A 53,669-nucleotide genomic window follows, 5' to 3' on the forward strand; every position below is an offset into this window, starting at 1 on the left:
GACCCCAATCATCCTTGCGCACCAAACCGAACTCATCCTGATTGGTGTCAAGATCATCATCAAACATGGTGTTAACCATTCGCTCCCGACGTAGCATGGCCAGCGTTCGGAAAAAGCAGGGCTCGCAGAGGTGAACCTCATAACGCTCACCATCATGCTTGGAACCATAGCCCCAACACGCTTGAAGAACGCCAAACTGCTGGCCATAGCCCTCAATACTTGTGCTTTGGCAACAAGCGTCACAGGTAACGTCTGAAGTCGTTTCCGTTGGCTGCATTGCAACGTGCCGCATGATCCTCACCTCCGAGGAGAGAAAGTTTACAGCTGCCATCGAGCCCACATTCGAGACCGAAAATGGAAGATGTCGCGAAGGCCGCCTCGAACCATCACTGGGGAGAAGGATATCTTGAGATTAATTGGGGGTGGGCGAACATGCGCAAGCATGTGAGAGCAACACAAAGCCTAGAAATCAAACATTTATGGTTTGAATGTCTTAATTTCTCCGTTATCTCGTCATGCTTCCATAAAAATCCCCATCATGGAAAAGGCCTGATAAATCAATCAGGTAGGAGAGATGTGAGTGAATTTTCCCCTTATCTCGGCATGGCCCCCAAAACTCGCAGGTCGCAGCCAGTTGCTTGCGGGTGCTCGCGCGGCAGGGCATTGGTGGAAATGTCTCGTCTTCTCGCATGCTTGGGATTCTTGAAGTCTCCGGTAAAACCGATTTCGAACAAGTCAAAGGAGACAGCTATGCCAGACACCAACGATCCCCAGCAAGACGAGTCGCGATTGATCGACCGCATGATGACCGACCTGCTTTCCACGATGGATCAAGACGACTCAGACATGCGCTCGACGCTGATTGAGAACGGTGACGACATCCGGGCCCTGGCCGAAATCTGCCGGCAGACCGGCGTTTTCGAGCATAGCCACGCAAAGTTCGCCGAATTCAAGCAGCACCTGGAGGATTCAACACCTCCTGAAGAACGGCTCGTCAAATCGTGGGCGTGGCTGCTTGACCGGATTGTCCATTCGCCGACCACTCTGCACATGCGGGGAGCCGTTCGCCTATGCGTGCCACTGGTTGCGCTCTACCTACCCCCTGAATGACTTCAGGTCGAAACTCGCATAGCTAGGGAAATGAGGCGATTATTCGCGCCATTTTGAAGCGACTCGGGGAGGTTTGGGTTATTTCGAGATCGCGATACAAAGACTTCGAGCTGCGCTTTCAGTCGGTAAAAGCGTCTGAAATAACAACCCGCCAAGGAATACGGCAGGTACGATCTCCAACAAATCCAAGGAGAAATTTTCCGCCATGACTCATTCAGTGGTCAACATCGACCACCTCAAACAGCAGGTACTCCCTGAGTTGTTTGCTTTCCCGGCTCGCCTCGGCGAGTACGGGGGCGTAGCGGATAGCTCTGCCAAAATCGATCAACTATCAGATCTCATGGAGAGCGGGTCGGCGGCAGCGCTTGCGGCCAAAATCGCAGAAATCCTCTCGAAAATGGCCGACGCCTCGCCGGAGCAGATTACCCGGAAGCCGACCTGGTTCGAGAAGGTTCTGGGCGGAGCCGTGGAAAAGCAGGTTCGCTATCAAGTCGCCCGGTCAACACTGGAACAGCTACTGGCCGAAGCTGAAGGACACGCCCAAGGTGTACGCGATACGGTCAGTGCCATCAGCAGAATGATCGTTGCCCACGCCGAAGAGGCGGAAGCACTGAAAGTGTTCATCCAGGCCGGGCGCGAATTCCTCGAAGAGAACCCTCTCATCGGGACGGTAGCGGAGGGGGAGATCGAGTTTGATCGGCCGCGAGAGCGGCTGGCGCGAAAGCTCGCCAACTTGGCAACACTTCTGGCCTCACACGAACTGAGCGTTAGCCAGATGAAGCTGAGCCGCGCCCAAGCCCTCGACATGCTCGATCGCTTCCGAGAGACAGTCACCGTACTGGTTCCAGTATGGCGGCAACACACCCTTACCCTGATCACCACCAAACACATGAGCCCGGCGATGGTCGAGGCTGCCAGCAAGGCGCATCAGGCGCTGATGGCCAGCCTGTCTGAAAGCCTGAATGGCGTGAAGCACTGAGGAGCAAAACATGCAGCAGGAAATTACCGTGACAGATCTCGCCACTACCAACACCGAGCTTACCCCAGCTGGGCTTCAGGCTCTCGGTCTCCAGGAACAGGACATCCCCCAGATCAAGGCTGTAGCGGCACTGATCCAGGCAGAAAACCCGCTCTCGGTTTCTCAGTTCGGCAGGGAAGTGGCAGAACACACGTCCTCCTACGCCGACAGCTTGCTCGACCAGGTTCGTAACAGCGACCTGGACGATGCCGGCGCAAAGCTGAGCGAGGTGGTTGCCGTCGCGCAGTCGCTCAATGTCAGCGCGCTTTCCAATCGCCGTTCGCGCATCCCTGTCATCGGCCCGCTGATTGACAAAGTAACCCTGCGCGGCAAGTCCGTCATGGGTCAGTTCGACACCACGCGAGAGCAAATTGAAAAGCTCGTTGCTGAAGTCGACCAAACACAAGCGGGCATTTCTGCTCGGAATACCGGCCTCGAGTCCATGTTCGTTGCGGTACGCGAGGAGCATCGCCTGCTTGGCATCCACATTGCCGCCGGTAAGCAGCGCCTTGCGGAGCTACAGATGCAGGTTTCTCAGCTTCGGGCGAACATCGGGAACGACCCAGCCCGCTTGCAGCAAGTTGCGGATCTGGATGCACTGATCTCCAACCTCGACAAGCGTATTGGCGACCTCACGGCGCTCCAGCAGTCCGCGATGCAGAGCCTCCCGACGATTCGGATGATTCAAGCGAATAACCAGATGCTGGTGGACAAGTTCCACACCATCCGGGAAATCACTGTGCCGGCTTGGAAGCGCCAATTCATGCTGGCTTTGACGCTGAACGAGCAGCGGAACGCCGTCCAGCTGGCCACCAAAATCGACGACACCACCAACGATCTCCTCAAACGCAACGCCGAGCTGCTGCACCGCAACTCCGTAGAGACGGCCAAAGCTAACCAGCGGTTGGTAATCGACGTGGACACCTTGCAGAAGGTCCAGGCCACGCTGATCCAGACCGTCGAAGACGTAATCAAAATCCAGCGTGAGGGCGTAGCTCAACGCAAGGCCGCAGAGAAAGAGATCCAGGGCATGCGTCTCGATCTCCAGAAGCGCCTGGGCAGGACTGATGAAGTGAAGGAGCTTCACTGATGACCGAACCAGTCCAACTTTTCCGGTTGCGGGTCGACGGCCTCGTTTCGAAGGAAAACATTCCCTTAGCGCAGCTATCGAGTCTCTTGAATGACTATGGCGTCGTGGAGGACAGTACCTTGAATAGGCTGATGGCTGGCCAGACCGAGCGCGTTCTCGGTCAAGAGCTGGAACTGTCCAGGCAGACTCCAGAGGTTGACCCGCAGTTGTACACGCTGCTTGTTGATGGAAAAGTCGCCGCGAAGGACGTTCCTGATGCAGAGCTCGACAAGCTCCTCGCTAATTACGGTGCTCGTAGAAAGGAAATATCTCGTGGTCTCGTTGCAGGCAAGACACAGCGTGTGCTCGGTCAGGATCTGAAGCTATTACGGCAGCCGGTTGGGCAAACGGTACATGTCACCGCCAAGCACGAACAAGCCTCAAACGAAGCGAAAGCAGAGCCGACAGCGCAGAAGACACATCGAGCCCAACCCGAACCAGCTTTGCCGGCAAAAGCGCCGACGCCTTTTGACGCGCCCCTCCAGGAACTGATCTCGCGGGCGAAGAAGCTACGCAAAGGCACGCTCATCTACGGTGGTACCGCCCTGGGTTTGGCGGTATTCGGGGGCGTATTTTACGCGCTGGGTATCGCCGCAGAGCCAACAACGGCTATTGACCAGATCCTGGTTCCTGATGCGATCGCCAAGGCCTTCCAAGCATCGGGCCACGAGGGCGGCGGTATTGGCGGGTTGATGGGGGTCGAATCAGCCGTCGACTCGATCCTCAATAGCACAGCTCTCAAAATGATCAGCGCGGTTGCAATGATTGCGGGTGTAGGCCTTGCGGTTATTACCGGACGCTTGTTCAACATCGTTCCCGCCGTCATGGTCGGCATGATGCCGCACATCATGGGAGCGTTTCTGGGGATACTAGATCCGGGCACGGCAAGCACGGCAAGCAAGCCCAGCGAGTTTTATTCCGCGGTTGAGTCTAAGAACCTACCGACGCTTCAGCGTCTGCTCAGCTCCAGAGAGGATCTGGACGAGGTGGCCAGGGCGTATGTGCTAGCCCAAGCATCTGTTGCCGGCGGCAGCTCCTCGAAGTGGGTTGTTCTGACAGCGAAAAATCTGCGAGAGGGAAAAATTAAGGGCGACTTCTCCGTGCCGGCCGGCATTGCCTACGCCATCGAGGCAACTGCGCTTGGCCCAGAAAGCCCGTCTCTTTCTGATCGAGCCGAACAGCATCGCCAGAGTGCCTTGGCCGAGGCAAGCGACTGGAAGCGCAACAGCTTCTGGGCACTTCTCCTGGCAGGGTTGTTTGGTGTCATTGCCACGGGCCATGAATCGATCGCGCAAATTATCTTTCGCAGGGTTCGTCGCATTGGCGAGCTTCTTACCCCGCTGCGGTAGCTACTGCGAGCAGCGCTCAAACCCAAGCCTTGCTTGGGTTTTTTTTCCCCTGAATAGCCTGGAATCACCCTTGTTTTAAGGAAAAGACCGTGAAATCGATCCTCATGATGTTTTTGGCCATGCAGATGGCCACGTCTCACTTCGCTCTTGCCTCCGCACCTACGACCTTCGAGCAGGCCAAGGTTGAGCTACGCCAGAAGGTCTACTACGACCGCAACACCAGCGAAGCCGGCGATCTTTACTGTGGGTGCGACTGGAAGTGGGTAGGGCGATCCGGAGGCCGTGTGGACTTCGCCTCGTGCGGGTACGAAGTCCGCGCTCAGGAGAATCGCGCGCAGCGCATCGAATGGGAGCACGTCTTGCCAGCATACGCCTTCGGCAGCCAGCGGCAGTGTTGGCAGAACGGGGGGCGCAAGAACTGCATCGATACCGATCCGGTATTTCGCAAAATGGAAGCCGACATGCACAACCTTGCGGTGAGTGTTGGCGAGGTCAATGCTGACCGAAGCAATTTTCGCTATGGCGTTTTACCCTCAACACCGATGCAATACGGCGCTTGCCCGACCAGAACAGATTTTCAGCAGCGCGTGACAGAGCCTCGCGACCAGGTGAAGGGCGCGGTAGCCCGAATCTACTTCTACATGCACGACCGTTACGGGCTATCGATGTCCAGAGCACAACAGCAGTTGCTGATGGCCTGGGATCGTCAATACCCGGTGAGCGCGTGGGAACAGGAGCGTGACCGGCGGATCGCCAGAGTAATGGGGCATAGCAACCCATTCGTAACAGGTGAAAGATCCTGGAATCTCGGTATGCGAGTGAAGGGAGCGGGCACAATGGCACAGGCCATTCGGAGCGAACCAGTTCAGCACCAGGTATCTGGTGGATACGCCTCCAGCTCGCTTTCGCCGGTGATTGGCAACCGCAATAGCAATGTTTACCACCTGCCAGTGGGCTGTCCGAGCTATGAAAAAGTCGGAACGCGCAACCGGGTAGAGTTTGCGAGCGCTGCGGACGCCGAAGCTGCGGGTTTCAAACGGGCCGGAAACTGCCGATAAGGGCCGTTCGGAGGGGATATGCGGTTTTGTAGCCTTCAGGGCCAGGTTAACCCTTCCTGAGCCTCCAGGGCGCTGTGCGGTCGTTACAGCCCGTGCTGACGGGAAGCGTGAGGTGAGGGAGCGAGTCTTGCGTGCCTGGCCGGGTGTATCGTGAAGATCTCCCGGCCGGCCTCGATGATCAATCAACGGTCTGATGCTGTTTCGTTTTTGCAGTGTGCTGGGCCGGTACCGGACCAGAATGGGCTGGCGTAGTGGCCAAGGTGTGAGTAATCACCGAGCCGCTTTTGTTCGCCAGGTTCTTTGCCAGAGACTCGCGGACAACTTCCATCGTGAGTATTCGCGAGGTGGCAATCGCAGCTTTGAGGGGCTGGCCAGCTGCAACCAGTACCTCAACCATGTCCAGGGCCGTATTCACGCCGGCTTCAATTCGTTTCTCAACGCCATCAATCATCATCTTCTCGATCTCCATTTCAGGCAGCTGGCGGAATGCAAGCGGCCTCAGCAGAGCGTACGTGGTTCACCAGCTATTTGGGTAGAGCATCAAAGCGCGAGGCTAAAGGACGCATCCTAATTATTAGGCTGCTACCGAATTTAACATAACAAAGATTATAAGAAGTCTAAGCTGTTGTTTATAAAGGGTAAGTCTACTGATCAACGACGCCTTTTACTGACTCTCGGTACGTCGATAGCACCTCAGGTGTCTCTGGCGCGCCGGGCTCCTGAGCAACTGGGTCCGCAGTGGATGAGGCTACGAAAAAGCGCCCCCCAGGGAGTGCCGGCAACCGTTGCTTTACGTCTGGTCGTTTTGCTGATCGCGAGTCTCTATCGAAGTTCTTGAGGCCAACGATCCTTGCAGCGGGTTGCCCATCGAGTACGAAGAATGGAAGGTTGGCATGCAGCATTGCGTCATACCGGCTGCGCTCGGAAAACCACAGCATGGCCCGCGGATGCGGAGCGATGGGCTTTGGCACATCCAGCATATCGGTTTCAGCCATATTCGCAATGCTGCGCAGATCGATCCACTGGGGGCTATTCACCACCGGCTCGCCGGTGGCCATAGATTTTTCATGGGCCTCGGCGAGCAGCACCTCACGGACGTGGCCAACAGTGACACGCTCTTTTCCTGAGGTGTGACCGGCCCAGGTGAATGTGATCTGTCTTGGGGCAGCATCAAAAACCTGGATTGCGCGCTTCAGCTGGTTGAGGGAGAAATTTTTCCCCAGGGCCTGGCGCATGATGTGGGAACGGCGGCTGACGGCAACGTTGCGAAACACTCGCTCAGCCTCGATCGCATCCACCAGCTCGCTCTTGCAGCGGTTCACCGCCCTGCCCTCATCGAGTATCGATCCGGAGAGGATAAAGTACCCCGGCAAACGCAGCACGGTACCTGGAGCCTGGCCGAGATCGCGCTCAAACTCGCGTAACGCCTCTACAGCGGCCTTGATCGCGTCAGTTCCTGTCAGTACCTGGACGTTAATTCGAGATGGCGTCCTCTGTTCAGTGAGGAGCGGGATGCGCCATATCATCCCGCCGACAACCAATGCGGGCCACTTCTCATTGAAAGCCTCAACGGTTTCGACCAAGCGCTCGTAAGCGGAGACAATTGCGTCAGTCATCTAGGATTCCTCATAATACCACCCCTTCACTACGGCTATACCGTATGCCCTCCTCCCCCTCCGCTCCATGTTAACCAGGAGCGACGCCGAGGGTGCGAAAACGATCTCGCGATTGAAGGGGTGGTATTATCGAGTATCCCAAAATCCGCTCATAAAAAAACCCGTTCGAAACGGGCTTTTTTTGCTACGTGTCAGCTCAACGAATTTGGACTGCCTCAAGGGACAACAGATCCTCAATGTGATCCGCTGCATCGGCCCGCAAACGGCTCTCCAACCTTTCTCGATTGATGTGTTCAGTTTCGCTCGGCTCAACGAGCAAGACTACATAGCCTTGATTCCGCAGCTGCTGAAGCAAAGCTGCCTGGTCGCTGGAAATGGGCATGAAAATATCTCCTGTGATCAGTGGGTGATTTTCAAAAGTCGAAGCATGCTCGAGGAGCACTACGCGGCAGCCACCTGTTTCTTCCTGAAAACCATCGGGGTATTTGGCTTGCGGCCGTCACGCCGGTCGACGAATTCTTTCATGATCTCCAACATCGTCGAGTTGACCGCAAGAACTCGCATCGCGCGGGTACACGCGACGTAGAGGAGGTTCATCTCATCAATCCATGGTTCCTTTTCGTTCTCTGGATTGAATGGATCGAAGGTGAAATCCTCAGCCAGTTGCACCGCATCCCACTCCAAGCCCTTCGAACGATGCGCGGTGCTGAGGGTGATGGTGGCTTCAAGCTCATCAGTGACCGCATTGCGCCGCAGCTTGGCAAACAACTCCGGGAGATCCGCACTGTACTGCTCGATGATCTTGATCGAGCGGTTCATCTCAGGGTCTTGGCTTTCATCGGCAATCTGCTTGTAGAGATCGTAATCAGGATATTCCTGGAGGAGTTTTTTTCCCTTCACTCGGTCACGCCACCCCTTCGATAGCGCATGTAGGTCTTCAAGATCCTGGAGGTTGTAACCCTCGATCCCCCCAACCCAGTAGATCTTTGCACCAGTCTCTACATTGGCCAGCGCCGTCTCGATCACTCCAACCACCGTCCGGCAGAGTACGGTGCGATGTTCAAGGTCAGCAGGTAGTGCCTTGGAAACACGAGTCTCGCCGCCAAGCCCAGCCAGTTGGCGGGATTCACCCTTGAACGCGAGAACCATGTTGGCGACGTGCGCAACGGCAGACCCGAACCGAAACGACTGAGTGAGGTAGTGGACTTCCGCTTTGTCGAGCCAGGTTGCATTGAGAGCATCTACGGCCCCCCTGAAGCGGTACAGCATCTGATGGCCATCACCACAAACGACTACGCCCATTCCGTATGCCGCCTGCTGCGCAAGCACACCAGCAATCACTGGATTGATGTCCTGCGCCTCGTCTCCAAGCGCAATATCGTAACGATCCCGCAGATTTGGTTTCGAGAGTGCCCAAAGCTTGAGATAGCCGTCGTGAGTGATATTCGCAGCCTCGTTTTGGATGTCGCACATTTGCAACCAAAGCTGCCTGGCTCCCTCTACGATGCTTCCGGCGGCGCGCTTCATTCGCTCCGTTTTGAGCTTGTTGACGGGGCAGTGACATAGCTCGATGTCGTCATCCGCGCTGGCCAAATAATTGTTCAGCGTCTCTTGCACGCTGCGCACCAATTCCCAGTTCTGTGAGCCGATAATTCTTGCGATGTCGGTCAGGCGCAGGTTGCTCGTGAGCTTGTGTCTGTACTTCGATCCGATCGACGCATAAGCCAAGCCGTGGGCTGTTTTGCACGTCACGTTCGGCGGAAACTTTTGCTTGGCAGCAATCTCGACGCTTTTGTTGTAGCAGAGGTAGAGCAGACGGCATTGAGGCCGAGCCTTGGCATAGCCAACAAGCGTGGTGGTCTTCCCTGTTCCAGCAAAAGCCACCAGCTTGACGATACGGGCCAACGAGTTAATCGCTGGCCCCTGTTCGTGGGTGAAGTTCATCCCTTGGATCTCCGTTCTGATATGCCTCCATGGTTGCATAGCCACGCACAAACCCAAGCGGGGGCTGCTAGCTCTGCCCTCTAAAGGATTTGGGTATTCCTGGAGAGGTGGCAATGTCTTCTCACACCCGGAATCAGAGCAGCAACCATGACTTACAACGAGACCCTTGCTTCCTATCAGCGCCTTCTTGAAGCCAATCCAGGGAAAGCATTGCAAATCGGCGACGATTGCTACGCGGTGCTGATCAACGGAACCTTGAGTGGGGCATACGCCACCCTGGATGGGGCTGTTGATCTTGGGACAATCTTCCACTTTGATCGAGAAGCTTGGGATGCCGAATGCGAGTGTTGGGACGGCGATGTTTCTGGCATGCAAACAGCATTTTGCGTAGCCACTCCCTCCCTTGTTGAACTTCCGCCACCACCCGCGGGGAATGGCACGCCCAACCAAGGGAAAAAAGAATGCTAGGGTTCGCCGCCAATCCGATGCCGAACAAAGCCAGGGGAATTCCGTTTGGGATTTACGGGACTGCTGGCAGGATGAATGCAGATCAAGGGAGCCGTAGCTTATGACAGCCATCCAACTTTTCCAGCAGCGCCAATCGGAGCCGGTATGCACCGATCTGATTCAGATGATTCGTGACGGCATGATTCGCCGGCTCAAGCGATTTGTTGTAGAACCTTACGATGACGGCATCACCTGGGGGATTCAGACAGTCGCCATAGCAACACCTGATGCTGATGACGGCGACCAGTTTCCGGTTGTGATTGTCGACCTCCACGAAGACGACCAGGCTGCAATGTCGTTTGCCCTGAGCGTCTTCGACGCGCTCAAAAATGCAGGCCGAGCATCAGGCGAGGATGTATGCCAATGGCGGCGAAGCCTCTTCACGCTTGTACCTAATTACTGAGCGCTGCGCGCCCCAGACCGGGCCAAGAAAAACCCGCCATTAAGGCGGGTTTTTTGTGGAAGTGGCACCAAAAGGACGGCAAATGACGATTCGAATACCTAAGCGGAAAAAACCGGCACCGGCGACACTGCTCACAAAGGCACAAACGGTCGTCAGATGACGACGCAAGCTAATCTGGTTGCTCTCCTTCCTCTGCCGAAACAGCGAACAGCAGACCGGCTTCTTGTGCTTCAGCCAACTCACCCAAAGGCTTCGTGATCAGCCATTCGCTTTCTTCGGCAGGGTCATACTCAGGAAGCGGGGGAAGATCTTCAGGGTCAAGTTCCAGATTAAGCGGGAGCTGTGCGAGGTCACAGAAGGTGAACTTGATTGCGATCACCTTCCGCCCTTCCCTCCTCAACTCGTAGCTGACATCCAGATTGCTCTTAGTCTTCAGCTCCGCAACTGCCGGATCTATGACTCTCTGGCGGAGGTTGTTGAATCGTTGATAGGCATCCGACAATCCGAGGGCGACCCGCAAGGATTCGACCTCAATGTAGGCCCATCCTGTCTTCCGAAACTGCATCAGCATCTCAAACAGCCGGAACGAATGGCTCGAGTCCAGGCAGGCAACCCGCCGAAGATCATAGCTAGTCACTTTGCTGTACAGCATCGTGAGATAGGGCATGACATGGATGGTGAACGACAACTCAACGCGACCCTCACCATCCAAATACTTGGCCCGATCGACCCAACGCTTCCGCTCCATGCCAGAGCCGTCAAAGGTCTTAATATCGCGCTCGTACAGCTCATCAGCTGCCACTTTCATCTGCTCATAGGCATGCCTGAGCTGGACGCCGTAGATATCCGAATAGTCCACGGCCGAGACAGACACCTTTTTCGGCATGGGCCTTCTTGGATCGAGTTTACTGATAGCCGCGAGGATCAACCGCTGCTCGTTGAGCGTCAGCCGGTACGACGCGGTAATCAGCGTATTGGATTTCGTAACCCGGAGCGGCTTAGGTTCCGGCTTGGCAGGTTTGGGTAAATTGGACATGTCTGGCCCCACGATTAGTAACGGAACCCTACAGAGAGATTACGCTGTAGTCGATACCCAGGAGTCGGTTAGGCTCTAGACCCCAGTAAAAATGGGCCTCACAGCCAACCACCTCATCCAATCGCAAGACAAGGGACAAATCTGTAGTCGATAGGCAGTAGCCGTAATTTGTAGTCGATTGGCGTCCGTTCGCCACGTAGAACAGCCGTAATCTGTAGTCGATAGCGTGGGACAGCTTTGATCCACAGCCGTAATCTGTAGTCGATACCGAAGATAGGGCTGCAAAACTGCCTGGTCATACTCGTCCATGCACAGCCGTAATCTGTAGTCGCATCGAGCTGATGACTGTAAAAATAGCCGTAATCTGTAGTCGATAGGTCCAACGGTGAACTCAAAGACTATTTATTGGCGAATCCACCAAGGCAGAGGGCAAACCACTGAAAAACGTCAAATAAGCGACGGGTAATTTAAAATATCATTTAAAAACAATGGGTTACTGCGATTTCTATCCAAAGAAACGCCACTCAGGCAAATTCAGAACACAAAATTGCTTGAAATCGAGCCATAAAAACTCAAACTCGTGCTACGTGCAGCATCCAGCAGCCGGAATCTGTAGTCGTTAGACACAGCCCAGGCCCTCCATCCGGCCTGTGGATAACGGCCGCAATCTGTAGTCGTCACAGCCGGAATCTGTAGTCGCTTCAGCCGTAATCCATAGTCGCAAAGCCGGAATGTGTAGTCGCAATGCCGTAATTTGTAGTCGATGATCCTCTGGAGGCCACGTAATACAAGGGCTCCAGCTCTCTAAAAACAAGAGAACAACAAGAGAAAAACAGTTAAAAGGCTTTTAAAACTGAAAAGCTAATTTTCTGAGGGTTGAAAAACCAAAAGCAGACTCACAATCCAATGGCTGTTTTTCCGACGACAATTCGGTTCGAAAGCAGCACACCCACCAGGTCGGCGAGGAGAAAATGATCCCATCCGAATATGACCTGGAGGAACCCAATGAATACTGCCGCTTTCGCGGGCGTCGCAGCTTATCTGCTCAGCATGGCTGTCATAGCGCCGGAGCCGGTAAGCCTGACTGTAGGCGTTACGACGATCGTCGACGTCCAGCAGCACTACACCATCATCGACAAGATTGGTACGTCCTACACCGGCGGCCCGGTACTTAATCTCTCAGAATGGGAGGTAAACCTGGAGGGTGTCACTGACATTCAGCTGGCCTTCAACGCTGAAGGGGTACTGGATGTCGCTACGGTAAAAGCTGACAAACTTCACCTGGAGGAAGTGCTAAGCGGGCTGAGAAGCCAGCTGCAAATTGGCACAGACGAGTCCAGCCACGGGTTTGAGAACATCACATTCTTGTCTGGCTCCACCGAGGTAGTGGTCGAATCGCATCCCATGGACACCCAATTCACAGTCAACTACATAAGCGCGGACTTCAAACGTGCACGCACCGATGCCCAAAAACAGTACGCCTGACCGCTGACATCGGCTCTCGCTTTACCTAGCGTGAATTCGGGTTTAGTCTCCAAAACATCCAAGCCAAGCCGAACTGTGAGGTGGAAAAAGCCGTTTCCAGTTCGGTTTTACAGGCAAAAACCCAGCCTGTACCATGATTTTTCTTGAAAAAGCGACTTAACGTATTATGATTCACCTGTATTCAACAATGCAGGGATCGTCATGCAGCAGCCAAGCGAGCAGTTTGAAGAGGAATCCGTCTATTTCACGGATTTCTCCACCCTCCTCTACCCCCCAAAATTTGCAGCCGATTGTTTTGGATTGACTACCCGTCGTCTTCAGGACATTGAGGATGAAAACGGGCTGGAAATTCGCCGCATTGCTCGCGGCACTGTCCCAACTCGGGCTTATACCCTGAGTGATATTTTCGATATCGCAGCGATCCGTAGAGCGAAAGGTCAAGCAAAGGGGCTACCACGGCAGGTTGTGATATCAACCTTCGTTCCCAAGGGCGGCACGGGAAAAACGACTGTAACGGTCAACCTGGCAATCTACCTCCAGATGCAAGGGCTCCGGATTCTTATCATTGATAATGATCCCCAGGGCGACTCGTCGAGTGAGCTGGGGTATGACCCAGATTTGGCAAGGTCTGACCTTGAATCGATGGGAATTCCTCCAGAGCGCTATGTTGAGGGCAACCTAGGGAACCTTCTGAGCCCAGAGCTGAGAGGTCGACAATTCGAGCCATTGTCTTTTGAGCAAGTCATCAAAAAACCATTCGGCGAGAACGGCCCCCACCTCATCCCAGCTGATGCGTACCTCGAGGATCTTGTTGTTGCTTTAGACGCAGAGAACAATATGGATTTCTGGTATGCAGACTGGCTAGAGCGAGCCAGGACTGGAGAGATTCCCGGTATTGATACGTCAGCCTATGACGTGATCCTTTTCGACAATGCCCCTACCGCTTCTCGACTCACAAAAAACTCCATCGTCGCTAGCGACTTTGTTATCTGCCCTGTTCGGATGGATAAATTCTCTTTCCGCGCCCTTATGCGGCTGAATGAATGGATGGTTCGATTTGCCAAGGCATACCGTCGCTCCCCTGTTGTTCTAGCAATCCCGACCATGTTCATCAGGAACCGTAAACGCATCTTGAATAACCTTGTCGTTCTGAACGATCTCTTCCCTGGTCGGGTTGCTGAAGAAAAGCTCTATTACTCAGAAGACTATGGTAAAGCGCTGGATCAAGGCATTCCTCTGATCGTATGGAAGGGCGCTACCAGCAAAACTATTGACTCCATGCGCTCAGTTTTTAGCGAAGCACTCCAAAAAATCCGGGAGTTTGCTTCTCAGTGACTGGTGCTCGGAGCACCACCTGGGTTTTGAGCTTCACTGGTGCTCGGAGCACCATCAGTCTGCTGAGCTTAACTGGTGCTCCGAGCACCACTTGAGATCTTCAGCAGCCCCAAAGATTAGATGCGCTCCACGTTACAGCGGTTAATTGACGGAGAAATTATGGCTAAGTCAGAGGATTTTCCAGGAAAGCCAAAAGATGCGCCTACCTGGATGTCTGGCGTCAAAAGGACGCCGGCGGAATTGCCTGAACCCAATTTAAGAGTTTCGGTTAGGGAAATGCTTGCTCAGCAACAGGTCAATGAGCCTGTTGCTGAGCAAGCGGTAGCAGGCATCGAGGGCGAGAATAGCCAGGCTAAAGTCTCCGGCAAGGTTCTTGAAACGGGAGCCGCGAACGGTGTCATAGCTGAGATCAGCACCAGCAATATACGGGTATCGCCATTCCAGCCACGTCTGGCATTCAGCGAGGCTGCTATCGAAGACCTTGCAAATTCGATCGCTTCTGTTGGCTTGGCCAAGCCCGTCACTGTCAGACCTATAGGTGATGGCATTTATGAGCTGGTCGGCGGTGAGCGCAGATGGCGTGCTCACAAATTGCTGGGCCGGGAGACCATTACGTCATACGTCCGTGAAATGGACGACGCTTTGGCGCAGATCCTTGCGCTGACGGACAACGAAGGCCAAGAAGCGCTCACGGAGTACGAGCGAGGTAAATCTTACGCAAAAATTTTGGATTCTGGAGGTGAGCCATCTGTCAGGGCGCTGGGCCGCCGGTTAGGAGTCAATCACTCGATAGTGAGTAGATGCCTATTGCTGATGGACCTACCTAATGAAGTGAAAGCCATTCTGGACACGAATCCAGGACTCATCGGTGGGAAGCGGGCAAAGGATTTTATTGAATTCAGCAGCAAAGAGCCCGAACTACTTCTGCGAGCCGTGACGGCGATGCGTGATGAGCAATGGACACAAGAACACGCCCTACGTTGGCTAGCTAAGGAAATTGCTTCACGGACCCAGCAAAACTCGTCCAGCAAATTCACCGATACTGAGATCAGTGGTATTGGCCGGGTTCGCGTAGAAGGAAAAAAAGTCGAGCTTCGTTGTGAGAAAAGTGTCGACGCGAAACTGATTGCGGAGCAGTTCGAGGCCTTTTTAAAGACAATTGACCGTTCTTTGATCGAGAGCGAATGATTCACATTTGCTTTGTAACTAAATATTTCAGACGCGAAACAGGTTAGAAAACGTGCACACGAAGGCGATGTGCCATGACAGAATATGGTTTTTTAGACTACGAGATAAGGACATATGGCAACCGCAGTCGCGCAACCAGAACACAGAGTGGTGCAACCGCAGACACGATTCGCCGCTCTCGCACAGCTGTCAAAGATTGAGCCTGAGCACCTGCACGGCCTGAGCCGGATTGAGCTGTTTTCGGTAATTTCAGAGCACTGGCTGAAGTGTTCAGCCCCCGCTCGGATTCACATGTTGAGCAGCGAAGATCGGTTCATCCGCGGTGAAGCGCGGGCTCAGAACAAAGCATTAAGCGTTACGCAAATTTGCGTGGACCAAGCTCCAGGGATTATCTATGAGCAATTCAACCAAACACCGTATCTCGCTGGCGTATGAGCACGAAGGTGAGGTGCGACAGGCCTCAGCTGAGGTGAACCAAACGAAGGCGAGCATCACCTTCAGCGGGCTTCCGAGCGTAAAGTTCCAGGTGTCACTGAGCGATCCTGAACAGGTGATATTGCAGTTGCCTACAGACCGCAAAGGAAAAAAACCGACGGTTTCTTGCGACATATCCTCGATCCCTGAGTTGGAAGCGGCGATGGACGAGGTGCGCAGGCAAGGTTGGCTTGGGCCAAAGGTGTCAGTGAGTGAGTGCGGGTGAACCAGCGTCGGTGCCTTGCTCCGAGATCTGGGCGAGTGAAGTTGACCTCAAGGAATCGCACAAGCGCATCCTTTTGCACGAATCGCAATTGACCCTCCAGCTCATTCGTTACTCTGTTGCTCTAGTGCGAGCAGAGAGTAGGCCAGGAGGCCGCAGGCCTAGCAGGGAAGCTCAAAGGAGGCTGTCCCGGAGCATCCCAGGCTCCGGTCGGGAAATGATCTACATAGATCCTCGTAGTAATCTATGCTTTCACCAGCCTGTTCGCCTTCCTTGTGTGTAAAGGATCGAGCTTACGCCGGGCAGAAAACTCAAAGCATCAATTAATGAAACTAATTACGCCTTAAATGGTCTGTGATGGCCTAGTGTTTGCTGTAGACATGGCCCTAGCTTATGCTGTGCTATGAAACAACTTTTTATAGGTTTTTGCCGTTCTGCGACCCGTTTACGAGCTGAAAAATGACGACCTTTTGACGCCGTTTTTGTGTAGTGATGCGGAACTGTATATCTATACACTGATTAGCATGCAGCCTTTGCCTTGACAGAAAATACCGAGATTCAGCCATGATCACAAAGATGCCGCCCCATGTAGTCAGAAGCTTTCCCTACTGGGAAACGCCACCAGAGCCGGGCCAGGATTTGCATGAATTGAAATGGGGTGTCATGGAAGTCCTTTCAGACAAGTCGCTTAGATTCGTTGACACAAAACCGGATCAAGCAGCACTCGAAGAACTAATAAGCCAACTTCAAGAGAAGATTTAATTTAGATTTTTTATTGTCTGGGCTTCTCTAGAACACCAACCCCTGCTTATACGGCAGGGTTTTTTTTTGAATGAAGATTGAGCCTAGGGTAGCAACAATGATCGCGAATTCAGACGTAAAAACGACCTGAAAAAGCGTCACTTGTGCGCGTCTTCGACGTATCGTTCTTGGATAAAACAGGAACGAGAAGCTGCTTATGCAAAGCTATGATCTTGAGTTTCACGATTACGCTCAGCTATTTCCGCTAATCATCGGAGATGACTACGAAGCCCTGCTTGAAGATATTGATGTCAACGGACAGCGTGCCTCGATCGTTCTCTATGAAGGAAAGATCCTTGATGGGCGCAACCGGTACCGCGTTTGCAAAGATCTGCTGATCGAACCCCGAACAGAGGAATACACAGGAGATGATGCCCTAGGTTATGTCCTCTCGCTTAACCTCTATCGCCGGCAGCTCACCGTTGCACAACGGGCTTTGATCGCTGCCGAGCTGTCCTCACTGCGCGGGAGTAGCGCTATCACTGTTGACCTGGAAAAGGCCGCCGGGCAGGAGCTGGAAGCCGCAAAAATGGCTATTGAGGAGGCAGCCAAAGTACTGGGTATCAGTCCGCGCTCTGTGTCTTCTGCGTGCAAGGTTGTCCGAGACGGCACCCCGGAGCTGCTGGATGCTGTCAAGGCCGGCGACGTAAGCGTATCCGCAGCGGAGCAGGTGGCTAAGCTGGAAAAAAAAGCACAGCAAGAACTGTGTAGCCGCGGGCCTAAGGCAATTCGTAAGGCTGCGAAGGACATGAGGGAGGAGGGTAGGTCGAAACCTGCGATGCCTAATAAGCCACTTCCGCTCTCAGATAAAAACGGTCTCCTGCCTCCGCCAGTACCGCTTGACGATGATGAAAATGAAGATGGCGCATCAGCCCCTGATGCACCGGCAAACCAAATAGCCGCGATTGAGCAAGAATCGGACGTTTTCTATACCTATGAGAGAAAGCCGGCGGCTCAGCTCCTGTTCGAAATGGCTGATGCTGGAATGCAATTTGGCCGAGAAGCTGAGGGCGTTGCCGACGACATCATGAATGAGGTTGAAGAGGGCCTGGATCTTCAGTTCCTTGCATTCGTTGTTGACGTAGCCAAGAGGCTAGAAAATCGGGTGAAGGCAAAAATGCAGGCCCGATATGCTGAGGAGACATGAGTGTTGGGATTTTCTGGAAGGGTGATTTCATAGGTTAAAGCCCGAACAGAAAAGGAGTACCCCGCATGCAAACAACTCAGGACGACACCGTAATGGATTTTGGCCCGAACCTCTTCGGTGGCGAGGGTGGCTCTGCGTCCATCCCTTCCGCTGATGATGCAGATGCTACGAACAAGGCCCAGGAGGGTACGGCGAGTATTTCTCATCAGATGACTGAGGGTTGTACCGAAGAAAACACGGCCGAGGCCGGCGGCGGCCAGGCTGGTGGTAGCAGCGCTCCCTCGAGCAGCAATGTTGCACCTGGCGTGAATACTCAACAGGCAGCCACTCAAACCAAGGCAGGGAAGTCCGAAGTTGGCACCAAAGCCTTGTCCAGTGTGAAAGCAGCCGTGAAGGTTTTCGAAAGCATTAATGGCTTCGACGAGCAAAGTGCGACTCAGCGTACTGTCGTTCGCGATCTAATGTTAAAGCAGTCCGAAGCCATGGAACTCAAGCTCCAGGGCAAGAAACCTCCCGAGGGTGAAGACTTTGATTCCATTGCGAAGCAGCTCCGGCGCGAGAACAACCGCCTCGACTCCCTGCTTGAAGGTAAGGAATCACTGTTCGGCAAGGCCCGGGAAGCCGCCGAAATTGCGATCGAAAACATGCAGGGCGTAATTGCCGAAATCAACCGTTTGGAGGAGGAGGCTTAGCCCTCCTGGACGCCATGAACAAGAAACTGTTCGTCGACATTCAATTTTACGCATTCTGGCCTTCCGCCGGATTCCTTGCGGGCTATGCATTCCTTGCATCGGCAGGCATGATCTAACCAGCAGCCCTAGCAAGCCTGGCGCGCACCGTCACGGCTCAGGGCCATGTAACCCAGACCAAGGAGACAAGATGTCCCTCATCACCGAATACCGAGCCACAGAGGAAGCCATCAAGGAGCTTCAGGAACGACTGGAGAAGCTGAGCGGAAATGAAGCCCTTTTGAAAGAGATGGAGTTCGAGAAAAAGCTGCGGGCCTTGATGTCTGAGTATGGCAAGAGCCTGCGCGACATCATCGCGATTCTTGATCCGGACTATCGAAAGCAAATTACCCATCAGCCTGGCAAACCTCGTGCGCAACGAGCAGTCAAGGTCTACCGCAACCCCAACACGGGTGAGCTCGTTGAGACCAAGGGCGGCAACCACAAGACGCTCAAGGAGTGGAAGCAAGAGCATGGCGCTGCTGTAGTCGAGACATGGCGAACCCAGTGAGTTTGCGCTACCGCGGATCTTCTAAAATAAAAGGCCGGTGAACCCGGCCTTTTTTGTGAGTTAGGTTTGGCCACCGGGAGCTTGGGTTTTTTCAATTGAATGCGAACTTGAAATGGAGGTAAATAATTATCAACGGAGGATCAAATGGATAGCACTGAAAATGTCGATGAACGCCTGTTGGCCGCGGTTATGGATGAAGCGCAAACAGACTTCAGCATAGCCAGGATTGCAGTTGAGAAGATCCGCCAGGGAGCTGAAAGCATCGCCGCCGGCATGCACGGTCGCAACCATGTAAAGGCGTCATTCGAGCATTATGACGGTACACCGATGTCGCCTGAAGAAGCCTTGGCTCACCAGTGTGTCCATGCGGCAAGTATCGGAAAATCCCTCGGGCAGGAATTTCTTCTGAAGGCACCTGCTCCCCTTCTGGAGCAATTTTCCGCCGTGGCAGGGAACCGTAACGTTGCGGACAGTGGGGCAATGCTCGCAGGCCTGCTGCATGGGTTCATGATTGCATTCGCCACGAAGGAAACGGAGGAGCGAGCGCTGAAAGCGATGCTGGAGGTTGCCCGGATCTGCGACGAGGCCAACAATATTCGAGGCACCTCTTTCGGCCAAGCCAGCGAATGAATTATTGCTCGGCGGGTAACTGGTCACCGTTTATGCCCATTGAGGCACTGGAAAGGAATTGAGTCATGTCTGACGACAAACACGTCAAAACTGAGCCACCGCGGATGCTGTTCGTGGACGAGTACAGCAACTTTTTGGGGGGGCTGAATGACACGCTGAAGGAAGAGTTGCGAAAGGTGTCTGGCGTACCTAATGCAACCTACCTGGTCAATGACGGGAAGGTGTTTGTCTTCGACAAGCTGGTACACCTGGTGAAAGAGCGCCAGAAGGAGCAGCCGCATGCACAGCTGCAAGAGATGGCCCGCAGCTTAACGGTCGAAGAACTGGCTCTCAGCTTGATTGCCGAAGCAACTGTTTCTGCCAAGGAAGCCGTCGAGGCCTGGGGAGTAGTGCCGGTTCCCTACCAAACGGAAACTCTTGCGGCGATGGACACAGCCACCCTTGAATCTCGGGCGACTGGCCGCTTAATCCTGCACCGCCCCTTCAATGCTCGAATGCCGGGGGATTTCCAGGAGGAGGGCGACGTGAAAGCCGCGTTCGCCAACCTACTGGTGGGTGGTGTTCTCCCTGGTAGTGGTGACTTCACCTATCGCGGGCAGCCGATGACGCTGCGCGATCCCTTGGATCTGGCGCTGCTGCCGGCCCGGCCTGAAATCCCCGAAGGGCCGGCGGCTGAAGGCTGGGTCTACACGGCGCTGGGTAACGTCGAGTTCGAGGCGGGCTTTGAGCCAGTCTCGGAGGTGATGTTCAACGCCGTGAAGGAAACTGAAGCGAAGTGGCGTGGCGATATCGCTCATGCCGCCAAGCATGCTCAAGAACGAGCTGCAGAGGTCTGGGCCCAGGCTGCCGGCCTGCGCCTGGAAACGCTGAACGACCCGACGGATGAGGTGCCGGAGTACGGGGAGGAAGAATTCCCGCAGCTGCGAGCTCTCTACCCAGAACTGTCCATGCTGTCGGATGGCACCCTCTACTCGTTGTTCGACGTGTTCCAGATGGAGTGCCACTTCATCAACGGGTGGGCGGCGAACCGTGACGACGATTTTCTGTTCTATCTGCTCGGTAAGGTCGCAGACCGCAAGAACGATCACGACACGGCTAAAGAGGTCGGTGAGTGGGTGGCCGACGCCCTGTTGCATGGTGCAACCTTGGATGCTGCCCTGGAGATCGGTCGTAGTGCTGACCGATACAACCAGGCGATCGGCAAGCTCGCGCACCGGATTGCCGATGCCATGCGCTTCCTGGCTGAGGACAAGAAAGCGACCGATCTTCGTGGTCGTACTATCACGACTATGGGGGACACATTCCGGATCGGCAGGAAGTACAACGCCACAGCTATGGTGGTGGAGCAGAAACTTCCATTCTGATCTCACCTATGAAATATAGGAACTGCGAGGGAGGGGGCACAGTTCAGGCAAAATTGGTTGTTATTAGGGCGCTTCTGGCAGAGCGCCCTCACCTCGGTGGTCAAGCGGCCGGCAGAACCTTGGCCAGATCTGACCCAGCATCAGGGGCAAGCTCCGAAACCAGATCCGATACCTCACCTTGCACCTGAGGAGCGTTGGCGACAAGAAAGTCCCCCCAATCCTTCATCAGGGCGCGACGCTTATCCAGCAAGTCACCTCGGTTATATGCTGCTTCAACCTTACTGTTGAGGGTATGCGCGAGAGCCATTTCGCAAACCTCTCGCTGGTGATCGGTTTCTTCTGCGGCCCACGTCCGAAAAGTAGATCTGAACCCATGCGGTACGACGCCATCGACCTGGAGCTGATCGAGCACCCTTGCCATGGCATTGCCGGGAATAGGGCCTGTTCGCCAGGAGTTGAGAAATATCCATTTGTCATGCTTTCCGACCTGCTGCCGTAGCACCTCGAGCATTTGCTCCGTAAGGGGTACCCGATGAGCCTTGCCCGCTTTCATGCGTTCTGCTGGGATGTACCAGATTTTCTCCTCCCAATCTATTTCCGGCCACTGGGCCCCGCTCACCTCTTGGTTACGGGTCGCAGTCAGAATTGCGAATTCAACAGCACGAGCTGCTGACCCATCCAGGGAATCGAGCCTGGCCAACAGCTCGGCAGTGCGTAAAGGTGTCGGAGACGGGAAGGGGACTACCGTATGCGATTGCTTGGGCAAGAGCTTGTCGAGATGACCACGCCACCGTGCGGGGTTTTCACCTTGCCGAAGCTTCAGTGCCTTCGCTGCATCGAGCACGAGCTCTATGCGATTCCGGACGCGGTTCGCCGTGACGGGGATCTTGCTCCAGATCGGCGTCAGCACATCCAGGATATCGTCCGTGTCGACCTCGGCTATCCGAAATCCGCCTATGGCAGGGTAGACATGCTTCGTGAGTGAATTTTGCCATTGCTGGTGATGTTTCTTAGACCAGCTTGATGAATGCGTGCGGATGTACCTTTCTGCCGAAGCCCGAAACGTGTGGCTCGTTGTGGTTCGTGAGGCTTTGGCAGCTTTGACCTTCGCACGCTCAGCGGCTGGATCGACGCCACGTGCGATATCGAGCCGGTATTTGTCAGCCTCCAGCCGCGCGTCTCTGAGGCTCAAGGCAGGGAAGGTCCCCAGGGCTAGATCGTGCCGTTGCTTCGCCAGCATATAGCGAAAGACCCAACTTTTCCGCAGGGTAGCTGACACACGAAGAATCAACCCTCGGCCGTCCTGGTAGGAGCCGGGCTGGTCGACATCCTTGACGAACTTAGGGGTCAGTTTGCTCATGAGGTGCCCTCGGTCACCGGGCCATTCTTTTCATCCACCGGCACGTCATCCTGAAAAGCGAGAGAAATGTTCTCCGGTGGGACAAGGTGAAGGCAAGCAAGCTCGTACCCCGCATCTGAAACGAGGTGTAAACCGGAGCGATCAACGGCGAGAACGGAAATCGCTCCAGGCTCGTCATCAAGCGCTTCACCAAGCCAGTTACTGAGTGCGTCTTCTACTGCCAGCATCGACCCAAAGAAATAGACCATTTCCTTGGCTTCACCGAGTAGTTCGGAGCGAGGTCCAATCTGCGGCCGTAAACCGTCACGGAAGATGGACTCAAGATTACGGGTTGGCGTGACGTGGTAAATCTCACCAGAAATCGGCTCGTTTTGAGCGTGCTCATTCGAAGCATGGTTTTTCACTACGGATTCCTCGCGGCTCGTTTGTTCGCAGGCGCTGATACTGCAATCGCGCCAGATCTCGCCGGAATGTAGGAGGATAAGGTATCCCCATACAAAACGGCTACAGGCCAGAACCTATAAGGAATTCCAGAAAACCCAAATATTACATCCCACACCATAGCCCACAGTTGCTATCGAGCAGAATGACCCTTCCAGGAAGCAGAGGAGGCGGACCGACGAGAGCATGAGTACCTGGACCAGGTGAGGTAGGGGAGAGGAGAGGAGAGGGGGAGTCGCCCACCCGGCAGCAGGCCTGAATCCTCGGCCGGGTTGTCGCCTGATCAGATTGAATGGATGGCTTCTGAGCCGCCAATTTCAACTATGGTCAATAGCCCGTTTTCAAAAACACCACCAGTATCAATATATCGAACATTCCCTAAATCAAGGACGGCAGCGACTTTCGTGTGGCCTACAAAGATCCTGTCGATACCAGCAACGGGGATGGTTGTTTGATTTGCATGTCGAGACCTACGCCACATTGCTTCCGTGGCATGGTAGTTCCTATAAGAGTCGCCTAACTCACCTGTCAGAGCCTCTTCGAAGCGCGACCAACTTAGGCATGTGCATTCAGCATGAACAATTCCAAACTTTTCGCCGTTGCGGCCTTCGACCTGAATAGCGATGGGTAGACCATGTAAAGAAAGCCCTATGGACTTCTGCTCGTCAGAGGTAAGGGAATAAAACCATTCTCCACCGTACTTCCGATGTCCAACTGGTTCGGTATCTAGTCCGCCTTCAACACACCAGTAGTCATGATTCCCCATAACAGACTTGAACCAAGGCTTCTTCAACCACTCATCAACTTGGTGTGATTCTGGCCCTCTATCAACTAAATCACCTACCGAAAATAGTCTGTCTGCATATTCGTCAAATCCTACCGAAGATAACAGTTTCGATAGCTTGCTGAATTCACCATGAATATCGCCAACCACGAAATCACGCCCAAAAATATTTGCTCCATACTTCGCGTAATAGCCATTGGCGCTCACGCTGACCGGGGCATGAATTGCAGAAAGATGAGGGAATTTTGGCATCATAATAGGCTCGCGATACGCTGTAATTGTTGGCATACAGACCATTTTCGGAACGGATAGCGCCTAGATAGATAAAGGGTTCTTGCGTTGCTCAACGAAGTACGCAACCTCTTGAGATATTCGCTTTGTTTCAGCGTCATACTCATCGTTGATAGCAACAGCCCGATCCCCGCCAAGTTCGCTAATCAAGCGTTGAGCTTCTTGAGAAACCGCACTTTGTCTGTTCAGGAAGTTCGGGTCTATGACGTTCATATTGTAGGAACCGCCAATTCGCATAGCGACTTGAGACCCTTGGGCCTCGCACATTACGAATCCGATCTTTTCATACGCCTCTACGAGTTTTGGAAAGCAGCTCAGCGCTATGTCGGTGAAGCGTGGTTTTAGGCTGGCAATCATCGCAGTCATAATTCCCTGATTGCGGTGGGCTGAATCGACGCAAATATAATTGATGCCACAAGCAGTTGCGGAGTCGTTAGCACGGGTGAGGGTCATAAAACCTATAATAGTTGATGCGGAATTTACAGCGATTACTAATTCTGAATTGATCATCAGGCTAATTGCTGGGTCTAGTTGAAGTTGGATATCAGTGAGCATCCACGCACGAACTACGCCGAACATTGGGTGGGTAGTGCTTATTGGTCGGTTGACCAAATCCTGGCTATAGCGATAGGCCATCCGCAAGATTTCTTCTTTCTGCGAATCACCTAGTTCTTTAATATTTTTGATTGTAACAATTTCCATGATTGCTCCTTTGTGTTCGCTTCGGTTATTTGCTTTCAACAATATGCCACTGACCATCCCAGTTTCGGATTTTGCATTTAGCAGTCATTCCGCGCCCGGTGTGGATGCCTTGAACAACGCCCTCACCAGGCCCCGTTCTGGCAAAGTTCACACGGCCACAGTCTTTGAAGGCGACCTGATTCATGAATCCCCCCCTGCTTTGCACCGCGTCCTCCCCGGCTGCCGTATCGACTGCTCGCTGGCCGTTTGTGATGCGAGTAGCTTGAATCACGGTCGAGCCGTCTTCTGCCTTGCTGTAGTGCAAAGTGCGCTCGTGTTCGACAGCACCGGTACCGACTGCGCCCCCCGAATCTCGCGACGAGTCGCAGCCGGCCAACGAGAGGCCAAAGAGGGTGTAGATAAACAGCTTGCGCATAGATGGAGCTCCAATGATGTTTGAGGAATAAGCATGCCAGCGCGGGAGAAAATGCCAACTCAAGTTGATGCATTTACTGCCCTGGGCGGGAGCAGGGCGTTGTATCTTCCTCCGGTGTGTCGGAGATATTTCCGCCAGCAATACTCATCAGAACAGTGCGATTTGTTGGCCACTGGTTGCGGGGGGGGCAGTGAGAGTGGCCAAGTCCCGGAACAGGACGGGCGTAGTATTTTCGTCTGGAGGATTGGTGATCTCGCTGGCCATGGTCTGGTGGCGCGTTAGCCTGGCGCGCCATAGACCCATAACGTGTGCCGGCGTGTACCACAGCTCCCGTTCTTCCAGCGCCAGCGTGTTACCGAGGATCAGAATTGCGGGAATGTGCAGAAGGCTGAGCTGGAGGTAGGTCATATGAACTGCGCGGGAGTCGACATCCTGCGCAGTCACATGGAGGCAGCGCTGGTAGTTGAAGCCTTTGTCTCCCAACGCTTCGGCGATCGCGATCACCATAGCTCCCGCACCGGATGCTGGTTCGTTGACCGTTATAAAACCTCGCTCATCTAGTCGCTTGCGCAGATCTGCACCATCCCCAAAGAGTTGTGAGGCCATGAGCTTGCAGACTGGGTAAGGGGTGAAAAACTGTCCTCTTGAGCTGTTCCCCAGCTCCAACTCGCCGAATACCTGGCCAAGCACATCGTCAGGCCCATATTCCATTGCCATGGTGAGTTCAGCGAGCATCTGGGGAAACCGATGCACCTCGCTCGGCTCATACTTCTTAATGACGCTCATGTAGCGTTTTTCACGCTCATTACGCTGGGCCAGGTCCACGCTGTTGCTCATCGCTAGCGCGCCCATTTCGCAGAAGTCCGCAAACACATCCCACAAGTGATGGCGATGGCTGTTTGCGTTGAGCAGGCGAATGAGGTTTTTACGGTGTTCTGCCGGGCTCGAGGATTCGGTCTTTGCGTTTGCGTGTCTTGATTTAGCCATGGTGCTCATCAGCTGCTATCGGGAACGTTAGGACGAACCTAACCCGAAGTGATGAGAACCCAAGAAGTCAGTCGATCACGATCTCTCGCACTGAATCCCAGTCGTTGGGGGAAGCATCGCCGGTGGCAAAAGCGAACCGCATACCCACGGTCGGTCTGCCTTTCTTCATGAGATAAGCCGCAGCTCCAGCGCACATCGACTCGTGCCCCGAGGGTTCATAGTTCCCCTCATCGTCCCAGTTGCCACCCCGTTTTGAATGCACGGTCTTGTGGCACTGGAAAGTAGATTGATCATCCTCGATCAGGGTAGAAATAATCCCCTCCAAGCGCCCGCGGCTTAGCGGAATGGCTCCTTCCTTGAGGAAAGGGCAATTCGCACAGGGTTTTTTCAGTCGGAAATGCTGCTTGATCGGATTCACTGAACCGCATCCTTAGCGCGAAACATCAATGGCGAAAACCTCGACTGGATCTGCGCCGAAGTGTGGATGAACGATCGTCGTCAAGCGATAGCCCTTCCAGGGCAACACAAGTCTTCGTGCGTCGTCTCCGCGCTTCGGATAGCCCCGTGTCAGCTCAATCTGGTCGAAGCTCTGTCCATCCAAACGCCGTCGCCAATAGGGCGTGGCAGCTCGGAATTCTTCCGGCTTGATCCCGGCCTTGATTGCGTCGAAATACTCGCCTTTGAGCGGCAGTACCAGGGTACGCATGAATAGGGTTCCTTTTCAGAGCGGTCGAGTGCAATCTAGGCTCCGATTATCCCATTTGCCAGGCACAACCCAAGCGCATAGCAGGTGGGATGGAATGCTGGTGGCTACCTGATAAGCGTAGGATGTGCGGTTGGAGAAAGCCGATGCTGCCTGGTTGGGATGTGACGCCCAGCGGCAAGCTCTGAAGGAAGGGGGTAGAGAAGGAGAGAGGGAATCTCAGAAAGGCAAAAGCCCGGTGATTAACCGGGCTTTGCAGGTCCCTCTAGGGGGATAAAACTCAAGTGCCTCAAGGGCTACGTGGGAAATAATAGGGTCAGCTGACACTTATGTCAACTATTCAGTAAGCATTTGACCTAGGCTATTTCAGCAATCCACCGGCGTTAACGGCCTTAATCACTGCTGTCTGAATCAGGGTAACGACCTCTCGCGATAGCACCTGCTCAAGATGACCACGCATCGCCCTGGGCTTGAATAGGCGCTGTTTGCTGACCTGCTCAACGAGGTCCGCTTTGGCCCACCTGGTCTGTTGCTTGAAGTACGGTAGCTCGTCAATCAGGTCGCTCCCCAGCTCGACGTGTAGCCCGCGGCTGAGTTTGCCCATGTCCTTTGTTGTCGATAGCGGCACGACAATGCAGGCATTTGGGTCGATGCGCGCGTTGAGCACAACAACCAAGCGGTTTTTTATCATTTCGGGCTTCAAGCGATAGTCATAGTTCTTGAAAACTATGACGCCGTTTTCATCGTACTGATAATCGCCGTAATTGCATTCCAAGATCTGCCCTATCTTGGGTTCAAAATTAATAGCCATCAATCGTCCTTAAAGCTGGATCGCTGCCAGGCTGCATGATGCCACAGCGCCACGCATCCCGTGCGAACGAGTGCTGGGACAACCGATGCAATTTGCATTTGAGTATCAAGGCCGGGGCAGCCAGCGGGTGAGTGCGGCAAGCAGCCATCCCAGAGTGCACCAGGTGGTCAACATGAGGAAGCCTAGGAGGGCGATGCCAGTGTTGCCAAAAAGCCCGCCAAAAAGCAGCAGGAAGGCCTGAGGCGCGGCTTCGAACACCCCAGACCAGATCAGCGTGGCATTGGCCACCCCGGCTAGGAACATGACCCATGCAAGGTATTCCGGCAAATAGCTCGACTTGAGTGTAGGGGACTGCATGAGGCAACTCCTTGTTGTCAGAGGGGGAGATGCTTTCAGGCTATTTCCATTACGCGATATACCAAGCCAACAAAAAGCCCGGCGAGCCGTGCTGGGATTGCTGTTGGTGCTAGTCCTCAAAACGCAAGCTCTTGCTGTCGGTCTGCGTATCCGCACCAACGGGCAAAGCAGTCGGGATTACCCACTTCCATCTCTATGTTTCCGGCGTAGCCATGGGCGCGGGCGTCACGGATCAGTTCTGCGATAACTTCGGGACTGTCTCCCATCTCGAAACAGGTATCGAAAGTACGCTCGCCCAGTCCTTCAAACCCCCGATCCCACAAGTGATAGCTGGTGATCTCACGCACGAGGTTGTGGCGATAGGCTAGCTGCACGAAGCGCACACGGGCCTTAAAGCCCGAAGCTGTTGAGAGGCCTACCTTGTCGCGTAGACGAAACAGTTCGTTGATGGTGGAGGTGGTGTAAGACATAAGGCGATCCGAGCTTTCCAGAAGATGCCTTCAGGTTACTGCATGAGGTGGGAATCCCAACCGGACTCAACGAGTCTCGGGAGAGCCGATGCCAAATGGCGGCATGATCAGAATTTCATAGACAGAAGGGGCAGGGGATCAATTTGCACTCTGATGCCGGTGTATTGGGCTGAAAGCCTCCCATCCAGAGGAAAAACGCCGTGGGGAATTTCAGGATCGGTGCCGTGCCACATCCGGGCGCGGTAGTCGATCCGGAAGAGCCCAACCTCAATCCAGTGGTGGGGAGAAACGGCCCGGCCAGCAACGAGCTGGTGGCCAAGCCGCGCTGCCTCGGCCCAACTCGTTTAGGGCTGGGCTTTTTCCTATGCATCCATCTTCGGGGGGGCTGGCTTGATGAAAACCACCACACCCAGCCAATTCATCAGTGCGTGACCTGGTGCGGAGAAGTCGCCACCTGGTAGCAGCCGGAAGCGCTTCGCAGCCCTGATTTCAACCTGTTTCGAACGAACGGTGAAGATCATGAACTTTTCCGTTACTCGGGTTGATCGGTGACCAGCTCTACGCCGCCATCCCATTCGGCCAGGACTTCGGCACCGCACGCGGAGCAGGCCGTAGTCACTTCGGGCGATGATTCAGGCAGATGCAACTTGCCTGCTTGGCCGCACACGGTGCAGCGATACACGTACAGAACAAGCGGAGCATTGGTGATCGACATGTCATATTTTCCTATATTCCGTCGCTGTCGGCCTTGGTTGAAATGTAGCGGCATTGCTCGGAATAAAGCTCGTTAAATGGCAAAAGACATAGTTGCTGAGTGCCATCCCTAAAAGTTCGAAGCTCGACCCTCTCAGTGCGTCCAGAATCGAACACAAAATCATCGCCTACGACTGAAAACTCGTCCGTGGTCGTTTTGACGAAGTGATTATTTGATATCAGTAACTCCCCGGCCAACCGGTAACTTTTTAACGTTCGACCATGGATCATCTCCTTAACTGCCCAACAGCCCCAAGCGACTAGGGCTGCTAGAGCTATAATCGGAAATATCTTCACAATTTTTTGCTGGTGATCTTTGAAGTTATTCATGCACGGTATTTTCCTGGTTGCCGTGGGCGCTGTTCGACCGCACTTCAGCTAGCGTCGGCAGACCCATGGGTTTCCCCTCAACCCACCGTGGGTTTGTTGGTGCCCGTTTTCAAAGGCTGGTTGGCCTCCTTGAATTCGTATTGCTTTACAGGTCGCATAGCAGCCATAAAACCATCCATGAAAAGCCAGGCAGAGAATGTGGCCCCGATTAATACCGCTACCCGGCCAACCCAGTCGTTCACTCCGGTTGAAACAACCAGTTGCATCACCATAGCCGCGAACCAAAATGCGATTGCCTTGTTACCTGAAAACATACTGACCGTCCTGTTTGGGGAGTACGCAATGTGGCGTCCTCGTCTACGTCCTCGGCCCAGCTTTTTAGGGCTGGGCTTGGGGTGTATCTGGTCGGCAGATCCGCCGCGTTTTCCTCGAACAGTTACTATTGATCGGCCATGACTGAACACACGTAGATGAACCACGTCAGGCCATCAGTCACCACAAAGAACCCGAGCCACAGCTTCCAGAAAGATGCAGCTTGCGAGCTGAGCCATCCAAAAAAAACAGCGAGAAATGCTGAGAAAAAAATTGCTCCACTGATGCTCATGTCGATTTCCTACAGAAAAACGGTGTCAGTGAGGGTCTTGCTGCCATCGGCGCCGATGGTGGTCATCCGCATCCGTGCCCCCTCGCCACCGCGCATTTCAAACCCTTCGGGTGGGTCGATCAGAAACCCAGCTGTACGGGTGCTTGGGTCGCCAAGACCGTAGACCGGGTTCTCACCTTCGGCGCTGGGGGTCACATCGCCAAAGCACGGCAGCACCGCCTCAATCTCTTCAGGGGTCAACGGTAGGTACATGTTATTGGCGTGCTGCACCAGTTCACCGTTGCAGTGCCGCAGCAGGTAAATATCAGACCCGAAAATGCCTTGGCGACGGCGGATCTGCACAACGTAACCAACCTGATTCACCAGGGGTGCAGGGCCTGGGCCAGTCCGCACGTATTGACCGAACACCGGCAATTGATCCTGGGCACCGGCAAACATAGTTGTGGCCCGCTCTCCCCAGTCAGCCGATTGAAGTACGCGGGAGAACACCTCTTGATAATCTGGCTTTGCGCGATCCATGTTTTTCCTGCTCGATCATGAGGGCCGAAAGTGGCCCTGCTCCTACTGCCTCGGCCCAGCATGGCTGGGCTTGGGCGTACCTGGGCGGTTTCCGTGATCAGTTGTTGGGGGTTGATTCCAGAAGCTCGCGGACTTCATCCGCATACGCCCACCAGATGATGTCAGTCCGTTCAACGCTCCAGCCGTCACTACATGCCGTGCTCCAGTTTGGCTCGTCACCCTCATCAATACAGTTGTAGTCAGTGACCTTGAGGACGTGCAGGCCGTAGGTGGCAGTCAACGCGATGAGTTTCGGTGACTCCCCGTCAATCAAGCGAGGTACATCTGAAGGTGAGTGCCTAAGCATCTTGTTTTCCCTCAAGCAGCGGCTTGATCGGCCTGAGCCATGATCGCCTTGGCCGCGTGGTTGATCATGTAGAGCTGAGCATAAAGGCTGTCGCAGGTCTTCGTTATCCGGTGCTCGTACCACTCTTCGCCGAGGCACAGGACCTCGGCATTGTCGCGCATGAACTGGTGCGCCTCTTCGGTGAAACCGATGTTCTCAGCGAGGTCAAAGAGGTCGTCCCAGTGCATCCAGCGATCATCGCCATTCTCCAGATCGCGGCGGTTGGTCACGGTCAGGGCGCGGAACTCCCCCCAATGCTCACCACGAACCAGGTCCGCATCCTGCGCCCAGGCTGGCAGGGCGTCCCAAATTTCCTCGGAGCAGTTGTCGTGCAGTTCCCGGCAGATGCTCGACACCAGTACCTGGCGGAACAGGGTTGTGCTGAATACCTGCTTTTTGTGGGACTCGTTGAGCTTGGTGTGCAGGTAGTAGGTGACGTCATCACCCGCAAGGAACGATATGCCATAGCCCAGGCCGACACTGAACGTCAGGTCGCCGATATCGCCGACAACGGCGATTCCGAACCGGGTCATCATGATATCGAAGGCATAGGCGGTGGTGCTCTCGGCCTTGCAACGCCAGACCTCAACGTCGGGCTGCTTCACCAGGCAGGTGTACTGGTGATTTTTGAGCTTTTCGGCGGCACGGGCCTTGCTCTCGGCCTCTGTCTGCCGGCGTTCTTCGATGTAAGCCGCTCGCGTTGTTTCAACATTCATGATCCGTTCCTTGACTGCATGTGGGTGACAAAAGATTCAGCTATGAGCGTACTGCGGCTAGCCGAAAACCCAATGGCTGGTTGAGCGACAGTGCGTTGCTCAAAGAAAAGCCCGCCGAGGTTAAGCCTGGCGGGCTTTGGTAATAAAACGAGCAGCTTCAGCGGCACCACAGACGAGACAGGAGGGGGAGGAGTGCCTTGGGAGCATAGCTTCTACCATGAAGCTGCCCAGGGCCTAATTTACCATGACTCGCTGCGGTCTTCTGCTCTCTCAGGAGAACAGCGATTTGATCGCCGAAAGAAGGCTTCGCTTTGGCGCTTCTGGTTCCACTGGTGTTCTTGCCGCACGGTAGGCTGCCATCAGGTGAACATCGTTGGCCAACATCCGGTAGACGCACTGGTTTGCGTCTGGGGTCGGCTTATGCAGCTGGTACCCATGATGTTTGCTGATATACAAAGCTACCGCGGCACTCCGGGATCGCCCGGCCTGGCAATTGACGGCGATATTTTCCCCTTGATCTGCAATTTCTCGGATGCGCTCCCGCAGCACGTCAGCCTTGCTGCTGAGCAGGTAGTCGACGTAATTCCGCTCAAAATCTGGCCCGTATATCTCGATGACTTCTTCGTCAAAGCCAGCATCAATGAAGTGGTGGTAGCTCACGCTCTTCCACCGTGCTTCGTCGATGCAGGCCTGATCTTCAAGGCCATCAGATATCGATAACAGGTGCCAGTCGGGGCCTGGCGCGTGTGCTTCAGCGTCGCTGCGCGATAAAAAGATGCAGCTGGGTATGGTTCGGTGCATTTGTCTCTCCGTTGCCATCGGCATGACTACTGGATTGATAGATCCCTTTTTCAATGAAAAAGCCCGCGAGCTGGTCAGGGCTGCGGGCTTCTAGTGTGGAAGGATGGATTACTTCTTGGCGTCGATGAACGGCAGGGTTCCGCCTGGAAGTACCGTGGTAGGCAGCACGCCGTTCCAGCGCTCGGCTTTGGTAAGCTCGACCAGGCCGGGGTTGCTGCCCAGGGCGCGGGCGCGGGCGTCGATGGCTTTTGCTTCCGCTTCGCCGCGCAGCTGGATGCTTTCCGCTTCGGCACGTGCGGCGGCCAGTGCCGAATCCGCGGTAGCCTGGGCCTGGGTGACGACAATCCGCGCCTGGATCTGCTCAGTGGCCAGTTGCTGCTCACGAGTCTTCACGGCAACCTCAGCGCGCATGCGTTCTTCGATCGACTTCTCGTAGGCGTCACTGAAGTCGATGTTCTCGACTTGCACACTGTCGATCACCACCGGTCCACTGATTGCGCCCTTGATTGCGGTGGCGATATCGGCAACCAGCTTGCCGCGTTGCTGTACGGCGTTGACGGCGGTGTACTGACCGAAGACGTTTTCTACCTGTGTCGGGACATGGCGGCTGATCGCCCTTGTCAGCAGGCCGTCCAGATCGGCGTAGCTCTTGTAGACATCCGCGACCTCACCTGCCGGCACGTGCCAGCTGACCGAGACCGACAGCGTTGCAGCCTGCTGGTCACGGCTGTACGCCTGCAAGCCGTCCCACTTGGTGGCGTTGTTCTGTATCGAGATCGCTTTGGCGCTGTCGATGAAGGGGATTTTCCAATGCAGGCCTGGATCTGCCACCTCCATAAAGGCACCGTTGCGCAGGACTACTGCGCGCTCTTTCTCGTCGACGGTGTAAAACGAACCCAGCAGCAGACCCACGCCAATAACGGCCGAAACGGCAATCAAGCCGAGAGCCAGGGGAGATTTGGAGGAGGATGAGAAATTGTTGAATTGCATACTGATGATCCTTGGTGGTTGGTCGCCGGATAGTTTGTTAGGTACTGACTGAGGAATGTCCCGATTTCAGGCGGTTTTATCGCCTGAAAGCGGGCTAAGCTGTTTGTGGTTTGCGGTGTTTTTCTCCTCGGTTTCGGCCGCGTTGCATTGGCCACGCTATAGGCATGCCTGAAATACCCAAGTCGCCTCGATACTGCCGGCTACCTGGCTGATTGAGTCACGGGGGCTGACAGCGCGAAAAAAGGCGACACAAATGGTCGCCTGAGTTCTATGGGTCTCCGTTTAGAGGCTCTTCAACACACCCCAGTGAACTGGACGGCGATCCGCCTTTTCCAGTGCCTCCGCTGCTACCGAGGCTTGCTCGTGCGAACTCCACACGCTGTCGGAGCAACGCTCAACTCCGTGCTCCTGGTCTCGGAAAATCAGGTCAAAGGTCGGAGCCTCATACTGGTCAGAGATATCCCGCACCACAAAGCGCTCGTGCTCGAAGTTTTGTGTCACGGCGGATGTGGCGCTCATAGGCATAATCCTGCCTTCAGGGAGGCCTCGGATGCGGGCTTCGGGGGGGCTTCCAGCTGTTCTACCGAATGACCAGGGGGTGGCCCGCTCGATGCCGACCCGTCGCCTTCTGGTTGGGAGGTGGACGTTTCGATGTTCCAGCGACCAATCTCAATTCCAAGCTCATGGCTGGCCTCTTGTGAGAGCCCTTGCAAAGCGTCCTCAACGGCTAATTCGAGCTTGGCTTTCAGCCGAGAAAGCGCTTGCGGTGAGCCGATAACTCCAATGACCAGGTTGAGAGTAAGTCCAGCCCGATTCCGGGCTTGGGGCGTGACGACCTGCATAAATGGTTCTCCGTATAAGTGATCCGCCTCCTTCTCTCACGACCGCCGAGAATCCCAAGTTCCCGTTGCCTGTTCAGGATTGCTTCTCCGCAGTGTTTAATAGCCGTGTATAAATTTTCTGACGGAAATCCCATGGATCAAAGCCTCGAAGTCTTGGAGCGAACGCTGCAAGCAAGCATCAAAGAGCAGCGTGCAGCACGTCGCTGGAAGAATTTTTTCCGTCTCGCGACTCTTGGGATCGTCGTGACTGCTTTTGTGGTCGGCGGAAGGGCAGACCTTGATGGCGTTGGGGCCGATGTGCCGGTAACAGCAAAAATCAAGGTGAGGGGAGTGATTGCGGATGGGGAGGAAGCGAGCGCTGAGAACCTGAAACGCAGCCTCGGCAAGGCCTTTGAAAATGAGAATACGAAAGCTGTGATTTTGGAAATCAACAGCCCAGGCGGAAGTCCCGTGCAGGCGGGCCATGTTTACGATGAAGTTCGTCGCTTGCGTGCACTGCATCCAGACACGAAGGTTTATGCCGTCATCACAGATCTGGGTGCCTCCGGTGGCTATTACATCGCCAGCGCAGCCGATGAGATATTTGCGGACAAGGCAAGTTTGGTCGGATCGATCGGTGTCACCGCGGCGAGCTTCGGTTACGTTGAGCTCATGCAAAAGCTTGGGGTCGAACGCCGCGCCTATACCTCCGGGGAACACAAGGCTTTCCTGGATCAATTCCAGCCTCAAAATCCTGAGGAGAGGAAGTTCTGGGAAGGGGTTCTCAAAACAACCCACAACCAATTCATTCGCTCGGTAGAGGCTGGTCGGGGAGATCGTCTGAAAGCCAAGGAGAATCCCGACCTGTACTCGGGGCTGATATGGACGGGCGAGCAAGCGGTGGGACTGGGGCTGGTTGATCGCCTTGGTGATTCTGACTACGTGGCTCGTGAAGTCGTAGGTGTGAGCAAGATCGTTGATTTCACCCGCAAACAGAATCCCCTGGATCGCTTTGCCAGCAAGATCGGCGCTTCGGTTGCCGATCAGCTCTCATTGCGGCTTGGGTTCGACGGCCTGAGCTTGCGCTAAGGCCCAGCAGGAACACTGCCAGGCTAAGCAGGATCTGCCCCGTCCAGAGATGGACGGGGCATTTTTTTAGCCGCGCTTGAGTTGATCACGCAACTGAGTGGGTAGATTGCGAATGGTCAGGGTGCCGGCATTCTCGTCGTAGTCGATCTTGGAACCCAGTAGGTGGGCTTCGAAGCTGATCGACAACCCTTCGGCGCGGCCGGTGAAGCGGCGGAATTGGTTGAGGGTGCGTTTATCCGCTGGAATCTCAGGCGACAGTCCATAGTCGCGGTTGCGGATGTGATCGTAGAACGCCTTTGGTCGATCTTCATCAATCAGCCCGGACAGCTCCTCCAGCGTCATCGGCTCGCCCAACTTCGCCTGGCTGGTGGCGTAGCCAACCAGAGTATTGGTCTTCTCCCGCGCCTGCTCCTCGGGCAGATCCTCGCTCTCGACGAAATCACTGAATGCCTTGAGCAGGGTGCGGGTTTCGCCGGGAGCGTCTACACCCTCCTGGCAACCGATGAAATCACGGAAGTAGTCCGAGACCTTTCGACCGTTCTTGCCCTTGATGAACGAAATGTACTGCTTGGACTGCTTGTTGTTCTGCCATTCGCTGATGTTGATGCGTGCTGCCAGGTGAAGTTGGCCGAGATCCAGGTGCTTGGCTGGGGTCACGTCCAGGGTGTCGTTCACCGCCACGCCTTCGCTGTGGTGCAGCAGAGCGACGGTGAGGTAGTCGGTCATGCCTTGCTGATAGTGGGCGAACAGGACGTGGCCGCCGGTTGAGAGGTTCGATTCTTCCATCAGTTTTTGCAGGTGCTCGACCGCATGGCGGCTGAAGGCGGTGAAGTCCTGGTTTTCGTCGAGGTAATCCTTCAACCATCGGCTGAAGGGATAAGCGCCTGACTCCCCGTGGAAGAGACCCCAGGCCTTGCCTTGCTTGGCGTTGTAGCTTTCGTTGAGGTCCGCGAGCATGTTCTCGATGGCCTGCGACGCGCCCAACTCTGTATCGCGGGCATGCAACACCGCGGGGGTTCCATCGGGTTTTTTGTCGATCTGATGAACGATGATGTGACGTATTGGCATGAGCAAAGTCCTTGTAGTTTTGGGGTTAGAAAGGCGTTTCGTGGGGGTGTTTCGACAAATGGGCGGTGAGCACTTGCTTACTGAAGTCGGTCAGAATTTCAGGAGCAAGAACGGAACCGGTGATTGCAGCTGCGGGGCGAAAAATCCTCTTGCCGGAAGCCGTGAGCCAATCGAACACCATGAAGTGTTGGTGTGCCCCAGTTTTGAGAGGCGGCAGCGCCTGCCAGGTCATAGTAGAACTGGCGTATAGCGACAGCGCTGATATTACGGTTTGGGACTCCGCTGCATTGCGGCGCTGCTCTGGCAAAGCGTCATAGGCGGTGAGGGTTGCGCCGAGAACATCGGCTGGCTGAAGCCCTCCAAGATTCTTCAGATCCTCGCCACCCTGCATTGCTCGATAGCCATCCAGCGTCAGCTGGCCAACGAGTCGGGGGCCAGCCACTAGGTTGTATGAGTACAGCCAGAATCCAACGGCATTTCGTGCGCCGGCTGCATCATCATCGATAACCCAGCTTGCATCGCGCAGTGACTCAGCGAACTTGCGAGCACGCGCCTCTCCTACGTCATCCATCATGCCTCCTATCTCTTGGCCTGCGTCGACGCCTGTGCGAAAGCTCAGGCAATGTCGAACACAGTCGCACGCCGGCCGGAAAACCCAAGTCAAGGCGCGAGCATCAGGAAGAGCCTGTATCGGCGTGCATTGGCAGGAAAAAATATCCCCCTCAATCAGGCTGCGCTCTGTTGCCGCCTCCATCCCACGGCTCGACCACCTGGCTTGGGTTATTTCGAAGCGATGGTTTCCTACCTGTAGTTCGTACAGCGAGAAACCTCGATGCAGCTTCGACCCTACCAACAACAGCAGGATTTTGAACTCCGCAAGGGCATAAGCCTTGGCGCGATCATTCAGATGCTGATGAGTCCCACGGGCTCCGGTAAGACAGAGGTGGCCAAGCACATCATTGCCGGTGCGCAGGCGAAGAACCGCAGGGCCTGGTTCATAGTCGACAGTGTGAAGCTGCTCGATCAGACGCTTGAGCGGTTCTACAAAGATGGATTGGTCGCCGGTGCAATTCAGTCAGACCATCCCTGCACGGACTACCGAAAACCCATCCAGGTTGCAACGATCCAGAGCTTGCGTCCGCGCCTCGACTACATGCTCAACCATCACAAACCTCACCTTGTTCTCATTGACGAGGCGCATGTCATCCATGAAGCCCACATCGAGCTGATTACGTGGTGCCGGAGGAACAAGGTGCCTGTTATAGGGCTCAGCGCTACCCCATGGCGGCGGGGCCTGGGGCGCATCTTTGACAGGCTAATCAATTGCATCTCCCTTTCTGAGCTGACAGACCAAGGCTTCCTTGTACCTACGCAGTGCTACGCGCCCTCCGTGCCTTCTCTGAAGGGGGTGAGCACGAAGCCGAATGGTGACTGGATCGAGGACGAGCTTGCCACGGTCATGGGTGACGCCAAGCTGCTTGGTGACGTGGTAACGCACTGGAAAGAACTGGGTGAAAACCGCAAAACAATGGTTTTCGCCTGCAACGTCCAGCACTCCAAAAAGCTCGCTGCTGAGTTTCAAAAAGCTGGGGTGGCCGCAGCCCATATCGATGGCTATATGCTGCCGCATGAGACCGAGGAGATCTTGCGCCAGTACAAAGCGGGCAAGATAAGGGTCTTGGTCTCAGTGGCTATGCTGATCAAGGGGTTTGATGACCCCTCGACCAGTTGCCTTGTAATAGCGCGGCCTACCAAGTCCCTGATGCTTCACTACCAGATGATTGGCCGCGGGCTGCGACTCTCGCCTGAAACTGGAAAAATCGACTGCATTATCATTGACCACTCCGGGAACCTCTTGCTTAACGGGAAGCCAACGGACGAGGTGCCCGACGCCATGGACAATGGGGAAGGGGAGCGTCTTGACCGCCGCCCGCAGGACAAAGGCGATCAGGAGAAAAAAACCAAGCCATGTCCGAAGTGCAGCTTTGTTTTCAGCGGATTGCTCTGTCCGAAGTGTGGTAATGAAATCGTAATACCGGATGGGGTGGCGGTGGCCACCGGCAAACTGGTGAAGCTAGACGATCGACGCAAAGTGCTCGGGCCGACCAGTAAACAGCACACATTCTGTGAGCTGCTTGGGTACGCCCGTGAGACCGGCAAAAAAGACGGGTGGGCTCAGTACGCATACCAGGCATACATGAAAGAGCTGCCAGATCGCGCATGGATCGGTACCGTGCAACCCAAACCACCGAGCGAAGACATGAAAAGCTGGGTGAAGGGCTATAACGTCCGTCGCGCCAAAAGCAAACGCCGATTCGGGTGAGCCGGCGGCTTGGGATTATCCAGAGCCATGTTTCAATGCTTTCAGCTGGGACTCAACACCCATGCGACTTTTCAACAACCAAGGAGTAAAAGCGAATGAATCGTCAAGAACTCGTCAAAGCGATTGCCGACGAAAGCGGGCACAGTCAGTCAACCGTGGGAGAGGTGCTGAATAGCCTTATCTCGACGGTTCAAAATGTCGTTGCCGGCGGCGACAAGGTTAGCCTCGTGGGCTTTGGTACTTTCGAGTCAACCAAGCAGGCCGAGCGTCAGGGCCGTAATCCGTCTACCGGGGCTCCGATCACCATCGCTGCCTCGATCAAGCCAAAGTTCACCCCTGGCAAGTCCTTCAAGGAACGCGTCAACCAGTAAGCCCCCTCCAGCCGCCCCGATCTGGGGCGGCGTCTGCGTAATTCAGACCAAAAAACCGCCCGAAACCAGACCTTTCCCCGCGACCTGCATGAAACGATCTCCTCACCTTAGGAGACTCACATGCCCAGCGAAAAATATCCTCCGGCGATATGCCGATCACTACTCATTGACTACCTTGCAGGCATCGGCTCGCACGCAGTCATGATTCTGACATTCAGGCACAGCGGCGAAGAGCTGCGCTCGATATCCAGTCGTCACACTGCTGGCTTGATGGCAGTAGCGGTTGGCATGGTCGTCGCCTGTACCCACTTCGCCCCAGGCTCCAGCTCCACGCATAGCTTGGTGTCTTGCGCGCTATTTGCCCTTCTCATCGCAGCGGCCTTGCGCACCTTCGGCATGCATGCCGTTGCAGGGTATGCGACGTTCCTGGTGGTGACAGAGCCGGTAGCCCTGGTTGTTCGCCATCTCCCAATGGGCGACCTGATTGATGCCGTGTTTTCGTTCTGGTGCTTAGCAGCGCTGTCTGTCTATGGCGGCAAATGTGCAAAAAACAGAATGGAGTCGCCTCAATGAAGTCGACCGCAGAACAGCTCCCCATCATCGAGTACCAAGGTGACCATCTGGTGGTGAAGGCCTATGCCGGGTGCGGCAAGACGACTACGCTTGTTGCCTATGCCAACCATCACAGCCATTTGCGCATGCTCTATCTGGCGTACAACCGTGCAATTCGGGATGAAGGTGCCGAGAAATTTCCAAAAAACGTCGTGTGCAAAACTTCTCACCAGTTGGCCTGGCCACAATTTGGCCGACACTATCAGCACAAACTCGGGAATATCCGTCTGACGGATGCTGCTGGGCTCCTCAAAACACGGAACTGGGGAGATGTTCGAGACGCTATCGCTGTGCTCAATGCCTACCTTTCGAGCGCTGACGAAGAAATCAGTGAGGCGCATTATTTTGCTGCGCTCAGCGAGGAAGAGGCAGCGGAGCACGGAGCCGATCACCTTGACCGGACGATAAATTCTGCCCAGAAACTCTGGGACGCGATGATCGATACCGAGAGCAAGTTCCCCTGCCAGCATGACGCATATCTGAAGCTCTTCCAGCTCAGCAATCCACAGCTGCCGTATGACGTGATCCTTTTCGATGAGGCTCAGGACAGTAACCCTGTGACCGCCTCCCTGGTCGCAGGTCAGAAGGCGAGGAAGATTTTCGTCGGCGATAAATGGCAGCAGATCTACCGTTGGCGAGGAGCTGAGAATGCGCTTGATACTCAGATTGTGCAGGGCGCAGCGTCGATGTTCTTGACCAACTCTTTCCGGTTCGGGCCGATGATTGCCGGCGTAGCCAACGCGATCCTCAAACAGCAAGGGGAAGCTCGTCCCCTGGTTGGGTACGGTGCCCGCGACAAAGTGACGACATCGCTGCCCTCTGGATGTAACCACTACACCGTGCTCAACCGAACGGTGATTGGCGTGATCATGACGGCCATCGATGCTGTATCTGACGGCCAAGTTGTCTACTGGAACGGGGGGATTGAGGCATACCAAATCTCCGACCTCGAGGATGTTTACCATCTGAAGGTCGGCCGCAAGGATGAGATCCGCAACAAACGCCTTTTCGGGCAGTTCAGCGACTTTGGAGGGTTTGCCGAAGCGGCAGAGGAGTCGAAGGATGCCGAGATGAATCGGATGCTCAGGATACTCAAGGAGCACAACGACATTCCGAAGTTGATCGCGGCGCTACGCCGCAACTCAACAGATGATCCTCTTGATGCAGATGTGATTGTTAGCACCTGCCACCGCTCGAAGGGGCTGGAGTGGGATGTGGTTGTCCTGGAAGAAGATTTCCCAGACATCTTCGACGAAGAGAAGATCACCCCTGATCAGCGGGTTGATGAGTTGAATTTGCTCTATGTCGCAGCCACAAGAGCAAAGAAGGTGTTGGTGATCAACAGCATCACCCAGGTCGTGATCCAAAAAAGTCACGCTGAGGCCAAGCGGGAGATGGAAGCCGCAGCAGGGCAGCGCGCATGATCTACCTCTATCTCGCGCTTTTACTGGTGCCGGCCGGCGCGATTTTTGTCTGGGGTAAGCTGGTGTCACAGTTTTCGGTAAAGACGTGGATCGTCTATCGGAACACTGGAATCATCGGCGGGCCTGTACATGAAATGGCGCACGCGATTGCATGCCTGCTCTTCGGCCTGCGAATCAGGAAGCTTGCTCTATTCGCACCGGATGCAATCACTGGGCAGCTGGGCTACGTCGAGTTTTCCTACAGCCCGTTTTCTCTGCGCAACTCGATTGGTCTCCTTGTTCAGGGCATAGCGCCCTTGTTGGCCGGAGGCGCAATCGCTGTTCTCTCCCTTGGCACATCATACGATCAGAGCCTTCCCGACCAGGGATTGGTGCCGTTGGTTGTCTGGATCGGCGTTGTGGCCACCGGTTCTGTTACCGCGATCGTCGACCTGGGTACTGGCTCATTGCAGGGGTTTGCTCTGGCGTTACTCATCCTGGTTATATCGATGCACGCCATCCCAAGCACAGCCGATATCGCCCTGGGTCTCAAGGGATTCGCGATCATCGCGGTCGCTTTCGGCGGATTAATTTTCTTGCTCCAGATGATCCCATTCCAAGGAGAAGGCATAGCAATGGCGTTCATCATCAAAGCAGCGGATCTGGGGACGCGCTATCTCGAGATCGGCATGTGGCATGCGCTCAACGGTGCGGTGACGGTGGTGACCTTATCTGTAGTAGCGAGCTTGGTGCTGATCCTGCTCCCAGCGTTTTTTTTCCGTCTGAAATCGTTCTGGGACGGTGCCCGAGGCCATATCTAACAGATCGCAGTGGTACGGCTAAGTTTCCCTGGACCACTGCGCCGTTGTCGCTGAATACCCAGCTGCGTAGGAAAACGGGCCTGGTGGCACGCGTCGGCCCACTTGATGATGGGCTTGGGTTCCTAGCAAGTAGTGAGAATCTGAGCCCATAACGAATACCGAGGAAAACGTACACCACATCCCTGGCCTCGAACCGGGGCCGAGGCGGTAAAGGGAAGCAGCTTTTGCACCCATTGAGGGAAAATCAATGAATTTAGAAATGGAACATATTGTAGCTGCCGTGATCTTCGCAGGTGTCGCAGTCACAACATTTATCTGGGCCTTGAAGAAAGAACTGGGTGTTTTCGATTTGGCTATTTTGTTTGCAGTTGAGGTGATTCTTGGAACGATTTTTTATGCCGCTTACCGTTATTTCTTCTTAGGGCATCTGTGATCTAGCATAGGAAAATCCCATGCGATATGTACTCAGCGTTGCACGCCACTACCTTACCGGGAAGCTCTCGACCAGGCATGCGATCTATGCCCTTAGCCAAAGGCCGGTGGCCGTTGTCAGTAAGGGCAAAACATGGGTCATCGACCCTGACTTAGAAGTCTGAGGAAAAAAGCCATGAACTATCTGGAACGAGCGACCGACGAAGCGGGTTATCCCGCGATGGATTTTGAAGCGTTCTACCAGCAGGGCATTTCTTGCTTTGTGTGGAGGCTGCCAAAGCCACTGGTGCGCCAGGCATTCAAGCGCGTCTGTGCCGATCTGCAAGCCAAGGGTAACGCTGTGGCAACGTGGCAGGTGCGGGCGTTCGTATATGGCCTGTCAGGGCGCTATCAGGGTGGTACTCGTAAACGCATGGCTCCGGAAGGTTATCAGTGGCCCTCGCCGCCAGATCGGTCATGGGAGATGATTGTTTGCGTCTATCCGAACGGCGATTGCGAACTGGATTTTGTCCATCCAGTGAGCCGCATGTTTTGGTCTGACGGTAATGGTTTTTTGGCGCTCCCCACCGATGACTTTGCACGTATGGGGCAATGGTGGTTTGAAGAAATGGGCTTCGAAATAATGGTGATGCAGCCGATGATGCAGGCGCACGTAACCGACAGCGTACCCCCACATTTGAAGCTGGTCTGAAATTCAAGGATAGGAAACGTGATCTTCACCATTCGTTCGAAGCAGGTCGAAATCAGAGCCAGTAAGCGCTTTCGATTGCTGCCCGGTGGCGACTTCTCCGCACCAGGTCATGTATTAATGAATTGGCTCGGGGTGATGGTGTTCATCAAGCCAGCCCCTCCAAAGCTGGACGCATAGGGAAACGAGCCATGATGAAGGAACAGACCATGCAAAAGCTGAATGGCAATCGTCCAAATCTGGCCGGGGTTCGTCGTAAAGGTGAACCGCAACGGTGGTGGTCATCGTCGCGTTTATCCAGATGGCCGCATCGAGCAGATCGACTGAGGAACCGTGATCATTGATATCGACAAGGCAAACCGCGGGCGCCAAGCGCTACCCACTCCGGGCCTGCTTGACCGCAAATTTGCGTGATCCCAGAGGGTTGCAGGCATCCCTGTAAATAGGCATCATGGCCCTACCGAAAGGTGCGTAAGCTGCGCGCTATTGCAGCTCAAGAACCCTCACAGCCCCGATCGGGGCTGTTCAAGTAAGCATAAGTCCGTTTGACCTATGCTACCCCCCAGAATCAACCATCCACGCATGAGCGTAGATGTTTGTCCGTGCCTGGCACGGGTCGTTAGCTGCGACTCTAATCAGCTTAAAAACCTACCCATGCGGGGAAACCCGTATGGGATTTCTCCGCTCTGAAAACTGGAGTTGAGAATATGAGCAATACCAACGAAGTCGTTAATCTGACCAAGTTTAAAACTACCCGTGAACTCGAATCCTTCGGGGTTCGTGATCTTACGAGTTGGAAGGAATTTCAGGAGATTCGTAGTCTCCTTTTCTTCCCGGTGTTGCCGACCAAGGAAAGTGTTGCAAAGCGCGTTGAGCGACTTGCCGAAATTGCCCTTGCTGAAGCAAAGAAATCTGGCACAACTACCGTTCTGGTCAGTTGCCCGCCATGGATGATGCATTCGCTGTGTGCCGAGCTGGTTTATCACGGGCTCACACCAGTCGTAAGCTTCACCAAAAAAACCAGTGAAGACAGCCTGTCTGTGATTGATCTGGTAGTTGCTGCGTAAAACCTGCACAAAATAAACCGCCCACTGGGGGAGTCTTCCCCTATGGGGATTCTCCTTTTCTTGGGCAACTGCTTTCGAGAACGGAGAATATAAAATGCAATTCAATGCAAAAGTTGAGATGAAAGAGTTCGGCTTCAATACCAACGCGCAAGCGCCAGGTTTTGCAGAAGGACACCAGTGGATGCATCACGTCGCGCCGAAGAAGAAGTATTTCTTCCGCGAGATGCTGGTCAAGCCGTTCATGAGTTGGCTCTACGCTCCGTTTGGGGATAGCTGCATGCTCCTCGGCCCAACTGGCTCGGGTAAGTCTTCGCTCGTAGAGCAAGTCACTGCCCATCTTAATTGGCCCTGCATCACCGTTTCGGCACATAGTCGGATGGAAATGCCGGAGCTTACTGGTTACAACCTACCTGTCACTGATCCGGTGAGCGGCGACCTGAACACGAAGTTTGTGGATGGGCCGCTGACCCAAGCAATGCGTAATGGGTTTGTGTTCGTGCTCGATGAGTACGACACGCTTGATCCGGCAGTAACTGTAGGTCTGCACGCTGTCATGGAGGGGAGACCCTTGGTGATTGCGGAAAACAATGGTGAGGTTGTGAAGCCTCATGCCAACTTCCGGTTTGTCGCTTGCGGCAATACGGCGGGACAGGGTGATGCATCGGGAGTACATGCTGGCACCATGCAGCAGAACCTGGCATCGCTGGATCGCTTCCGAGTGTTTGAGGTTCCGTACCTTGAGGCTGATAACGAAGTAGCAACTTTGATATCTGCTTTGCCAATGCTTCCGGAAGAGATGGCGAAAAACATGGTGAAGGTTGCGAACTCCATTCGTAATCAACATCAAGGGTTAGGTGGTAATTACCTAAGCGTCACGATGTCCACTCGGACATTGCTTCGCTGGGGGCGTATCTCTTGTGGATACACTCACCAGGGCGCAGCTAATCCGCTTCAACTTTCGCTGGATGAATCGCTGCTCAATCGCTGCGATTTAGTTCAGAAGACAGCAATTCGTAAGATCGCCCAGAGTGTCTTTGGTGGCGATTGGAAAGTTGCTGCGTAAAAACCCTAAGGGGGAATCTCCCCCACCGGGCGCGATTCCCCCTTTTTCATGCATGTGAGAAAGGAGAATCGTGAAATGTCCATTCAACAGAATGAGATCAAAATCCTAGACCAACTACTGCTGGTCGATCTTTCCGGTATCCATCTGTGGACTGCTCGGAAAAAGCTGAAACCTGAAATGCTGGAGGGGAAGATTCCTCCTGCTATTTTGGCTTCACTCGGCTCGATGCGTGTAATCGACCCGGAGAAGCTGAAACCGTTTGAGAAGATCAAGCGGCAGGCTACAAAGGTGGTGGAAGAGTGTGGTGTGCGGTTCCTGGGTGGCTATGCAGTTTCCCAGGACAAGATCCAGGAGGTTGTTGACCGACTGGAAGCGCTCAAATCGCAATTTTACGACTTGAAAAACAACTTTCTCCCCAACTACGAACGCTGGATCACTGAGTGGATCGACAAGGGCTGGGAGAAGCAAGAATGGCGTGATGCTATCCGCACCTCGGTGACACCGAAGGCGCAGGTAGATGCAGGGATGCATTTTGGGTACGCGGCATGCCGTGTTTCCCCTGATGGCGACAAGCACCTCTCTAACACGCTGGGTACGCAGGTCCGTGGTTTGTCAGATCAGCTGTACGCTGAGACGGCAGATACAGCCGAGCGCTTGCTTGAAACTGGCTTGGCCACTCGTGGCCATGTCACACAAACGACGCTGAACACTGTTCGGAAGATCAACGCCAAGCTTCGCGGCCTGATGTTCCTGTCCAGTGAGGTCAAAGCCCTAACCGAACACATTGAGGAAGTCCTTGCGGCTCTCCCCAAGTCCGGGGTGGTTAATGGCTCTCAGTACAACAGCGTTGTAGCTCTTGTGTCGGCCCTCTCTGATGAGGACTCGATCAAGCGGCTGATCAAAAACCTGAACAATGCCAACGGCCCACAAGATGTGTCGATGGCTTTCGTTCCAGCAACGCCTTTAGTTGAAACCGAGGCCCCGGCCGGTGTTGAAACAAAGGCTCCTACAACAGTTGAGATCGAGGCTCCGGCCGAGACTGTCGCTGCTGTTGCTGTACCTGCTGCTGAAGTACCCGAGTATGCCGTAACGATGGTCGAGGAAGAGCTGAGCGCAAGTGTCGCTACTCCGAGTTGTCACGACAGCATCAACGAAGTACCAGCAACATCCGAGGTTGTTGAACCAGCTGAACCCGTTCCAGCGGAGCAGTCTGAAGAACCCCTCGTAATCAATCCGTCTGAACCCGATATGCCCTTCGGCACGTTCTGGTTCTGACATCACAAACAAACCCCGCGCGGGAGTAACCCTCCTCGCGGGGTTACTCCTTTTCGCGGTGGCGAGAAAGGAGATAAACGATGAGCAATCAATCCCTGGTCGGCACTCTGCCGATCTACGCACAGCACCTTGCCGAGCTAACTGGCGTCAAAGTGCATGTTGAGGGTGTCCAGGCTAAGACAGATGGAAAAAACGTATTTGTCCCCTTCACCGAGGACGATCTGCCGCTGTCCTTCGGGTACATCGCACATGAATGCTCCCATGTCCGCAACACAGACATGGGCTGCTTTCGCGACTCAAGCCCGACACCCTTCCGCAAGAATCTGCTGAACATTCTTGAGGACATCCGCATTGAACGATTGAGCATGGATCAGTACCCAGGTACTGAGTCGGACATCCGTTACCTGAACCGCAAGGTTCTGCTTGAGCCGTTCCGGCCAGAGCAGGTGGATGACTGTCCGGCGCTTCATGTGATTCACAACGGAATTCTCTACGGCGGTTACTGGCTACTCCAGGAACCGCAGCTTGAGGTTCCAGCAAAAGCCTACCTGGCCCGTATGGAGATCCTTCTTGGGGCTGACCTTACGGATCAGATCCTGACCCTGGTGAAGAACACCCTGGCGTGCGAGAGCACAACAGATGTTCTCGCTCTGGTGGACGCGATTATCGACCTGCTGCCTTCGCAAGAGGATGAGCAGGAAGATGAGCAACCGCAGCCCGAGCAAGGCTCTGAGGGTGCTCCTCAGGACTCGCAAGAGTCGGGTGGAGGCGATCAGCAGCAGGAGCAAAATCAAGGCGGTGGTGCGGGTGCAGGTGATGAAGGCAAAGAGGAGGGGCAACCCGAATCCAAGCAGGAAACATCTGATGGAGGCCAGTCCGGCTCCGAGCCGCAAGACCAATCCCAACCAAGTAGCGGCAGCAATGCCGGCGACGATGGCCAAGAAACCTCGCAGTCCAGCAATGGCAGCGGCAAACCTTCCCCAGAAGCCAGCAACCTGCGCGAGCAGGCCAAGGATGCAACCGAAGCCGACCTGAAAGGGTTGATCTCGGAAGTTGGCGACAAGGCGGGTGAGTTGCTAGGCCGTAAAGCAGTGCGCGACGGCAATCCGATCCGACCATTCTCTCTGGATGGGAGGGGCAGGAACCGATCCGATCAAGCGAGCGTCCGCCGTGTGCAATTGGGCATCGAGCAATCGGCCGGTCTGCGACAGTGCCTTAATGGGCTGTTACAGGCGCAGGTTGATTGCCGTGTTCGGCTGAAGCGGCAGGGCAAGCGGATCGACACTGGGCGTATCGCCATGATGAAAGGCGGCGAAACGCGGGTGTTTAGAAGTAAGTCTCGAGCAGAGCGTCAGTCTGCATCAATCCAGATTCTTCTCGACAAGTCGGGGAGTATGAAATCTGCGATGGATCAGGCCGAAGCCGCAGTCTACGCGGTGCTAAGCGCGCTGGAGGGACTTCCGCTGGTGACAACCGGCGCGATGTCGTTCCCCAACAAGGCGAACGATGGCGTTGAGCGCTGCGCACTGATCAAGAGCCCGAAAGAGCGATTGATCAAGGCGGTAAGCGAAGGTGGCTTTGGTGCGATGTCGGAGGGCGGTACGCCTCTTGCGCAAGCACTGTGGCCGGCTGCTGTTGAAGTTCTTCGTGCGAAGGGCGAGAAGAAGATTCTTTTCGTCATAACGGATGGTGAACCGAACGCAGGTACTACTCATGCAGCGAAGGAGTTTCTTCAGCGGTGTGAGGTCAGCGGCATCGAAGTGATTGGACTTGGTTTCGGAAGTGCCAATGAGCACATCCTGAAAGCATTGTTCAGCCAATACCGTGCTGTTGGGGAGGTTGCGAATCTCAAGAACTCGCTCTTTGAGCTTGTTCGCGAAGCATTAGCCGCCTGACAAATAACCATTCAACCCACTAGGGGCTTTCCCTAGTGGGAGGCCTCTGTCGGTTTGAGGAGGTCTGAAATGGAAAATACTGCGACTGCGTTGCCCTTGTTGGATCTGTTTGGGGAGCAAGTAATTATTCAGCGCCGCTCGTTTGAGCGGAGACCACGGAGAAAGGCAAGCCATGCGCGAGTTTTTCAACTTGGATTTCTCGACATTCTTGAAATGTCAGACGCTGAGCTGGAAGCCCTGCGGGCACGAGACGAAATCACCGATGATTACGTTGAGTGGATGCGGGAGTACCTGCTGAAAATCACTCTGAGGCAGATCATTCATCCTCAGGTCAGTGAGCAGAATTGGCGCGAAGCAATGGATTGGGTTCTTTCGGACGAAGTTCATCCGTTTAGCTTCCGGGTCTGTTGTGAAGCAATGATGTGCGACTTCGAAGATGTTCGTGCTACCACATTGAAAATCGCAGCCAAAGAACTGTTTAAGTAAATAGAAGCCCGATAGGGGGAAAGCCCCCTACGGGCTTTCTCCCTTTCTGCGCTTCGTGGAAATGGAGAATCAGATGAATGCTTATAGGGACGCCCAGGCAGGCGAAGCCAAGATGTTCGTTACTCGTAACGATCAGGTGGTCAAGCTAGTTGAAAGGCTGCTGAAGCGAGCCACCAGTGTTCTCGTCGAGAAGGTTTGCCGCAAGGCTATGACGGATGGCGAGTTTCAGGTTGTAAAGCAAGCGACTCAGCGTGGCGAGCTGTACAAGGTATTCAGCCTTGTTCGTCCAGCTGCCGACCAGATGCGACGTGTAGACAGCACGAACATTTACTGGGACTGGATTGACGCCTTCGGGAGCTATTCGGACGCAGTTGGCTCTTGTTGGCCATACATGAGCCAGGAGCGAAGAGCTTACGCTCTGCTTCGTGCTGAAGAGCTTGCCAACGCAATCTGCAAATAACCCTACCGGGGAACTCCGGCGGGGTTCTCCATGCAAATGGAGATTAAAAATGCATCGATTTGTAGAAGAAAAAATGGCAAAAATCGCGCCTGTTCCATGCGATTTCATGCTTGGCGATACCGTAACGGTGACAAATGGGTACGGGCTCGAAATCAAGGGAAAGACAATCCTTGGATTCGTTCGTGAGATCGATGAGTTTCGGCCCGGGGCCATCATTTTCCTGGACTGGGATTGCTACTGGTTTCCAGTAGCACCGGAAAAGCTGAAGCTCGAAAGCCGAGACGTAGCGCTCTAATTAAACCACCTATGGGGGAGAAATCCCCCATGGGGCTTCTCCCTGTCGGATATACGGAGAAGTCGATGAACGCGATCCTTGAAGCTGCTCGTTTGCAAGGTCAGGCCTCGGTAGCCCGCAAGGCTTGGGTTACCAAAGGCGAAACAAAGGTTCACCTCTGGGAGCTGTCAACAGGGGGAGTCATATACCTGAAGCACTCGCGGGGGCATGGTTTTTTCCCCCCGATCATGCTGGAAGAACCAATGGAGATGGTTGTTGACCGTTTCCGGAATAAACGCGGTCATAAGGTGTTTTCACCGAGTGGGCTATGAGTGTGAAAGGGTGGCCTTCGGGTCACCCTTTTTTTTGGTTCAGCGTCTTGTTAAAGGGCATCGGTTTGGTATCATCGCAGCCATAGAGTGGGCTTCAGGTCGAGCTCTAAAGAATCCTTCCAGCACAGAGACCTCTGTGCTTAGAACTTAGCGCCATGCATGAGCATGTCCGCCAAGGCCTGAAACGTGTATGCGTTCAGGCAGTGTTCTCATCATGCATGTGATGAGTCACAAAAAAGCAGAGCCACGCTTTCAAACCGGCTTAAAAATAGCACTCAAATTATCGGCATCCAGGCAACTGGATATTGATTTTTCTGCGTGCCTAAAAACCCGCAGCGGGGAGATTACTTCCCGCCAGGGTGGTTCTCCGTCTGCATCCTTTGCTAACGGAGAACACCATGAAAACTCTTATCGTCCTTACCGCTCTTGTTGTTGGTGGCATTCAACTTGGCTTAAAGGCATTCGATTCCGGCGTTGCAACTGCTCAGCAGTCTCACACCGCAGAAATGATCAAGGCGCGTCACTCGCTTTGATTCAATAAGGCTCTTGGCAAATTACTTTCGGTTCTCCGGGAGTCTTTGCTCCATAAGAGGTCTTTCCGATGTTTCATGTAAACGCAATTGACGCTGTTCGCAGCGCATCATCGTTGGCTGAAAAATCGAAATGTGCCTATGCGATTTATTCGCAGGCAAATGGCTTTATTGTTGTTCTACTGACTCAGCCGAACGGCTCGGAGTTGGAAATAATTAAACCCTGACGGGGAATCCCGTTGGGACTCCTCGTCTTTTTGAGGAGTAAAAACTATGTACAAAAAAATACTATTCGACTGGATTAAGGCTTCACTTATGGGCGTTGGCTGTAGCTTGTTGGCAGCCGCTTTCGTTTCCATCGTTACACCAGGGACGCATCCGCTTGTCGTATCGTTCTGTCTGGTGCTTGGCGTGGTAATGATGATCGCCGATTTGGTGGTATCCTTGATTACAGCGATGAGCAATCCGAAAGGAGAATGAAATGGACTCGATGCAGATGCTTGTTTACGCAATCGTAGGTGTGGTCAGCGTTTTGGCCCTAACCGGCGTGATCGGTTATGTGGTTGCTGACCGTCTCGACAAGAAGCACGGCACCAACATCAAGGCCCACTGAGCCATCCCTTAGGGGTTTGCCCAGTGAACGGATTCAAGCCTAGCTTCGGCTAGGCCGCTGCGTGGTCACCCTCCGTGGGTGATCCACCAGAGCCCTTCCGTGTGAAGGGCTCTGGGGATCACCCACACCAGGAGAGTTGAACATGACCGCAGCAAACGCACTATTCTGCCAAGAACTCAAAGAACTGATGGTCGAGTCTGGTCGGGTGTTCAAAGTCCCCGAGCAGATCGCCAGAACTGTTTCATCCTCTGATCCGGATACCCGGTTCGTCAAATCATGGGCGGTGATTCATCGCTTGATCCCGAGTGATGGTCAGGTCTTAGTAGTGCCTCAGGCATGATCAAAAACATAGCGAGCCCCGGCCGGTGACACCACCAGCCGGGGCTTTGCTTTTTCAGGCGGTTTTATTGCCTGAAACCGCGCCATCGTGTTTCCCCCTTGCCATAGCATCGAAGCATCCCTCTTTCTGGACATGCGATCGATGCGACAACCACTCAAAACCACGCTCATACGCCTGGTCAACGCGACCGTCATAGGCCTATATCTCAATAGCATGACCTTCACTGCTTGGGCTGACGCAGTGACCGCAGGATCGGCGGCGGGCCAATCGGTAGGCCAACAGGCACTTCAGGTTTTCGACGGTGGGAATGCCTCGGTCACGCTCCAAGATCTTTTCCCTGACGCTGGCGATACGGTCTCGCTGGAGAAGGTCTATGGCGACGATGTGAAGACGATTGATCTTGGGTTGCGGGCCAATACCCGTCTGAAATCGGAATCGTCCTCTGAGGGGGAGGCATATAGAACGCTTATCGACAGCGGCAATCGCATGTCTGTAGATCTGTCCAAAGACCCTATGCTCAACCAGGCTGATAAAGTTCGCTCGCCCGACTTCATGGACGGGTTTAAGCAAAACTTCGCAGATTGCAAATCGACCGATGTATTTGAGAACGTGACGAAAAACGCCCACGTTGCTAACTACAAAACATGTGAGCGTGTAGTGGATCAGGGCGGGAACGTTGAGTTCTTGCATGATTACAAGGTAGGTGTAATCGAATATGTTTCCGGGCAGCCAAACTTCCAGTCATGCGGTCGCGGCTGCTTGTATATCTGGGTCGGCACGGTCGGGGACAACTATTGGGGTGGTAACTGCGCGATCTATGAGGAGTACACCCGATTCCGCGTGATAGCTAAGGACGCCATCATCTCAGCCACAATTGACAGAGCTGTTTTCGATGACTATTTCCAAATTCTGTTCAATGATCAGATGCTTTGGACACATACACCAGGCGTTTTCCCACCTGAAACATCTGGCTCCTGCGAGCGTGGAACAAGCTGGAACGTAGCTCCGAACAAGGTGATCACTGACAAATTCGGCAGTGATGATGACGTGATTACGTTCAAAACTCGCACCTCGGTCACCGGCGGTGGTGAGGGTTACGCCCGTATCAAGATCATTTATGACCCGGCAAAGGCGTTTGTCGATAAAGGTTGGGGGCCGGAAGAGCGCCTGCCTATGTTCGACATGATCGAGGATGGGTTCTGCACCAACGCGCAGATGTCGTGCACGTCTATGCCGGCAGTGGATGCCAATGGCTGTACTGAAACCAATGGCGTTCAGATCTGCCGCTCGGACATGCCACCATCCCCGCATCCGAACATCGATCCGCTTTGCAAAAAGGCCAAGGTAAGCGCCGAGTGCTCTTACTACAAGGGCAATATGGATTGCTACACGGACGCCAAAGGTGTGCAACGGTGCCCCTCAAATGATGGCGGTAACCTGAATACCTGCACCCAGTACGAGCAGAATCCAAGCTGCGGTTTTATCTCTCAAGGCTGTATTGATGGCGCAAAAGGCGAGACAGGCGCTTGTTATGCCTTCGAGGAGGTCTGGGACTGCGGTTATGACACCAGCTACGAAACAATCGTGAACACTGGTGCCCAAATCGAATGCCCTGGTGGGGCGCGGTGCATGGGCAGTGAGTGTTTCGACTCGTCGAACACTAAAAGCGGCGATTTTGCCTATGCGGTGGCCATGCTTCAGGTTGCTCAGTTTGCTGAGCACGACCTGGACTGCGGTGGTGATGGTACCGATATCAATGAGGCCAATGACTGCAAAGTGTTCAAGGGCGAGGCAATGGAGTGCAAAAAAGCACTCGGCGGTTACGTCGATTGTTGTGAAGCGCCAGAAAGCGTATCCATCTTCGACTATGTGAACCTGACGATGAACACGCTCAAGATGACCAGTTCGCTGGAAGCGCTGAACAGAACGGGTAGCCTGTTCGCGCCCGGATACTGGGCTGCGGGAAGTAACGCTGTGATGGCAGCTGGTACTTCGGTCGTGAAGGGGCAATGGGGGTCTATCGTGGATGCTGCTACAGGCGCATTCGAGAAGACGCTCAGCGGCACCCTTGAGCAGACAGCCTTGAGTAAGCTGCAAACCTGGCTCATGCAACAGGCATATGACGCCATGGTGGATATGGGAGCGACCGCGGCAGCAGATGCTGTGTTTGCAACTGGGGCCGATGGCGCAGTAACTGGTCTTGGGGCAAACGCTGCGATGGTGGTGAACAT

General features: G+C 54.4%; 67 protein-coding genes (2 of these 67 cut by a window edge). 38 read left to right on the forward strand and 29 right to left on the reverse strand.

Annotated features, from left to right (window positions below):
- A protein-coding gene (locus PCA10_RS28465; RefSeq protein ID WP_016502322.1) for a hypothetical protein crosses the window boundary here: on the reverse strand, positions 1-292 show its 5' portion. The gene continues 62 nt to the left of window position 1, outside the view; the window shows 292 of its 354 coding nt (coding positions 1-292); its start codon is at positions 290-292; its stop codon lies beyond the left edge, outside the window.
- A gap of 458 nt (positions 293-750) precedes the next feature.
- Between PCA10_RS28465 and PCA10_RS29320 the strand changes: the two genes are divergently transcribed.
- The 5 genes from PCA10_RS29320 to PCA10_RS28490 all read left to right on the forward strand — a co-directional run bounded on the left by PCA10_RS29320 (position 751) and on the right by PCA10_RS28490 (position 5,664).
- Complete coding sequence (locus PCA10_RS29320) at positions 751-1,110, forward strand: hypothetical protein (protein ID WP_016502323.1); 360 nt, start codon at positions 751-753, stop codon at positions 1,108-1,110.
- A gap of 205 nt (positions 1,111-1,315) precedes the next feature.
- Positions 1,316-2,089: a tellurite resistance protein gene (locus PCA10_RS28475; protein WP_011600753.1), complete on the forward strand. Its 774-nt coding sequence runs from the start codon at positions 1,316-1,318 to the stop codon at positions 2,087-2,089.
- Positions 2,090-2,099: 10 nt separating this feature from the next.
- The gene (locus tag PCA10_RS28480; protein WP_011600754.1) at positions 2,100-3,218 is read left to right on the forward strand and encodes a toxic anion resistance protein; all 1,119 of its coding nucleotides are present in this window, start codon (positions 2,100-2,102) and stop codon (positions 3,216-3,218) included.
- Entirely contained in the window at positions 3,218-4,606 is a 1,389-nt protein-coding gene (locus PCA10_RS28485) for a hypothetical protein (RefSeq protein WP_011600755.1), read from the forward strand. The genes PCA10_RS28480 and PCA10_RS28485 overlap by 1 nt, the downstream gene beginning before the upstream one ends.
- 104 nt (positions 4,607-4,710) lie before the next feature.
- The gene (locus PCA10_RS28490; protein WP_170962160.1) at positions 4,711-5,664 is read left to right on the forward strand and encodes an endonuclease; all 954 of its coding nucleotides are present in this window, start codon (positions 4,711-4,713) and stop codon (positions 5,662-5,664) included.
- Positions 5,665-5,842: 178 nt separating this feature from the next.
- On the opposite strand, the gene PCA10_RS28495 is transcribed toward PCA10_RS28490, so the two are convergent.
- From PCA10_RS28495 to PCA10_RS28510, 4 genes are all read right to left on the reverse strand, one after another.
- A complete protein-coding gene (locus PCA10_RS28495; RefSeq protein ID WP_011077912.1) occupies positions 5,843-6,133 on the reverse strand; it encodes a hypothetical protein in 291 nt (96 codons plus the stop codon).
- Positions 6,134-6,308: 175 nt separating this feature from the next.
- On the reverse strand, positions 6,309-7,280 hold the full coding sequence (locus PCA10_RS28500) for a DNA replication terminus site-binding protein (protein ID WP_011077913.1): 972 nt from the start codon (positions 7,278-7,280) through the stop codon (positions 6,309-6,311).
- Positions 7,281-7,476: 196 nt separating this feature from the next.
- Positions 7,477-7,662: a hypothetical protein gene (locus PCA10_RS28505; protein WP_016502325.1), complete on the reverse strand. Its 186-nt coding sequence runs from the start codon at positions 7,660-7,662 to the stop codon at positions 7,477-7,479.
- A gap of 59 nt (positions 7,663-7,721) precedes the next feature.
- Positions 7,722-9,224: a 3'-5' exonuclease gene (locus tag PCA10_RS28510; protein WP_033050535.1), complete on the reverse strand. Its 1,503-nt coding sequence runs from the start codon at positions 9,222-9,224 to the stop codon at positions 7,722-7,724.
- A gap of 147 nt (positions 9,225-9,371) precedes the next feature.
- Here PCA10_RS28510 and PCA10_RS30545 point away from each other — a divergent pair, with 147 nt between their 5' ends.
- Positions 9,372-9,692: a hypothetical protein gene (locus PCA10_RS30545; protein ID WP_028622368.1), complete on the forward strand. Its 321-nt coding sequence runs from the start codon at positions 9,372-9,374 to the stop codon at positions 9,690-9,692.
- A gap of 100 nt (positions 9,693-9,792) precedes the next feature.
- Positions 9,793-10,134 carry a hypothetical protein gene (locus PCA10_RS28515; protein ID WP_016502326.1) on the forward strand — a complete coding sequence of 114 codons (342 nt, stop codon included), beginning with the start codon at positions 9,793-9,795 and terminating at the stop codon, positions 10,132-10,134.
- A gap of 169 nt (positions 10,135-10,303) precedes the next feature.
- On the opposite strand, the gene PCA10_RS28520 is transcribed toward PCA10_RS28515, so the two are convergent.
- Entirely contained in the window at positions 10,304-11,170 is an 867-nt protein-coding gene (locus tag PCA10_RS28520) for a replication initiation protein (protein WP_011077915.1), read from the reverse strand.
- A gap of 1,005 nt (positions 11,171-12,175) precedes the next feature.
- Between PCA10_RS28520 and PCA10_RS28525 the strand changes: the two genes are divergently transcribed.
- From PCA10_RS28525 to PCA10_RS28565, 9 genes are all read left to right on the forward strand, one after another.
- Entirely contained in the window at positions 12,176-12,655 is a 480-nt protein-coding gene (locus PCA10_RS28525; protein ID WP_011077916.1) for a hypothetical protein, read from the forward strand.
- 201 nt (positions 12,656-12,856) lie between these two features.
- The gene (locus tag PCA10_RS28530; RefSeq protein ID WP_011077917.1) at positions 12,857-13,990 is read left to right on the forward strand and encodes a ParA family protein; all 1,134 of its coding nucleotides are present in this window, start codon (positions 12,857-12,859) and stop codon (positions 13,988-13,990) included.
- A gap of 159 nt (positions 13,991-14,149) precedes the next feature.
- Positions 14,150-15,178 carry a ParB/RepB/Spo0J family partition protein gene (locus PCA10_RS28535; protein ID WP_011077918.1) on the forward strand — a complete coding sequence of 343 codons (1,029 nt, stop codon included), beginning with the start codon at positions 14,150-14,152 and terminating at the stop codon, positions 15,176-15,178.
- Between the two features lie 394 nt (positions 15,179-15,572).
- Positions 15,573-15,878 (forward strand): hypothetical protein, encoded by a 306-nt coding sequence (locus tag PCA10_RS28540; RefSeq protein WP_011077920.1) that lies wholly within the window; start codon positions 15,573-15,575, stop codon positions 15,876-15,878.
- Positions 15,879-16,833: 955 nt separating this feature from the next.
- The gene (locus PCA10_RS28545) at positions 16,834-17,823 is read left to right on the forward strand and encodes a ParB N-terminal domain-containing protein (RefSeq protein ID WP_011077922.1); all 990 of its coding nucleotides are present in this window, start codon (positions 16,834-16,836) and stop codon (positions 17,821-17,823) included.
- A gap of 65 nt (positions 17,824-17,888) precedes the next feature.
- Positions 17,889-18,515 carry a hypothetical protein gene (locus PCA10_RS28550; RefSeq protein ID WP_016502327.1) on the forward strand — a complete coding sequence of 209 codons (627 nt, stop codon included), beginning with the start codon at positions 17,889-17,891 and terminating at the stop codon, positions 18,513-18,515.
- 187 nt (positions 18,516-18,702) lie between these two features.
- On the forward strand, positions 18,703-19,062 hold the full coding sequence (locus PCA10_RS28555) for a histone-like nucleoid-structuring protein, MvaT/MvaU family (protein WP_011077924.1): 360 nt from the start codon (positions 18,703-18,705) through the stop codon (positions 19,060-19,062).
- Between the two features lie 144 nt (positions 19,063-19,206).
- Positions 19,207-19,692, forward strand: coding sequence for a hypothetical protein (locus tag PCA10_RS28560; protein ID WP_011077925.1), 486 nt, complete (start codon positions 19,207-19,209; stop codon positions 19,690-19,692).
- Between the two features lie 65 nt (positions 19,693-19,757).
- Complete coding sequence (locus PCA10_RS28565) at positions 19,758-21,056, forward strand: hypothetical protein (RefSeq protein WP_011077926.1); 1,299 nt, start codon at positions 19,758-19,760, stop codon at positions 21,054-21,056.
- A 100-nt stretch (positions 21,057-21,156) separates the two neighbouring features.
- Here PCA10_RS28565 and PCA10_RS28570 read toward each other — a convergent pair whose 3' ends face one another.
- The 21 genes from PCA10_RS28570 to PCA10_RS28655 form a co-directional block, all read right to left on the reverse strand.
- Positions 21,157-22,416 (reverse strand): tyrosine-type recombinase/integrase, encoded by a 1,260-nt coding sequence (locus PCA10_RS28570; RefSeq protein ID WP_011077927.1) that lies wholly within the window; start codon positions 22,414-22,416, stop codon positions 21,157-21,159.
- A complete protein-coding gene (locus tag PCA10_RS28575; protein ID WP_011077928.1) occupies positions 22,413-22,820 on the reverse strand; it encodes a hypothetical protein in 408 nt (135 codons plus the stop codon). Before PCA10_RS28575 ends, PCA10_RS28570 begins: the two co-directional genes overlap by 4 nt.
- A gap of 320 nt (positions 22,821-23,140) precedes the next feature.
- Entirely contained in the window at positions 23,141-23,896 is a 756-nt protein-coding gene (locus PCA10_RS29975; protein WP_177326962.1) for a serine/threonine protein phosphatase, read from the reverse strand.
- A 60-nt stretch (positions 23,897-23,956) separates the two neighbouring features.
- Positions 23,957-24,634 (reverse strand): GNAT family N-acetyltransferase, encoded by a 678-nt coding sequence (locus tag PCA10_RS28580; RefSeq protein ID WP_016502329.1) that lies wholly within the window; start codon positions 24,632-24,634, stop codon positions 23,957-23,959.
- 25 nt (positions 24,635-24,659) lie between these two features.
- Positions 24,660-25,049 carry a hypothetical protein gene (locus tag PCA10_RS28585; RefSeq protein ID WP_011077931.1) on the reverse strand — a complete coding sequence of 130 codons (390 nt, stop codon included), beginning with the start codon at positions 25,047-25,049 and terminating at the stop codon, positions 24,660-24,662.
- A gap of 147 nt (positions 25,050-25,196) precedes the next feature.
- Positions 25,197-26,045, reverse strand: coding sequence for an N-6 DNA methylase (locus tag PCA10_RS28590; RefSeq protein ID WP_016502330.1), 849 nt, complete (start codon positions 26,043-26,045; stop codon positions 25,197-25,199).
- Positions 26,046-26,103: 58 nt separating this feature from the next.
- Complete coding sequence (locus PCA10_RS28595; RefSeq protein ID WP_011077933.1) at positions 26,104-26,454, reverse strand: phosphatase PAP2 family protein; 351 nt, start codon at positions 26,452-26,454, stop codon at positions 26,104-26,106.
- 12 nt (positions 26,455-26,466) lie between these two features.
- Positions 26,467-26,742, reverse strand: coding sequence for a hypothetical protein (locus tag PCA10_RS28600; protein ID WP_011077934.1), 276 nt, complete (start codon positions 26,740-26,742; stop codon positions 26,467-26,469).
- A gap of 358 nt (positions 26,743-27,100) precedes the next feature.
- Positions 27,101-27,550: a type II toxin-antitoxin system PemK/MazF family toxin gene (locus tag PCA10_RS28605; protein ID WP_011077935.1), complete on the reverse strand. Its 450-nt coding sequence runs from the start codon at positions 27,548-27,550 to the stop codon at positions 27,101-27,103.
- Between the two features lie 105 nt (positions 27,551-27,655).
- Complete coding sequence (locus PCA10_RS30550) at positions 27,656-27,907, reverse strand: hypothetical protein (RefSeq protein ID WP_028622361.1); 252 nt, start codon at positions 27,905-27,907, stop codon at positions 27,656-27,658.
- A 116-nt stretch (positions 27,908-28,023) separates the two neighbouring features.
- Entirely contained in the window at positions 28,024-28,377 is a 354-nt protein-coding gene (locus PCA10_RS28615) for a hypothetical protein (protein ID WP_011077937.1), read from the reverse strand.
- A gap of 362 nt (positions 28,378-28,739) precedes the next feature.
- Complete coding sequence (locus PCA10_RS30770) at positions 28,740-28,898, reverse strand: hypothetical protein (RefSeq protein ID WP_020190238.1); 159 nt, start codon at positions 28,896-28,898, stop codon at positions 28,740-28,742.
- Between the two features lie 11 nt (positions 28,899-28,909).
- Complete coding sequence (locus tag PCA10_RS29985) at positions 28,910-29,092, reverse strand: FmdB family zinc ribbon protein (protein WP_016502332.1); 183 nt, start codon at positions 29,090-29,092, stop codon at positions 28,910-28,912.
- Between the two features lie 11 nt (positions 29,093-29,103).
- Positions 29,104-29,460, reverse strand: a complete 357-nt coding sequence (locus PCA10_RS28620; protein WP_033050531.1) for a hypothetical protein — start codon at positions 29,458-29,460, stop codon at positions 29,104-29,106.
- Positions 29,461-29,537: 77 nt separating this feature from the next.
- The gene (locus tag PCA10_RS28625; protein WP_016502333.1) at positions 29,538-29,774 is read right to left on the reverse strand and encodes a hypothetical protein; all 237 of its coding nucleotides are present in this window, start codon (positions 29,772-29,774) and stop codon (positions 29,538-29,540) included.
- 125 nt (positions 29,775-29,899) lie between these two features.
- Positions 29,900-30,064, reverse strand: a complete 165-nt coding sequence (locus tag PCA10_RS30680) for a hypothetical protein (protein ID WP_158491055.1) — start codon at positions 30,062-30,064, stop codon at positions 29,900-29,902.
- A gap of 9 nt (positions 30,065-30,073) precedes the next feature.
- Entirely contained in the window at positions 30,074-30,583 is a 510-nt protein-coding gene (locus PCA10_RS28630) for a hypothetical protein (protein WP_011077941.1), read from the reverse strand.
- Between the two features lie 357 nt (positions 30,584-30,940).
- Positions 30,941-31,684: a hypothetical protein gene (locus PCA10_RS28640; protein ID WP_011077943.1), complete on the reverse strand. Its 744-nt coding sequence runs from the start codon at positions 31,682-31,684 to the stop codon at positions 30,941-30,943.
- A gap of 270 nt (positions 31,685-31,954) precedes the next feature.
- Positions 31,955-32,485 carry a protein-tyrosine phosphatase family protein gene (locus PCA10_RS28645; RefSeq protein WP_011077944.1) on the reverse strand — a complete coding sequence of 177 codons (531 nt, stop codon included), beginning with the start codon at positions 32,483-32,485 and terminating at the stop codon, positions 31,955-31,957.
- A gap of 108 nt (positions 32,486-32,593) precedes the next feature.
- Positions 32,594-33,475, reverse strand: coding sequence for a prohibitin family protein (locus PCA10_RS28650; protein WP_011077945.1), 882 nt, complete (start codon positions 33,473-33,475; stop codon positions 32,594-32,596).
- Between the two features lie 282 nt (positions 33,476-33,757).
- Positions 33,758-33,994 (reverse strand): hypothetical protein, encoded by a 237-nt coding sequence (locus PCA10_RS28655; protein ID WP_016502335.1) that lies wholly within the window; start codon positions 33,992-33,994, stop codon positions 33,758-33,760.
- A 455-nt stretch (positions 33,995-34,449) separates the two neighbouring features.
- On the opposite strand from PCA10_RS28655, the gene sppA reads away from it, so the two are divergent.
- A complete protein-coding gene (gene sppA, locus PCA10_RS28660) occupies positions 34,450-35,385 on the forward strand; it encodes a signal peptide peptidase SppA (protein WP_011077946.1) in 936 nt (311 codons plus the stop codon).
- 66 nt (positions 35,386-35,451) lie between these two features.
- Here the strand turns inward: sppA and yejK are convergent, their stop codons facing one another.
- Entirely contained in the window at positions 35,452-36,453 is a 1,002-nt protein-coding gene (yejK, locus tag PCA10_RS28665; protein WP_011077947.1) for a nucleoid-associated protein YejK, read from the reverse strand.
- Positions 36,454-36,478: 25 nt separating this feature from the next.
- On the reverse strand, positions 36,479-37,027 hold the full coding sequence (locus tag PCA10_RS28670; protein WP_016971295.1) for a hypothetical protein: 549 nt from the start codon (positions 37,025-37,027) through the stop codon (positions 36,479-36,481).
- A gap of 258 nt (positions 37,028-37,285) precedes the next feature.
- Between PCA10_RS28670 and PCA10_RS28675 the strand changes: the two genes are divergently transcribed.
- The 21 genes from PCA10_RS28675 to traN all read left to right on the forward strand — a co-directional run.
- Positions 37,286-38,776: a DEAD/DEAH box helicase gene (locus tag PCA10_RS28675; protein ID WP_011077949.1), complete on the forward strand. Its 1,491-nt coding sequence runs from the start codon at positions 37,286-37,288 to the stop codon at positions 38,774-38,776.
- Positions 38,777-38,871: 95 nt separating this feature from the next.
- Positions 38,872-39,147, forward strand: a complete 276-nt coding sequence (locus PCA10_RS28680; RefSeq protein WP_011077950.1) for an HU family DNA-binding protein — start codon at positions 38,872-38,874, stop codon at positions 39,145-39,147.
- A gap of 120 nt (positions 39,148-39,267) precedes the next feature.
- Positions 39,268-39,720, forward strand: a complete 453-nt coding sequence (locus PCA10_RS28685; protein ID WP_011077951.1) for a hypothetical protein — start codon at positions 39,268-39,270, stop codon at positions 39,718-39,720.
- Positions 39,717-41,183, forward strand: coding sequence for a 3'-5' exonuclease (locus PCA10_RS28690; RefSeq protein WP_011077952.1), 1,467 nt, complete (start codon positions 39,717-39,719; stop codon positions 41,181-41,183). Before PCA10_RS28685 ends, PCA10_RS28690 begins: the two co-directional genes overlap by 4 nt.
- A complete protein-coding gene (locus tag PCA10_RS28695; protein WP_011077953.1) occupies positions 41,180-41,983 on the forward strand; it encodes a hypothetical protein in 804 nt (267 codons plus the stop codon). The genes PCA10_RS28690 and PCA10_RS28695 overlap by 4 nt, the downstream gene beginning before the upstream one ends.
- Positions 41,984-42,242: 259 nt before the next feature.
- Positions 42,243-42,416, forward strand: a complete 174-nt coding sequence (locus PCA10_RS30685) for a hypothetical protein (protein ID WP_016971294.1) — start codon at positions 42,243-42,245, stop codon at positions 42,414-42,416.
- Positions 42,417-42,590: 174 nt separating this feature from the next.
- A complete protein-coding gene (locus tag PCA10_RS28705) occupies positions 42,591-43,106 on the forward strand; it encodes a hypothetical protein (RefSeq protein ID WP_011077954.1) in 516 nt (171 codons plus the stop codon).
- A gap of 18 nt (positions 43,107-43,124) precedes the next feature.
- On the forward strand, positions 43,125-43,283 hold the full coding sequence (locus PCA10_RS30775; protein ID WP_016971293.1) for a hypothetical protein: 159 nt from the start codon (positions 43,125-43,127) through the stop codon (positions 43,281-43,283).
- A 527-nt stretch (positions 43,284-43,810) separates the two neighbouring features.
- Positions 43,811-44,170 carry a hypothetical protein gene (locus PCA10_RS28710; RefSeq protein ID WP_011077955.1) on the forward strand — a complete coding sequence of 120 codons (360 nt, stop codon included), beginning with the start codon at positions 43,811-43,813 and terminating at the stop codon, positions 44,168-44,170.
- 94 nt (positions 44,171-44,264) lie between these two features.
- Positions 44,265-45,233, forward strand: coding sequence for an AAA family ATPase (locus PCA10_RS28715; protein ID WP_011077956.1), 969 nt, complete (start codon positions 44,265-44,267; stop codon positions 45,231-45,233).
- A gap of 75 nt (positions 45,234-45,308) precedes the next feature.
- Positions 45,309-46,508, forward strand: a complete 1,200-nt coding sequence (locus PCA10_RS28720) for a DUF3150 domain-containing protein (protein WP_011077957.1) — start codon at positions 45,309-45,311, stop codon at positions 46,506-46,508.
- 80 nt (positions 46,509-46,588) lie between these two features.
- Positions 46,589-48,403: a nitric oxide reductase activation protein NorD gene (locus PCA10_RS28725; RefSeq protein WP_011077958.1), complete on the forward strand. Its 1,815-nt coding sequence runs from the start codon at positions 46,589-46,591 to the stop codon at positions 48,401-48,403.
- A 69-nt stretch (positions 48,404-48,472) separates the two neighbouring features.
- Positions 48,473-48,889, forward strand: coding sequence for a hypothetical protein (locus PCA10_RS28730; RefSeq protein WP_011077959.1), 417 nt, complete (start codon positions 48,473-48,475; stop codon positions 48,887-48,889).
- Positions 48,890-48,962: 73 nt separating this feature from the next.
- A complete protein-coding gene (locus PCA10_RS28735; RefSeq protein WP_011077960.1) occupies positions 48,963-49,349 on the forward strand; it encodes a hypothetical protein in 387 nt (128 codons plus the stop codon).
- Between the two features lie 49 nt (positions 49,350-49,398).
- Positions 49,399-49,644, forward strand: a complete 246-nt coding sequence (locus PCA10_RS28740) for a hypothetical protein (protein WP_016502340.1) — start codon at positions 49,399-49,401, stop codon at positions 49,642-49,644.
- A 65-nt stretch (positions 49,645-49,709) separates the two neighbouring features.
- Entirely contained in the window at positions 49,710-49,955 is a 246-nt protein-coding gene (locus tag PCA10_RS29995; protein WP_016502341.1) for a hypothetical protein, read from the forward strand.
- A 398-nt stretch (positions 49,956-50,353) separates the two neighbouring features.
- Entirely contained in the window at positions 50,354-50,488 is a 135-nt protein-coding gene (locus tag PCA10_RS31210; protein ID WP_256203872.1) for a hypothetical protein, read from the forward strand.
- Positions 50,489-50,758: 270 nt separating this feature from the next.
- Positions 50,759-50,965 (forward strand): hypothetical protein, encoded by a 207-nt coding sequence (locus PCA10_RS28745; RefSeq protein WP_011077965.1) that lies wholly within the window; start codon positions 50,759-50,761, stop codon positions 50,963-50,965.
- Between the two features lies 1 nt (position 50,966).
- Entirely contained in the window at positions 50,967-51,098 is a 132-nt protein-coding gene (locus PCA10_RS31215; RefSeq protein ID WP_011077966.1) for a hypothetical protein, read from the forward strand.
- 142 nt (positions 51,099-51,240) lie between these two features.
- Positions 51,241-51,438, forward strand: coding sequence for a hypothetical protein (locus tag PCA10_RS30000; protein ID WP_011077967.1), 198 nt, complete (start codon positions 51,241-51,243; stop codon positions 51,436-51,438).
- 141 nt (positions 51,439-51,579) lie between these two features.
- Positions 51,580-53,669 carry the 5' portion of a conjugal transfer mating pair stabilization protein TraN gene (traN, locus tag PCA10_RS28750; RefSeq protein ID WP_047882719.1) on the forward strand. 532 nt of this gene lie beyond the right edge of the window, so 2,090 of the gene's 2,622 nt are visible here — the first part of the coding sequence; its start codon is at positions 51,580-51,582; its stop codon lies off the right edge, out of view.

Origin of the sequence: Pseudomonas resinovorans NBRC 106553 (assembly GCF_000412695.1) — a bacterium.
Lineage (GTDB): Bacteria > Pseudomonadota > Gammaproteobacteria > Pseudomonadales > Pseudomonadaceae > Metapseudomonas > Metapseudomonas resinovorans_A.

What these genes read in the sequence shown, in the direction of transcription:
- PCA10_RS29320 (WP_016502323.1), top strand. Translation starts at nt 751, where the DNA reads ATGCCAGACACCAACGATCCCCAGCAAGACGAGTCGCGATTGATCGAC.
- PCA10_RS28475 (WP_011600753.1), top strand. Translation starts at nt 1,316, where the DNA reads ATGACTCATTCAGTGGTCAACATCGACCACCTCAAACAGCAGGTACTC.
- PCA10_RS28480 (WP_011600754.1), top strand. Translation starts at nt 2,100, where the DNA reads ATGCAGCAGGAAATTACCGTGACAGATCTCGCCACTACCAACACCGAG.
- PCA10_RS28485 (WP_011600755.1), top strand. Translation starts at nt 3,218, where the DNA reads ATGACCGAACCAGTCCAACTTTTCCGGTTGCGGGTCGACGGCCTCGTT.
- PCA10_RS28490 (WP_170962160.1), top strand. Translation starts at nt 4,711, where the DNA reads ATGATGTTTTTGGCCATGCAGATGGCCACGTCTCACTTCGCTCTTGCC.
- PCA10_RS28495 (WP_011077912.1), bottom strand. Translation starts at nt 6,133, where the DNA reads ATGGAGATCGAGAAGATGATGATTGATGGCGTTGAGAAACGAATTGAA.
- PCA10_RS28500 (WP_011077913.1), bottom strand. Translation starts at nt 7,280, where the DNA reads ATGACTGACGCAATTGTCTCCGCTTACGAGCGCTTGGTCGAAACCGTT.
- PCA10_RS28505 (WP_016502325.1), bottom strand. Translation starts at nt 7,662, where the DNA reads ATGCCCATTTCCAGCGACCAGGCAGCTTTGCTTCAGCAGCTGCGGAAT.
- PCA10_RS28510 (WP_033050535.1), bottom strand. Translation starts at nt 9,224, where the DNA reads ATGAACTTCACCCACGAACAGGGGCCAGCGATTAACTCGTTGGCCCGT.
- PCA10_RS30545 (WP_028622368.1), top strand. Translation starts at nt 9,372, where the DNA reads ATGACTTACAACGAGACCCTTGCTTCCTATCAGCGCCTTCTTGAAGCC.
- PCA10_RS28515 (WP_016502326.1), top strand. Translation starts at nt 9,793, where the DNA reads ATGACAGCCATCCAACTTTTCCAGCAGCGCCAATCGGAGCCGGTATGC.
- PCA10_RS28520 (WP_011077915.1), bottom strand. Translation starts at nt 11,170, where the DNA reads ATGTCCAATTTACCCAAACCTGCCAAGCCGGAACCTAAGCCGCTCCGG.
- PCA10_RS28525 (WP_011077916.1), top strand. Translation starts at nt 12,176, where the DNA reads ATGAATACTGCCGCTTTCGCGGGCGTCGCAGCTTATCTGCTCAGCATG.
- PCA10_RS28530 (WP_011077917.1), top strand. Translation starts at nt 12,857, where the DNA reads ATGCAGCAGCCAAGCGAGCAGTTTGAAGAGGAATCCGTCTATTTCACG.
- PCA10_RS28535 (WP_011077918.1), top strand. Translation starts at nt 14,150, where the DNA reads ATGGCTAAGTCAGAGGATTTTCCAGGAAAGCCAAAAGATGCGCCTACC.
- PCA10_RS28540 (WP_011077920.1), top strand. Translation starts at nt 15,573, where the DNA reads ATGAGCAATTCAACCAAACACCGTATCTCGCTGGCGTATGAGCACGAA.
- PCA10_RS28545 (WP_011077922.1), top strand. Translation starts at nt 16,834, where the DNA reads ATGCAAAGCTATGATCTTGAGTTTCACGATTACGCTCAGCTATTTCCG.
- PCA10_RS28550 (WP_016502327.1), top strand. Translation starts at nt 17,889, where the DNA reads ATGCAAACAACTCAGGACGACACCGTAATGGATTTTGGCCCGAACCTC.
- PCA10_RS28555 (WP_011077924.1), top strand. Translation starts at nt 18,703, where the DNA reads ATGTCCCTCATCACCGAATACCGAGCCACAGAGGAAGCCATCAAGGAG.
- PCA10_RS28560 (WP_011077925.1), top strand. Translation starts at nt 19,207, where the DNA reads ATGGATAGCACTGAAAATGTCGATGAACGCCTGTTGGCCGCGGTTATG.
- PCA10_RS28565 (WP_011077926.1), top strand. Translation starts at nt 19,758, where the DNA reads ATGTCTGACGACAAACACGTCAAAACTGAGCCACCGCGGATGCTGTTC.
- PCA10_RS28570 (WP_011077927.1), bottom strand. Translation starts at nt 22,416, where the DNA reads ATGAGCAAACTGACCCCTAAGTTCGTCAAGGATGTCGACCAGCCCGGC.
- PCA10_RS29975 (WP_177326962.1), bottom strand. Translation starts at nt 23,896, where the DNA reads ATGATGCCAAAATTCCCTCATCTTTCTGCAATTCATGCCCCGGTCAGC.
- PCA10_RS28580 (WP_016502329.1), bottom strand. Translation starts at nt 24,634, where the DNA reads ATGGAAATTGTTACAATCAAAAATATTAAAGAACTAGGTGATTCGCAG.
- PCA10_RS28585 (WP_011077931.1), bottom strand. Translation starts at nt 25,049, where the DNA reads ATGCGCAAGCTGTTTATCTACACCCTCTTTGGCCTCTCGTTGGCCGGC.
- PCA10_RS28590 (WP_016502330.1), bottom strand. Translation starts at nt 26,045, where the DNA reads ATGAGCACCATGGCTAAATCAAGACACGCAAACGCAAAGACCGAATCC.
- PCA10_RS28600 (WP_011077934.1), bottom strand. Translation starts at nt 26,742, where the DNA reads ATGCGTACCCTGGTACTGCCGCTCAAAGGCGAGTATTTCGACGCAATC.
- PCA10_RS28605 (WP_011077935.1), bottom strand. Translation starts at nt 27,550, where the DNA reads ATGGCTATTAATTTTGAACCCAAGATAGGGCAGATCTTGGAATGCAAT.
- PCA10_RS30550 (WP_028622361.1), bottom strand. Translation starts at nt 27,907, where the DNA reads ATGCAGTCCCCTACACTCAAGTCGAGCTATTTGCCGGAATACCTTGCA.
- PCA10_RS28615 (WP_011077937.1), bottom strand. Translation starts at nt 28,377, where the DNA reads ATGTCTTACACCACCTCCACCATCAACGAACTGTTTCGTCTACGCGAC.
- PCA10_RS30770 (WP_020190238.1), bottom strand. Translation starts at nt 28,898, where the DNA reads ATGATCTTCACCGTTCGTTCGAAACAGGTTGAAATCAGGGCTGCGAAG.
- PCA10_RS29985 (WP_016502332.1), bottom strand. Translation starts at nt 29,092, where the DNA reads ATGTCGATCACCAATGCTCCGCTTGTTCTGTACGTGTATCGCTGCACC.
- PCA10_RS28620 (WP_033050531.1), bottom strand. Translation starts at nt 29,460, where the DNA reads ATGAATAACTTCAAAGATCACCAGCAAAAAATTGTGAAGATATTTCCG.
- PCA10_RS28625 (WP_016502333.1), bottom strand. Translation starts at nt 29,774, where the DNA reads ATGTTTTCAGGTAACAAGGCAATCGCATTTTGGTTCGCGGCTATGGTG.
- PCA10_RS30680 (WP_158491055.1), bottom strand. Translation starts at nt 30,064, where the DNA reads ATGAGCATCAGTGGAGCAATTTTTTTCTCAGCATTTCTCGCTGTTTTT.
- PCA10_RS28630 (WP_011077941.1), bottom strand. Translation starts at nt 30,583, where the DNA reads ATGGATCGCGCAAAGCCAGATTATCAAGAGGTGTTCTCCCGCGTACTT.
- PCA10_RS28640 (WP_011077943.1), bottom strand. Translation starts at nt 31,684, where the DNA reads ATGAATGTTGAAACAACGCGAGCGGCTTACATCGAAGAACGCCGGCAG.
- PCA10_RS28645 (WP_011077944.1), bottom strand. Translation starts at nt 32,485, where the DNA reads ATGCACCGAACCATACCCAGCTGCATCTTTTTATCGCGCAGCGACGCT.
- PCA10_RS28650 (WP_011077945.1), bottom strand. Translation starts at nt 33,475, where the DNA reads ATGCAATTCAACAATTTCTCATCCTCCTCCAAATCTCCCCTGGCTCTC.
- PCA10_RS28655 (WP_016502335.1), bottom strand. Translation starts at nt 33,994, where the DNA reads ATGAGCGCCACATCCGCCGTGACACAAAACTTCGAGCACGAGCGCTTT.
- sppA (WP_011077946.1), top strand. Translation starts at nt 34,450, where the DNA reads ATGGATCAAAGCCTCGAAGTCTTGGAGCGAACGCTGCAAGCAAGCATC.
- yejK (WP_011077947.1), bottom strand. Translation starts at nt 36,453, where the DNA reads ATGCCAATACGTCACATCATCGTTCATCAGATCGACAAAAAACCCGAT.
- PCA10_RS28670 (WP_016971295.1), bottom strand. Translation starts at nt 37,027, where the DNA reads ATGATGGATGACGTAGGAGAGGCGCGTGCTCGCAAGTTCGCTGAGTCA.
- PCA10_RS28675 (WP_011077949.1), top strand. Translation starts at nt 37,286, where the DNA reads ATGCAGCTTCGACCCTACCAACAACAGCAGGATTTTGAACTCCGCAAG.
- PCA10_RS28680 (WP_011077950.1), top strand. Translation starts at nt 38,872, where the DNA reads ATGAATCGTCAAGAACTCGTCAAAGCGATTGCCGACGAAAGCGGGCAC.
- PCA10_RS28685 (WP_011077951.1), top strand. Translation starts at nt 39,268, where the DNA reads ATGCCCAGCGAAAAATATCCTCCGGCGATATGCCGATCACTACTCATT.
- PCA10_RS28690 (WP_011077952.1), top strand. Translation starts at nt 39,717, where the DNA reads ATGAAGTCGACCGCAGAACAGCTCCCCATCATCGAGTACCAAGGTGAC.
- PCA10_RS28695 (WP_011077953.1), top strand. Translation starts at nt 41,180, where the DNA reads ATGATCTACCTCTATCTCGCGCTTTTACTGGTGCCGGCCGGCGCGATT.
- PCA10_RS30685 (WP_016971294.1), top strand. Translation starts at nt 42,243, where the DNA reads ATGGAACATATTGTAGCTGCCGTGATCTTCGCAGGTGTCGCAGTCACA.
- PCA10_RS28705 (WP_011077954.1), top strand. Translation starts at nt 42,591, where the DNA reads ATGAACTATCTGGAACGAGCGACCGACGAAGCGGGTTATCCCGCGATG.
- PCA10_RS28710 (WP_011077955.1), top strand. Translation starts at nt 43,811, where the DNA reads ATGAGCAATACCAACGAAGTCGTTAATCTGACCAAGTTTAAAACTACC.
- PCA10_RS28715 (WP_011077956.1), top strand. Translation starts at nt 44,265, where the DNA reads ATGCAATTCAATGCAAAAGTTGAGATGAAAGAGTTCGGCTTCAATACC.
- PCA10_RS28720 (WP_011077957.1), top strand. Translation starts at nt 45,309, where the DNA reads ATGTCCATTCAACAGAATGAGATCAAAATCCTAGACCAACTACTGCTG.
- PCA10_RS28725 (WP_011077958.1), top strand. Translation starts at nt 46,589, where the DNA reads ATGAGCAATCAATCCCTGGTCGGCACTCTGCCGATCTACGCACAGCAC.
- PCA10_RS28730 (WP_011077959.1), top strand. Translation starts at nt 48,473, where the DNA reads ATGGAAAATACTGCGACTGCGTTGCCCTTGTTGGATCTGTTTGGGGAG.
- PCA10_RS28735 (WP_011077960.1), top strand. Translation starts at nt 48,963, where the DNA reads ATGAATGCTTATAGGGACGCCCAGGCAGGCGAAGCCAAGATGTTCGTT.
- PCA10_RS28740 (WP_016502340.1), top strand. Translation starts at nt 49,399, where the DNA reads ATGCATCGATTTGTAGAAGAAAAAATGGCAAAAATCGCGCCTGTTCCA.
- PCA10_RS29995 (WP_016502341.1), top strand. Translation starts at nt 49,710, where the DNA reads ATGAACGCGATCCTTGAAGCTGCTCGTTTGCAAGGTCAGGCCTCGGTA.
- PCA10_RS31210 (WP_256203872.1), top strand. Translation starts at nt 50,354, where the DNA reads ATGAAAACTCTTATCGTCCTTACCGCTCTTGTTGTTGGTGGCATTCAA.
- PCA10_RS28745 (WP_011077965.1), top strand. Translation starts at nt 50,759, where the DNA reads ATGTACAAAAAAATACTATTCGACTGGATTAAGGCTTCACTTATGGGC.
- PCA10_RS31215 (WP_011077966.1), top strand. Translation starts at nt 50,967, where the DNA reads ATGGACTCGATGCAGATGCTTGTTTACGCAATCGTAGGTGTGGTCAGC.
- PCA10_RS30000 (WP_011077967.1), top strand. Translation starts at nt 51,241, where the DNA reads ATGACCGCAGCAAACGCACTATTCTGCCAAGAACTCAAAGAACTGATG.